The organism is Roseburia sp. OF03-24, assembly GCF_003463035.1.
Taxonomy (GTDB): Bacteria; Bacillota; Clostridia; order Lachnospirales; family Lachnospiraceae; genus Roseburia; species Roseburia rectibacter.
The window spans coordinates 1-56,670 of sequence record NZ_QSCK01000030.1 but is presented as its reverse complement, the minus strand read 5'-3'; the positions used below and the strand labels follow the sequence as shown (position 1 = coordinate 56,670).

The 56,670-nt window shown below is 40.2% G+C and carries 58 protein-coding genes and 1 other annotated feature; of the genes, 6 read left to right on the top strand and 52 right to left on the bottom strand.

Going from position 1 to position 56,670, the window contains the following annotated elements:
• Window positions 1-452: 452 nt before the first annotated feature.
• The 4 genes from cysK to nifS form a co-directional block, all read right to left on the bottom strand.
• Complete coding sequence (cysK, locus tag DXA60_RS14550; RefSeq protein ID WP_117922080.1) at window positions 453-1,385, bottom strand: cysteine synthase A; 933 nt, start codon at window positions 1,383-1,385, stop codon at window positions 453-455.
• Between the two features lie 109 nt (window positions 1,386-1,494).
• Complete coding sequence (locus DXA60_RS14545; RefSeq protein WP_117922079.1) at window positions 1,495-2,802, bottom strand: O-acetylhomoserine aminocarboxypropyltransferase/cysteine synthase family protein; 1,308 nt, start codon at window positions 2,800-2,802, stop codon at window positions 1,495-1,497.
• A 27-nt stretch (window positions 2,803-2,829) separates the two neighbouring features.
• The gene (gene nifU / locus DXA60_RS14540) at window positions 2,830-3,267 is read right to left on the bottom strand and encodes a Fe-S cluster assembly scaffold protein NifU (RefSeq protein WP_117922078.1); all 438 of its coding nucleotides are present in this window, start codon (window positions 3,265-3,267) and stop codon (window positions 2,830-2,832) included.
• Between the two features lie 129 nt (window positions 3,268-3,396).
• A complete protein-coding gene (gene nifS / locus DXA60_RS14535; protein WP_117922077.1) occupies window positions 3,397-4,581 on the bottom strand; it encodes a cysteine desulfurase NifS in 1,185 nt (394 codons plus the stop codon).
• Window positions 4,582-4,939: 358 nt separating this feature from the next.
• On the opposite strand from nifS, the gene DXA60_RS14530 reads away from it, so the two are divergent.
• The gene (locus DXA60_RS14530) at window positions 4,940-5,965 is read left to right on the top strand and encodes a hypothetical protein (RefSeq protein WP_243006906.1); all 1,026 of its coding nucleotides are present in this window, start codon (window positions 4,940-4,942) and stop codon (window positions 5,963-5,965) included.
• A 12-nt stretch (window positions 5,966-5,977) separates the two neighbouring features.
• Here DXA60_RS14530 and DXA60_RS14525 read toward each other — a convergent pair whose 3' ends face one another.
• From DXA60_RS14525 to DXA60_RS14510, 4 genes are all read right to left on the bottom strand, one after another.
• On the bottom strand, window positions 5,978-7,246 hold the full coding sequence (locus tag DXA60_RS14525; RefSeq protein WP_117922076.1) for an HlyC/CorC family transporter: 1,269 nt from the start codon (window positions 7,244-7,246) through the stop codon (window positions 5,978-5,980).
• Window positions 7,247-7,529: 283 nt separating this feature from the next.
• A complete protein-coding gene (locus DXA60_RS14520) occupies window positions 7,530-7,988 on the bottom strand; it encodes a hypothetical protein (RefSeq protein WP_117922075.1) in 459 nt (152 codons plus the stop codon).
• On the bottom strand, window positions 7,954-8,532 hold the full coding sequence (locus DXA60_RS14515; protein WP_117922074.1) for an AAA family ATPase: 579 nt from the start codon (window positions 8,530-8,532) through the stop codon (window positions 7,954-7,956). The genes DXA60_RS14520 and DXA60_RS14515 overlap by 35 nt, the downstream gene beginning before the upstream one ends.
• 277 nt (window positions 8,533-8,809) lie before the next feature.
• Entirely contained in the window at window positions 8,810-9,136 is a 327-nt protein-coding gene (locus DXA60_RS14510) for a helix-turn-helix domain-containing protein (RefSeq protein ID WP_243006905.1), read from the bottom strand.
• 238 nt (window positions 9,137-9,374) lie between these two features.
• Between DXA60_RS14510 and DXA60_RS14505 the strand changes: the two genes are divergently transcribed.
• Window positions 9,375-9,734, top strand: coding sequence for a metal-dependent transcriptional regulator (locus tag DXA60_RS14505; RefSeq protein ID WP_117922073.1), 360 nt, complete (start codon window positions 9,375-9,377; stop codon window positions 9,732-9,734).
• A 99-nt stretch (window positions 9,735-9,833) separates the two neighbouring features.
• On the opposite strand, the gene DXA60_RS14500 is transcribed toward DXA60_RS14505, so the two are convergent.
• The 4 genes from DXA60_RS14500 to DXA60_RS14485 all read right to left on the bottom strand — a co-directional run bounded on the left by DXA60_RS14500 (window position 9,834) and on the right by DXA60_RS14485 (window position 14,011).
• A complete protein-coding gene (locus DXA60_RS14500; RefSeq protein ID WP_117922072.1) occupies window positions 9,834-11,834 on the bottom strand; it encodes a 2-isopropylmalate synthase in 2,001 nt (666 codons plus the stop codon).
• A gap of 249 nt (window positions 11,835-12,083) precedes the next feature.
• Window positions 12,084-12,361, bottom strand: a binding site (T-box leader).
• A gap of 89 nt (window positions 12,362-12,450) precedes the next feature.
• Window positions 12,451-12,996: a DUF3877 family protein gene (locus tag DXA60_RS14495; protein WP_117922071.1), complete on the bottom strand. Its 546-nt coding sequence runs from the start codon at window positions 12,994-12,996 to the stop codon at window positions 12,451-12,453.
• 117 nt (window positions 12,997-13,113) lie between these two features.
• Window positions 13,114-13,545 carry an RrF2 family transcriptional regulator gene (locus DXA60_RS14490; RefSeq protein ID WP_015522474.1) on the bottom strand — a complete coding sequence of 144 codons (432 nt, stop codon included), beginning with the start codon at window positions 13,543-13,545 and terminating at the stop codon, window positions 13,114-13,116.
• 145 nt (window positions 13,546-13,690) lie between these two features.
• Window positions 13,691-14,011, bottom strand: a complete 321-nt coding sequence (locus tag DXA60_RS14485) for an MGMT family protein (protein ID WP_117922070.1) — start codon at window positions 14,009-14,011, stop codon at window positions 13,691-13,693.
• A 184-nt stretch (window positions 14,012-14,195) separates the two neighbouring features.
• Here DXA60_RS14485 and DXA60_RS14480 point away from each other — a divergent pair, with 184 nt between their 5' ends.
• The gene (locus DXA60_RS14480) at window positions 14,196-15,866 is read left to right on the top strand and encodes a SulP family inorganic anion transporter (protein WP_117922069.1); all 1,671 of its coding nucleotides are present in this window, start codon (window positions 14,196-14,198) and stop codon (window positions 15,864-15,866) included.
• A gap of 57 nt (window positions 15,867-15,923) precedes the next feature.
• Here DXA60_RS14480 and DXA60_RS14475 read toward each other — a convergent pair whose 3' ends face one another.
• The 3 genes from DXA60_RS14475 to DXA60_RS14465 form a co-directional block, all read right to left on the bottom strand.
• Window positions 15,924-16,340, bottom strand: a complete 417-nt coding sequence (locus DXA60_RS14475) for a hypothetical protein (protein ID WP_117922068.1) — start codon at window positions 16,338-16,340, stop codon at window positions 15,924-15,926.
• Complete coding sequence (locus DXA60_RS14470; RefSeq protein WP_243006904.1) at window positions 16,327-16,809, bottom strand: GerMN domain-containing protein; 483 nt, start codon at window positions 16,807-16,809, stop codon at window positions 16,327-16,329. The genes DXA60_RS14475 and DXA60_RS14470 overlap by 14 nt, the downstream gene beginning before the upstream one ends.
• Before the next feature lie 321 nt (window positions 16,810-17,130).
• Window positions 17,131-17,964 (bottom strand): MerR family transcriptional regulator, encoded by an 834-nt coding sequence (locus DXA60_RS14465; RefSeq protein ID WP_158570885.1) that lies wholly within the window; start codon window positions 17,962-17,964, stop codon window positions 17,131-17,133.
• 136 nt (window positions 17,965-18,100) lie between these two features.
• Here DXA60_RS14465 and DXA60_RS14460 point away from each other — a divergent pair, with 136 nt between their 5' ends.
• Entirely contained in the window at window positions 18,101-19,429 is a 1,329-nt protein-coding gene (locus DXA60_RS14460) for an MATE family efflux transporter (RefSeq protein WP_117922065.1), read from the top strand.
• Here DXA60_RS14460 and DXA60_RS14455 read toward each other — a convergent pair.
• From DXA60_RS14455 to DXA60_RS14365, 19 genes are all read right to left on the bottom strand, one after another.
• Window positions 19,420-19,830, bottom strand: a complete 411-nt coding sequence (locus DXA60_RS14455; protein WP_022112593.1) for a CBS domain-containing protein — start codon at window positions 19,828-19,830, stop codon at window positions 19,420-19,422. The genes DXA60_RS14460 and DXA60_RS14455 overlap by 10 nt on opposite strands.
• Window positions 19,831-19,923: 93 nt before the next feature.
• The gene (locus DXA60_RS14450; protein WP_015522467.1) at window positions 19,924-20,292 is read right to left on the bottom strand and encodes a PBECR4 domain-containing protein; all 369 of its coding nucleotides are present in this window, start codon (window positions 20,290-20,292) and stop codon (window positions 19,924-19,926) included.
• Window positions 20,293-20,900: 608 nt separating this feature from the next.
• A complete protein-coding gene (locus DXA60_RS14445) occupies window positions 20,901-21,869 on the bottom strand; it encodes a response regulator (RefSeq protein ID WP_117922064.1) in 969 nt (322 codons plus the stop codon).
• Complete coding sequence (locus DXA60_RS14440) at window positions 21,866-24,181, bottom strand: sensor histidine kinase (protein ID WP_006858885.1); 2,316 nt, start codon at window positions 24,179-24,181, stop codon at window positions 21,866-21,868. The genes DXA60_RS14445 and DXA60_RS14440 overlap by 4 nt, the downstream gene beginning before the upstream one ends.
• Entirely contained in the window at window positions 24,147-25,382 is a 1,236-nt protein-coding gene (locus tag DXA60_RS14435; RefSeq protein WP_117922063.1) for a DNA cytosine methyltransferase, read from the bottom strand. Before DXA60_RS14435 ends, DXA60_RS14440 begins: the two co-directional genes overlap by 35 nt.
• Window positions 25,383-25,400: 18 nt before the next feature.
• A complete protein-coding gene (locus DXA60_RS14430) occupies window positions 25,401-25,706 on the bottom strand; it encodes a hypothetical protein (RefSeq protein WP_006858887.1) in 306 nt (101 codons plus the stop codon).
• A gap of 235 nt (window positions 25,707-25,941) precedes the next feature.
• Window positions 25,942-27,402 carry a hypothetical protein gene (locus tag DXA60_RS14425; protein ID WP_117922062.1) on the bottom strand — a complete coding sequence of 487 codons (1,461 nt, stop codon included), beginning with the start codon at window positions 27,400-27,402 and terminating at the stop codon, window positions 25,942-25,944.
• Window positions 27,403-27,433: 31 nt separating this feature from the next.
• Window positions 27,434-27,730 (bottom strand): type II toxin-antitoxin system RelE/ParE family toxin, encoded by a 297-nt coding sequence (locus DXA60_RS14420; RefSeq protein WP_117922061.1) that lies wholly within the window; start codon window positions 27,728-27,730, stop codon window positions 27,434-27,436.
• A 3-nt stretch (window positions 27,731-27,733) separates the two neighbouring features.
• The gene (locus DXA60_RS14415) at window positions 27,734-27,982 is read right to left on the bottom strand and encodes a type II toxin-antitoxin system prevent-host-death family antitoxin (RefSeq protein ID WP_044998442.1); all 249 of its coding nucleotides are present in this window, start codon (window positions 27,980-27,982) and stop codon (window positions 27,734-27,736) included.
• A 228-nt stretch (window positions 27,983-28,210) separates the two neighbouring features.
• Entirely contained in the window at window positions 28,211-28,597 is a 387-nt protein-coding gene (locus DXA60_RS14410; protein WP_006855282.1) for a winged helix-turn-helix domain-containing protein, read from the bottom strand.
• A gap of 99 nt (window positions 28,598-28,696) precedes the next feature.
• A complete protein-coding gene (locus tag DXA60_RS14405) occupies window positions 28,697-29,779 on the bottom strand; it encodes an ABC transporter permease (RefSeq protein WP_117922060.1) in 1,083 nt (360 codons plus the stop codon).
• Window positions 29,766-30,656, bottom strand: coding sequence for an ABC transporter ATP-binding protein (locus DXA60_RS14400; protein WP_117922059.1), 891 nt, complete (start codon window positions 30,654-30,656; stop codon window positions 29,766-29,768). The genes DXA60_RS14405 and DXA60_RS14400 overlap by 14 nt, the downstream gene beginning before the upstream one ends.
• On the bottom strand, window positions 30,644-31,408 hold the full coding sequence (locus tag DXA60_RS14395) for a hypothetical protein (protein ID WP_243006903.1): 765 nt from the start codon (window positions 31,406-31,408) through the stop codon (window positions 30,644-30,646). The genes DXA60_RS14400 and DXA60_RS14395 overlap by 13 nt, the downstream gene beginning before the upstream one ends.
• Window positions 31,398-31,928 (bottom strand): RNA polymerase sigma factor, encoded by a 531-nt coding sequence (locus tag DXA60_RS14390; RefSeq protein WP_117922057.1) that lies wholly within the window; start codon window positions 31,926-31,928, stop codon window positions 31,398-31,400. Before DXA60_RS14390 ends, DXA60_RS14395 begins: the two co-directional genes overlap by 11 nt.
• Before the next feature lie 262 nt (window positions 31,929-32,190).
• Window positions 32,191-32,547: a plasmid mobilization relaxosome protein MobC gene (mobC, locus tag DXA60_RS14385; RefSeq protein WP_117922084.1), complete on the bottom strand. Its 357-nt coding sequence runs from the start codon at window positions 32,545-32,547 to the stop codon at window positions 32,191-32,193.
• Between the two features lie 130 nt (window positions 32,548-32,677).
• A complete protein-coding gene (locus DXA60_RS14380) occupies window positions 32,678-33,229 on the bottom strand; it encodes a replicative helicase loader/inhibitor (protein ID WP_117922056.1) in 552 nt (183 codons plus the stop codon).
• Complete coding sequence (locus DXA60_RS14375) at window positions 33,222-34,037, bottom strand: phage replisome organizer N-terminal domain-containing protein (RefSeq protein WP_117922055.1); 816 nt, start codon at window positions 34,035-34,037, stop codon at window positions 33,222-33,224. Before DXA60_RS14375 ends, DXA60_RS14380 begins: the two co-directional genes overlap by 8 nt.
• The gene (locus tag DXA60_RS14370) at window positions 34,038-34,226 is read right to left on the bottom strand and encodes a helix-turn-helix domain-containing protein (protein ID WP_015522461.1); all 189 of its coding nucleotides are present in this window, start codon (window positions 34,224-34,226) and stop codon (window positions 34,038-34,040) included.
• Complete coding sequence (locus DXA60_RS14365) at window positions 34,226-34,429, bottom strand: hypothetical protein (RefSeq protein ID WP_117922054.1); 204 nt, start codon at window positions 34,427-34,429, stop codon at window positions 34,226-34,228. The genes DXA60_RS14370 and DXA60_RS14365 overlap by 1 nt, the downstream gene beginning before the upstream one ends.
• A gap of 139 nt (window positions 34,430-34,568) precedes the next feature.
• Here DXA60_RS14365 and DXA60_RS14360 point away from each other — a divergent pair, with 139 nt between their 5' ends.
• Together DXA60_RS14360 and DXA60_RS14355 are read left to right on the top strand one after the other, a co-directional pair.
• Window positions 34,569-35,297: a helix-turn-helix domain-containing protein gene (locus tag DXA60_RS14360; RefSeq protein WP_117922053.1), complete on the top strand. Its 729-nt coding sequence runs from the start codon at window positions 34,569-34,571 to the stop codon at window positions 35,295-35,297.
• Window positions 35,298-35,299: 2 nt separating this feature from the next.
• Window positions 35,300-36,361: a tyrosine-type recombinase/integrase gene (locus tag DXA60_RS14355; RefSeq protein WP_117922052.1), complete on the top strand. Its 1,062-nt coding sequence runs from the start codon at window positions 35,300-35,302 to the stop codon at window positions 36,359-36,361.
• A 339-nt stretch (window positions 36,362-36,700) separates the two neighbouring features.
• Here DXA60_RS14355 and gdhA read toward each other — a convergent pair whose 3' ends face one another.
• The 18 genes from gdhA to thiS all read right to left on the bottom strand — a co-directional run bounded on the left by gdhA (window position 36,701) and on the right by thiS (window position 56,569).
• Window positions 36,701-38,059, bottom strand: coding sequence for an NADP-specific glutamate dehydrogenase (gdhA, locus tag DXA60_RS14350; protein ID WP_117922051.1), 1,359 nt, complete (start codon window positions 38,057-38,059; stop codon window positions 36,701-36,703).
• Between the two features lie 233 nt (window positions 38,060-38,292).
• Window positions 38,293-38,556, bottom strand: a complete 264-nt coding sequence (locus tag DXA60_RS14345) for a DUF4321 domain-containing protein (protein WP_117922050.1) — start codon at window positions 38,554-38,556, stop codon at window positions 38,293-38,295.
• 81 nt (window positions 38,557-38,637) lie between these two features.
• On the bottom strand, window positions 38,638-39,411 hold the full coding sequence (locus tag DXA60_RS14340; protein WP_117922049.1) for a hypothetical protein: 774 nt from the start codon (window positions 39,409-39,411) through the stop codon (window positions 38,638-38,640).
• 145 nt (window positions 39,412-39,556) lie between these two features.
• Window positions 39,557-40,510, bottom strand: a complete 954-nt coding sequence (locus DXA60_RS14335; RefSeq protein ID WP_117922048.1) for an L-lactate dehydrogenase — start codon at window positions 40,508-40,510, stop codon at window positions 39,557-39,559.
• 249 nt (window positions 40,511-40,759) lie between these two features.
• Window positions 40,760-41,215, bottom strand: a complete 456-nt coding sequence (locus DXA60_RS14330) for a MarR family winged helix-turn-helix transcriptional regulator (RefSeq protein WP_117922047.1) — start codon at window positions 41,213-41,215, stop codon at window positions 40,760-40,762.
• 77 nt (window positions 41,216-41,292) lie between these two features.
• Window positions 41,293-42,345 (bottom strand): beta-ketoacyl-ACP synthase III, encoded by a 1,053-nt coding sequence (locus DXA60_RS14325; protein ID WP_117922046.1) that lies wholly within the window; start codon window positions 42,343-42,345, stop codon window positions 41,293-41,295.
• Between the two features lie 105 nt (window positions 42,346-42,450).
• The gene (locus DXA60_RS14320; protein WP_117922045.1) at window positions 42,451-44,199 is read right to left on the bottom strand and encodes an acetyl-CoA carboxylase carboxyltransferase subunit alpha; all 1,749 of its coding nucleotides are present in this window, start codon (window positions 44,197-44,199) and stop codon (window positions 42,451-42,453) included.
• A 65-nt stretch (window positions 44,200-44,264) separates the two neighbouring features.
• Complete coding sequence (gene fabZ, locus DXA60_RS14315) at window positions 44,265-44,693, bottom strand: 3-hydroxyacyl-ACP dehydratase FabZ (RefSeq protein ID WP_117922044.1); 429 nt, start codon at window positions 44,691-44,693, stop codon at window positions 44,265-44,267.
• Between the two features lie 71 nt (window positions 44,694-44,764).
• Window positions 44,765-46,006, bottom strand: coding sequence for a beta-ketoacyl-ACP synthase II (fabF, locus tag DXA60_RS14310; protein WP_117922043.1), 1,242 nt, complete (start codon window positions 46,004-46,006; stop codon window positions 44,765-44,767).
• Window positions 46,007-46,094: 88 nt separating this feature from the next.
• Window positions 46,095-46,835, bottom strand: coding sequence for a 3-oxoacyl-[acyl-carrier-protein] reductase (fabG, locus tag DXA60_RS14305; RefSeq protein ID WP_117922083.1), 741 nt, complete (start codon window positions 46,833-46,835; stop codon window positions 46,095-46,097).
• A gap of 93 nt (window positions 46,836-46,928) precedes the next feature.
• Window positions 46,929-47,846, bottom strand: a complete 918-nt coding sequence (gene fabD / locus DXA60_RS14300; RefSeq protein ID WP_199536235.1) for an ACP S-malonyltransferase — start codon at window positions 47,844-47,846, stop codon at window positions 46,929-46,931.
• Between the two features lie 76 nt (window positions 47,847-47,922).
• Window positions 47,923-48,858, bottom strand: coding sequence for an enoyl-[acyl-carrier-protein] reductase FabK (gene fabK, locus DXA60_RS14295; RefSeq protein ID WP_117922042.1), 936 nt, complete (start codon window positions 48,856-48,858; stop codon window positions 47,923-47,925).
• A 2-nt stretch (window positions 48,859-48,860) separates the two neighbouring features.
• Complete coding sequence (gene acpP / locus DXA60_RS14290) at window positions 48,861-49,091, bottom strand: acyl carrier protein (RefSeq protein WP_117922041.1); 231 nt, start codon at window positions 49,089-49,091, stop codon at window positions 48,861-48,863.
• A gap of 327 nt (window positions 49,092-49,418) precedes the next feature.
• The gene (locus DXA60_RS14285; RefSeq protein WP_158570884.1) at window positions 49,419-52,184 is read right to left on the bottom strand and encodes a leucine-rich repeat domain-containing protein; all 2,766 of its coding nucleotides are present in this window, start codon (window positions 52,182-52,184) and stop codon (window positions 49,419-49,421) included.
• Window positions 52,185-52,224: 40 nt separating this feature from the next.
• Window positions 52,225-54,939: a leucine-rich repeat protein gene (locus DXA60_RS14280; protein ID WP_117922039.1), complete on the bottom strand. Its 2,715-nt coding sequence runs from the start codon at window positions 54,937-54,939 to the stop codon at window positions 52,225-52,227.
• A gap of 187 nt (window positions 54,940-55,126) precedes the next feature.
• Window positions 55,127-55,540, bottom strand: a complete 414-nt coding sequence (locus DXA60_RS14275; protein ID WP_117922038.1) for a M67 family metallopeptidase — start codon at window positions 55,538-55,540, stop codon at window positions 55,127-55,129.
• A 14-nt stretch (window positions 55,541-55,554) separates the two neighbouring features.
• Complete coding sequence (locus DXA60_RS14270; RefSeq protein ID WP_006855308.1) at window positions 55,555-56,364, bottom strand: HesA/MoeB/ThiF family protein; 810 nt, start codon at window positions 56,362-56,364, stop codon at window positions 55,555-55,557.
• Window positions 56,348-56,569, bottom strand: a complete 222-nt coding sequence (thiS, locus tag DXA60_RS14265) for a sulfur carrier protein ThiS (protein WP_117922037.1) — start codon at window positions 56,567-56,569, stop codon at window positions 56,348-56,350. The genes DXA60_RS14270 and thiS overlap by 17 nt, the downstream gene beginning before the upstream one ends.
• Window positions 56,570-56,670 lie beyond the last annotated feature (101 nt).

Genomic DNA, 56,670 nt, shown 5'->3' with positions numbered 1-56,670 from the left:
TAGAAAATCTTAGTGTGTCTGTAGGTACACAGTGATGTTCTGCCACGGATGGCAGAACAAGGCAGCATCGAGTCATGGATGACTCGTTGTTGCCGGTCACGTCACTCCGAGAAAATCTAACCCAGACACACTTAGACTTTTCTTATTTTCGTACAACGGAACCAAAATTAACTCCGGCTTTGCGTAAGATGCCACTCACAAGCCTGCGACACACCATTTGGACGGGCGACGCATATCACCCACAAACCAGCATTTGTCCGGCTTTTTCTAAAACATATATCCAAAAAAAGCCACACTGCCGGTTCAATGTCACTAAATTAACATTAAATCAGCAGTGTGGCTTTTTGTCTATGATTCTATTGCAGGCTGCCATTTGTCATCTGACAGCTTTTATTATGATTGAACTTAAACAGCAAATCTTAATTCTCTGACTGACAATTGATAAAATCGGCTTAGTCAGCAAATAATGCTGTAGAGTAGTAGCGGTCACCACTGTCCGGAAGAAGGGCAACGATTGTTTTTCCTTTGTTTTCCGGGCGTTTTGCAAGCTCGATCGCTGCATATAATGCTGCGCCGGAAGAAATTCCGACTAATACACCCTCTGCTTTTGCAAGTTCTTTTCCAGTTGCAAATGCATCTTCGTTTGCTACCGGGAATACCTCATCATAAATTTTGGTATCTAATACTTCCGGAACAAATCCTGCACCGATTCCCTGAATCTTATGAGGGCCTGCAGTTCCCTTGGAAAGAACCGGCGATGTCTCAGGCTCAACTGCTACAACCTTTACATCTTTATTCTGGGATTTTAAGTACTGACCAACACCGGTAACTGTTCCACCGGTACCAACACCTGCAACGAATATATCTACTTTACCGTCTGTATCTGCCCAGATCTCCGGTCCTGTTGTCTCAAAGTGAGCCTGTACGTTTGCCGGGTTTGTAAACTGGGATGGGATAAAACTTCCAGGAATCTCTTTTGCAAGTTCTTCTGCTTTTGCGATCGCACCTTTCATTCCCTTTGCACCCTCTGTTAAAACGATCTCTGCACCGTATGCTTTTAATATGTTGCGGCGCTCAACGCTCATGGTCTCAGGCATTGTTAAAATGATACGGTATCCTTTTGCTGCTGCGATAGAAGCAAGACCGATTCCTGTATTTCCGGATGTTGGCTCAATGATAACAGAACCTTCTTTTAAAAGTCCTTTCTCCTCTGCATCTTTTACCATGTAATATGCAGCACGGTCTTTGACACTTCCTGATGTATTAAAATACTCAAGTTTTACAAGAACTTTTGCCTCAAGTCCTTTGTTTTTCTCTAATTTTGTTACTTCTAATAAAGGTGTTTTTCCAATTAAATCTGTTGCACTCTGGTATACGTTTGCCATAATAATGTCTCCTTTTCTGTGCTGTTTTGCACGAATCTGTTATTTGAATGCTGCTGTTTCCGAAATTTACAATAGATACTTTAAAACTCCGGCTGATAAAAACTACTTGTTACTTTATTGCCTTAAATGCCTCATCAAGGTCTTCAATGATATCCTTGATATTCTCTGTTCCGATGGAAAGGCGGATCGTGTTCGGGTAAATTCCCTGCTCTGCCAGTTCTGCCTCATTTAACTGTGCATGTGTGGTAGAAGCCGGATGAATGACAAGTGATTTTACATCTGCCACGTTTGCAAGTAAGGAAAAGATCTCAAGATTATCAATAAAATCTTTTGCCGTCTGCTCATCTCCTTTGATCTCAAAGGTAAAGATAGAACCGCCACCGTTCGGGAAGTATTTTTTGTACAGCTCCTGCTGCTCTTTATCCTGTGTAACGGACGGGTGATGTACCTTCTCCACCTGCGGATGATTGTTTAAATACTCTACAACCTTTAATGCATTTTCGACATGACGTTCTACACGCAAGGACAGTGTCTCAAGTCCCTGTAAAAACATAAATGCATGGAATGGCGAGATCGTTGCTCCGGTATCACGAAGTAAGATCGCACGGATTCTTGTAACGAATGCTGCCGGTCCTGCTGCCTGTGAAAAGCTGATTCCATGGTAGCTCGGATTTGGTTCCGTGATAGCAGGGAACTTGCCGGATGCCTCCCAGTCAAACTTTCCGCTGTCTACAATAACACCACCGATTGCAGTTCCATGACCACCGATGAATTTTGTTGCAGAATGAACAACGATGTCTGCACCATATTCGATCGGGCGAAGCAGATACGGGGTTGCAAATGTATTGTCCACAACAAGTGGTATTTTATGTGCATGGGCGATCTTTGCGATTGCCTCAATGTCGCTGACATCTGAGTTTGGATTTCCGAATGTTTCTATGTAAAGTGCTTTTGTATTGTCCTGAATCGCTTTTTCAAAGTTTGAAACATCAAGCGGATCAACGAATGTTGTTGTGATTCCGTAATCCGGCAGTGTATGCTCTAACAGGTTGTAAGAACCACCGTAAATATTGTTTGCTGCAACGATATGATCACCGGCATGTGCAAGGTTCTCGATCGTATATGTGATCGCTGCTGCACCGGATGCTACTGCAAGTGCTGCAACACCACCCTCTAATGCTGCGATTCTCTTTTCAAATACATCCTCGGTCGGATTGGTAAGTCTTCCATAGATATTACCTGCATCTTTTAAGCCAAAACGGTCTGCAGCATGCTGGCTGTTATGGAATACATAAGAAGATGTCGCATAGATCGGTACTGCTCTTGCATCAGTAACCGGATCTGCTTCCTCCTGTCCTACATGTAACTGTAATGTTTCAAAACCCAGATTTCTTTCGCTCAAATGTTTTTTGCCCATAGATCACTTTTCCTTCATTTAATATAATTAGTATTCTTCTTCCTCTTCTTTTTCACTGATATCATTTACCGGACGCTCTAAGCCTTCAATCTTGATACCATTCTTCTCTGCATAATCCCAGAGTGCTGCATGGATCGCTTCCTCTGCAAGCAGGGAACAGTGTACTTTTACTGGTGGAAGTCCGTCTAATGCTTCCATAACTGCTTTGTTGGTAACTTCAAGTGCTTCCTGGATTGTTTTTCCTTTTACAAGCTCAGTTGCCATGCTGCTGGTTGCAACGGCTGCGCCGCATCCGAAAGTTTTAAATTTTGCTTCTTTAATGATTCCATTATCATCAATATCAAGATACATTCGCATGATATCTCCGCATTTTGCATTACCAACGGTACCAACACCGCTTGGATTCTCCATCTCTCCAACGTTTCTCGGATGATTAAAATGATCCATTACTTTCTCACTGTACATATCTGATTTCTCCTTCTTTATCTCTCTACGCTCAATTTGTTTTTAATTATACAAATCCATTTTTTGCTCTTGCAATTTGTTTTCATTTTGCAAATTTAAATTTTTTACTCTTACAGATCTGCTCTGATTTTATTTATTCTGTTCTTTTACAAAATCCTCATATAATGGGGACATGCCGCGCAGACGCTCAATGATCTTCTTTAACTCATCTACTGTGTAGTCGATCTCTTCCATCGTGTTCTTCTCGGATAAAGTCAGACGCAGGGAACCATGTGCGATCTCATGCGGCAGACCGATTGCAAGAAGTACATGGGATGGATCTAATGATCCTGAAGTACATGCAGAACCACTGGAACCACAGATTCCTGCCTGGTCTAAGAGAATCAGCATGGACTCTCCCTCGATGAAACGGAAGCAGAAGTTTGCATTGTTCGGCAGTCGGTCTGTACGGTGTCCGTTTAATCTGGTATAAGGAATTTCTTTTAATATACGCTCGATCAGATGATCTCTTAATGCGATCTCTTTTGCACTGCGTTCTTCCATATTTTCTTTTGCAAGTTTTGCAGCTGTACCGATTCCAACGATACCCGGAACATTATGTGTACCGGCACGACGTTTTCTCTCCTGTGCACCGCCGTGGATAAAGGAACGGATCTTAACACCTTTGCGGATATACATCACACCGATACCCTTTGGTCCGTTGATCTTATGACCACTTGCACTTAACATATCAATGTTCATCTCTTCCACGTCGATCGGGATATGTCCGAATGCCTGAACTGCATCTGTGTGGAATAATACACCATGATCATGTGCGATCTTTCCGATCTCTTTGATCGGCTGGATTGTTCCGATCTCATTATTTGCTGACATAATAGAGATCAGGATCGTATCCGGGCGGATCGCTTTCTCTAATTCCTCAAGGCTGATCTTTCCGTCTTCATCGACATCCAGATAAGTTACTTCATAACCTTTCTGCTCTAAGTATGCGCAGGTATGAAGGATCGCATGATGCTCGATCTTGCTTGTGATGATATGTTTTCCTTTTGACTCATATGCCTCTGCAGTTGCCTTTAATGCCCAGTTGTCTGACTCACTGCCGCCGCCGGTAAAGTAGATATCCTCCGGTCTTGCATTGATCAGATCTGCAACATTTGCTCTTGCCTCATCAACAGCCTTTTTGCTCTCCCCTGCGAAAGAATAGATTGCAGAAGGGTTGCCGTAGTGTTCTGTAAAATATGGAAGCATTGCATCTAATACTTCCGGATATACCTGTGTGGTTGCTGCATTATCTAAATAAATTAATTTTGCCATGATATCGTTCCTTTCTTTATCCTTATCTTATCCATTTTATACGCTGCTCATACTAGCAGAAAGTCCGTATATTCTGTGTGTATCCATCACCATTCTGTTTTATTTCCTAGTTTGTTGATATGATATAAGTATTATACATCATCAATTCCTATTGTCAAGATAGGAATTGTATTTTTTTGTGCAAAAACAAGAACAATCAGTTTCCACTAAAGCGAGTGACAACCTTCCTATATAATGCTATAATAAAGCGCTGAGTGCAACAGGTATCTTTATATTTTAATAGATAATTTTACTCAGGAAAGGTTTTGCAAACAGAATTTATTTGATGCACAAAATGGTGCAGGAAATGAGGATTTTTATGAACCAGCTATTTTCACCGGAACTGATCCCGGATTATATGCACGCGCACCCGGAGTACGGGGTAAAGCGTATTTTAACTTATACTGTGTATCGTTTTTTATCTTTTGCCGGAGAAGAAGATGATACACTCGCAGCTTATTTAAAAGATACGCTGTTTCCAACGGACGAAACTCTCGATTTTTCCCTGATCGATGATTATCTGGATTTAGATCCTTATTTCTGCCCGGTACTAAAAGAGGACAGCTTTGACGTATTTTTCTTATATACTGCGATCAGCATTTTAGAAAATGCCTTTGACGTATTTGCTTTAGGCGATGAACTTGCCATCATAGATGACCTGATCTTAACAAAATATCCGGTGCTTGGCTCCGTATCATTAGATGATGCAGGTATCCGCCTGGATGCACTGATCGGCAATGGAGCCGAATTTTACGCTGTTTTGTATCTTGCTCTGACAAGATATCCATCTGCCCTTGGCAGTCTGCTCCCACAATTTGGTGCAGCTTACCACGACAGCTACCAGTTCACCGGTGACGATACGGCACTTTACGATTTCATGGACGAATATTTTGAAACAAAAAACTGTCTGCTTCAGCCGTTTTTTGCAGAGCTTTCCAATACACTCGTTGCCGCGACACTCGGCTATTACAAAACAGACTTAGAAACACTCCTCGCAACAGAAATTCCTGGAATTTTAAACGGATCTGCTTCCCGCTTTGCCGTACAGAAACGTTTTGGTGCACTCGGACTTACCAGACTGCCGGATCATGACAGTTGTCTTGCACTGTTGTCGGAGTCTTTCCGCTACGCAGCACTTTATGAACTGCGCAGCAACCTCTTTGACTATCATCTTGAGGAAGATCGACTGGTTACAGCAGATAACTGGAAAGATACGATCCGTTTTCATTTTGTACAGTACCAGCACATCTACGAACAGGCGCTTGACGGATTTTATGCGGCTGTCCTTTCACGTAAGCTGCTGCTTGCAGAATTTTCGGAGGAATTAAAAAAACTGGGGTTCTAGTCCCCAGTTTTTTTATTCTTTTCCTTCTTCCGATTCCGGTTCTCTCAGATCACGGATACGCACCTGTTCGATCCTCTTGCCGGACATCTCAGTCACTTCTATCTCAAGTTTAAATTCTTCATCCACATGAAAATCTCCGGCTTTCGGAATACATTCAAACTGTTCCATTACCCAGCCACTGACCGTCTGCACGTCAAATTCTGCCTCACGGTCCAGACATTCAAACAGTTTCTCAACTTTTGTTTTTCCGGCGACCAGATATTCATTGTCACTGATCCGCTCAATCTCAGTTTCCACCTTATCGTGCTCATCCCAGATCTCGCCGACAAGTTCTTCTAAGATGTCCTCTAACGTAATGATTCCTGCCGTTCCGCCATACTCATCCATCGCAACCGCAATGTGCAGTTTTTTCTGCTGAAGTTCCCGCAAAAGATCATCGATCTTTTTATTTTTTGTTGTAAAAATCACCGGACGCACAGACTCACGAATTGTCACATCCGAGTGGTAAATAAAGTTGTAAAAATCTTTCTGATATAAAATACCAATGATCTGGTCAATATTTTCCTCATAAACCGGAAGTCTCGAATATCCCGTATCCGCAAATATTTTTGCAATCTCATCTTTTGGCATATCCACTGGAATTCCGACAATATCAATTCGTGGTGTATAAATATCCACCGCTTCAAGTTCATCAAATTCGATTGCACTGCGGATCAGCACACGCTCATCCTCTCCGATACCTCCGCCTGCCTGCGCCTCATCAACAATCGTAAGCAGTTCTTCCTCTGTGATTCCTGTCTCTTCCTCTGATTTAAAGATATGTGATAACAGTTTTTTCCACTGTGCAAACACAAAATTAAGCGGCATCAGGATTTTTACCAGCACTGAAATGATCGGTGCAGAAAACAGAGCAAATTTGTCCGGCGATTCCTTTGCAATACTTTTCGGTGAAATTTCGCCAAAGATGAGGACAAGCACTGTTGTAACGATCGTTGAAACACTTGCTCCCTTTGCATCCCCAAGTATCTTTACAAATAAGATTGTTGCAAGTGAGGACGATAAAATATTTACGATATTATTTCCGATCAGGATCGTTGACAAAAGGTTGTCATATTTTTCTTCCAGTTCCAGTACCAGGGCTGCCCGTTTATTTCCTTTGTCCGCCATATTTTTCATGCGGATCCGGTTCAGAGATAAAAAGGCTGTCTCTGTCGCCGAAAAATAAGCTGACATGATAAGACATACCGCGATAATGATAAAAAACAATGAGTCACTTCCCATAAAAAAATAATTCCTCTCTTTCCACGCAAAAAAGCATAGCTGCAACTGTCTGCTTCTCCAGACGGCAGTTATGCTTTCTTATATTTATATATTGATATCATAAGTCTGTTATTCTGATTCGGGTAAGGATCCGCGTCCCCGTCCGCACTGTCTGACATAGTACTCTCCATTCCTGCATGTGAATAACTTTACCTTCACACGAATTTCATATAAATTGTGTTTTAGATGTATTATATCAAAATGCCTCTTACATAGCAAGGAATTTTTTTCCAGTTTCCATTTTTTAATTTTCCCTGTTTTCAGTCGGTTTCTCCTCTCCCAGATACATGAACGGTAAAAATAACGTTTTCAAAGATTCCGATTTTGACCAGTCAATTTTAGAAATAAAAGTTCCAAAGGATCTCATCGCATTCTGGGGATTTCGAATACTGAAAAAAGTTCCGACTGCAGCCTTATTCGCTTTATTGATTATTCTTCCAATTTTTGCATCCGAATCTTCATCTCTGTCTGTGACAACCATTAATGAAGATATGTCCTGCTCAATAAGCATATTATTTACACGATGTTGTTTCACAAAATGCGCAAATTTACCATTACTGCCAACCCCACATAAGACAAGCTGATTTCCATCTTTCGAAAGACTCTCAATGTGCTCATATTCCTCAAGCGGGACTATCCCAAGTCTGTTACTTTTTTCGAATTTCCATTCATACACATAATACTTTTCTGTTTTCGTACACATATTTACCCGTAACATTCCGGGCAGCTATGTTACTGCCTTTATCTGAATCAACTTTTTTTAATGTAATAACCTTAATTGGATCATTGATATCATGATTATTTTCATAATCACCATATCTTAATATTGCATCAATAGCTTCAATACTATGAGTTGCTATGAATAATTGAACGTTCAGTTTATTTGCAAGCGCAAATACAACGGGAAACAATGTATCGTAATATTTTTTATGCAGCCCCGTTTCTATTTCATCGATCATTAGTGTCGAGTCTGCGGCATCAACCAATTTATTAAGAATATATAATATTTTTTTAATACCATCGCCATAAACAGAAAACGGCATATTTACACTATTCTTTGTGATAATGGACTCTAAATATGATCCATCATCTGCTTTTGTATAACAAATATCTGCAATTGAATCATCGAACTGTCTTAAAATATCAATGACAAGTTTCTTGTATTCTGTATTATCTACAATATTCTTTAGTAAATCATAACGCAAATGTCCAAAGGATGGGATATAATGAACCTCTCTTTTTATCATAGATCCTGTGATCCCAGTGTCCAAAGGAGTGCCGTTTACAACTTTTTCTACTGGCTTATTTTCGATTTTGGTAATAATGCTTCCTGTAAATAATTTCGCTGTTTCAGGGATGAAAGCTGACTGCCTTCAATACAGTGCCATCTGGCGGGGCGACCGCGTTGACTGTTGAAGCGCTTCATCACCGGAAATAGTTCGTTCATATCCTCTCAATTTAAACTCAAGCGGTCCACTATTACTGCCCGCATAAATATCAACGCCCAATTGTTCTTTGTTTTATTTAATCATCTCCCTCGATATCTTCAAAACATATTACCAGTCTTGTGTGTGTAGCCGATGCAATCTTTTGCAATGTTTCTATTCTGGGAACTACTTTACCATTTTGTATTTTGCTAATATTAGATTGGGACATATTCGTAATACGGCACAAATCCTCCTGTGTAAAATTATTTTCATCCAGCACTCTCTGTATTTCCTCCGATACTCCACTCAGAACTTCATGCAAAGTATCCTGTGAGTTATCTATCATTTCTTCTCTCGATTCAGAAACAGGTTTTTTTAAGTTGTTGATCTGTTCGAATATAGACTTCATATCTTCGTTACTCATAACAACAGCCTCCTTATATGTTAAGTACAACATATATTGTTAAAAATATACATTAAATTGTTATACGTGACATATTTCAAACTTACCTTTCAACACCCCGAAAATACAAATAAAATTTGCTGTCAGCTCCGAATTATGGTATACTATAATAAATATATTTTAAGCGGGGCACATTTCCCCTGATAGGATTCCGTTTCCTGTCAGTGGATCATCCTATAGACAGAAAAGAGGTATTTTTATGCAGGTTAACGAATCATCTGAGAACTATTTAGAGACCATCCTGATCCTTAGCAAACGTAATCCGGTCGTACGTTCCGTTGATATCGCTGAAGAGCTTGGTTTTAAAAAGTCAAGTGTCAGCGTTGCAATGAAAAACTTACGCGAGAAAAATAATATCACCGTTACCAAAGAAGGATATATTTATCTGACCGATTCGGGTCGTGAAATTGCAGAAATGATCTATGAACGTCATGAACTTTTAACAGACTGGCTGACACGTCTCGGTGTTGATCCAAAGATCGCAGCCGAAGATGCATGCCGCATGGAACATGTCATCAGTAAAGAAAGTTTTGATGCGATCAAAAAACATATCAAATAAATTGATACATAGTACTAAAAATAAGAGGTTCTCACCGGAACAACTTCCGGGAGCACCTCTTATTTTTATGACTTTTTTATTTCTGTGCTGTTTTTCGCACTATTTATATTGTCTGCGGAACTGTACCGGCGTCATCTCATACGCTTTTTTAAACAAACGGTTAAAATGTTCCACATTCTCATATCCAACGCTTGCTGCGATTGATTCCACCGTCTGATTTGACTCTTTTAAAAGTCTTCTTGCTTTTTTCATTCGCGCAGCTTTTACCGCATCCTGGAATGTCATACCGGACTTTTCCTTGATATACTTGGAAAGATACGGTTTGGAGAGTCCGAATTTTTCAGCAAGTACATCCATCGTCACATCCACATAATTATTCTGAATGTAATTCATGATCTCCATAATGCGCTCATCTCTGCCCTCAATGATATTTTCACTTTTCGCCATCTTATTTGTGGCAGAAACCAGTGCTGCAATAGAACTCTTGATGATATCTTCATCCACACCAACACCCCAGAAATGTTTTCCCTGGCAGATGATCTCCACGTAAGCTGCTGCCTTTGAGGAAGATCCCTCTGAAATCGCATGCTCCTGATAGGCTGCCAGCTCATAACTGATGCCAAAATACATCTTTATCGCATTGCTGACTGCATCGAGACGTCCATTTCCGGTTGTCTCGATTACTCTGCGCTCACCGTTCTGTTCAATCGTCACACTTGCAGCAATACCATCTTTCTGCTCGAAGTGGCAATCAGGCACATCAAATACATCTTTGATGTTGACATAGTGTTCATTAAATATCTGATAGATCATATCCGGAGTCAGTTCCTCATGTCTGTGATCAGATACACCTTTGATCAGGTAACCAACTTCTTCTTTCATCTTATCCGGCAGCGACATACCAAAGTTCTGCTTTAATACGAACGCAACCCCGCCCTTACCGGACTGGCTGTTGATACGGATAACATCAGACTCATACTCTCTTCCAACATCCTTCGGATCGATCGGCAGATACGGAACATCCCAGCGTTCACCGCTCTTTCCTGCTTCTCTCCATGCCATACCTTTTGAGATCGCATCCTGATGGGAACCGGAAAATGCGGTAAATACAAGATCTCCTGCATATGGAGTACGTTCATAAACGCTCATTCTGGTAAAACGCTCATATTTTTCACGGATTGCTGCGATATTGGAAAAATCAAGTTTCGGATCTACACCATGACATACCATGTTCATTGCAAGTGTTACGATATCCACGTTTCCGGTACGCTCTCCGTTTCCAAACAAAGTACCCTCTATACGGTCAGCTCCTGCTAACACACCAAACTCAGCGTCACTGATACCGCAGCCTCTGTCGTTGTGCGGATGTACGCTTAAGATCACGTTGTCTCTGTATTTCAAGTGTTTATGGATATACTCGATCTGACATGCAAATACATGCGGCATTGCGATCTGTACCGTAGTCGGGATATTGATGATCGCCTTATGCTCTGCATCCGGTTTCCAGACATCCAGTACTGCATTGCAGACTTCCACCGCGTAATCAACCTCTGTTCCCGGGAAACTTTCCGGACTGTACTCAAATGTAAAGCTTCCATCTGTCTGTGCTGCAAGATCTCTTAACAGAATTGCTCCGTCCACTGCCAGCTTCTTTACTTCTTCTTTGCTCTTTTTAAACACCTGCTCTCTCTGTGCCACAGATGTAGAATTGTAAAGATGAATCACTGCATGCGGTGCACCTTTGACTGCTTCAAATGTTTTTTTGATAATGTGCTCACGCGCCTGTGTTAAAACCTGAACTGTAACATCTTCCGGAATCATATTCCGCTCGATTAAGGCACGCATAAAATTGTATTCTGTCTCTGAAGCTGCCGGGAAACCAACCTCGATCTCCTTGAATCCAATATCTACAAGCATCTGGAAAAATTCAATTTTTTCCTCTAAGCTCATCGGCTCGATCAGTGCCTGGTTGCCATCACGCAGATCCACGCTGCACCAGATCGGCGGCTTTTCGATCGCATCCTTCTTTACCCAGTCATATGTAACTTCCGGCGGCATAAAATATGCTTTTCCGTATTTTTCTGCAACATTAAAATTCATATTATTGATCCTCCATTCCTGTGTGCGAAAAATCTGTTTTCACACTACCATCTATTTCTGCGTGGAAAATATCTTAATCATAAGAAAGAATCCTGCTTTGCAGGATTCTCCGCCTGCGGCGGGTCGCCCCAGCGACATAATTCCACTCCGCCGCAGTGCGATCCTGCCCGGAGGGCTTTTTGATTCATAGGACGTAATTTCCTATGAATCAAAAAAATCTCTGTATGCAAAACCTGTCTGGTCTTGTCATACAGAGACGCAAAATTTTCTTCACGCGGTACCACTCTGTTTCATGGATGACCTATATCGTCACTCATGCACTCATCCGGCACTATCATGCCTTTTCCCTCTTACGGCGGGCAATCCGTCCAAGCCTACCCAGCACCTTCTGTTTCTTTAACAAAGCATCCGGTTCCTTCAGCCGGCAGCTCCAAGGCGAGTTCACAACTTCACTCTGACTGCCTCGCACCATCCGGCAGCTCTCTGCTTTCCATTCCGCTGTTACTATTCCTTTTCATTGCTTTTCGTTTTCTGTTTTACATGATAACATACCTTTTTCGAGTTCCGCAAGGTGTGATTTTATCAATTTTATTGATTTATTTTAATCTTCTATATTTTAAAACTGAAAATCTTCATAATCTTCCGGTGTAAAACGATGATAGATCAGATGGCAGCCCTCATCCGTGATGCAGTAACGGTAATCATCCGGCACCCCATCCTCAAAGTAAACCAGATAATCAAATTCCCCGTGTGTCGTCCGTTCTACATGTACATGATCCGAATATCTGTGAAACTGCTGTAAAAGCTCGTCTATCGTGCAGCCATGTTTTCCGATTGTTTCTATAAAACTGGAAATGAACTCACTTCCGTTCGTGTGTTCATGCACATAATCAACACCGCTCGGCGGAATTGCAATGCAGAAACGCTCACCTTTATTGGAGATTTCCACCCCGCCAAGTGTCTGCACCGTCTTTTTTGAAAATTCTGCAAGCAGTTCTGACATCTCTTTTTCTGCTGCATCGGTATGGAAGAAACGGTTCAGCGAGGTAATCGGATAATATAACCGGATCAGTTCACTCCGGTAACCAAGTTTTATCTGTTCTTCCTGTATGACCTCGATGATATTTTTTTCAAGTCTCGTAAAATCCACTGCCTTTTCCATTTCTTTCTTCCTTATTATTTTACTCCCCCTGTGTCAGACTGATAAATTCCGGCTTATTATTTTACTTCCACTGTGTCGGATCAATCCATTCCCACGCTTCTTATTTTCTCATAAAATTCAGATTACATACTCGCCGGCACGCTGTCTCTCGTAGTCCACTAAATCTGCGAGTGTGATACTGTCAACAACCTGGTTGATCGCCTCGTTCATTTTTTTCCACACCAGAACTGTTGCACAGTCATTCATCTTATCACAGGTGTCTTCATCCTCGACGCATGCCACCGGTGCAAGGCTTCCCTCTGTCAGGCGTAATATCATTCCGACGGTATATTCTTCCGGTCTTTTTGTCAGAATGTATCCTCCCTGTGCACCACGAATGCTCTTTACATATTTTGCCTTATTTAAAACGGAAATAATCTGCTCTAAATATTTATCTGAAATTTCCTGGCGTCTCGCAATATCCTTTAAACTGATCGGCTCTCCGGTATTATTCAGTGCAAGATCCAGCATCAGGCGTAACGCATATCTTCCTTTTGTTGATATTCTCATATTTTCCTCATTTCTGCGCTGTTTTTCATATTTTAGGCTTGCGGATGCAGCTCAGCCGCAAACTTATGAATAAACGATTCTTTTATCATCGTATTAGAAGTATATCCGACTATTCATACCATGTCAATAGGAATTAAAGTATTCGTTAAAATATCTCTTTGCGCCACTGATATTTTGAAAGATCAACAAACCCGTCTTTTACCTCTATGCCATCCGCTTCCAAAAGTCCGATCTGCCTGTTTTCGCCACCAAATGCAAAGGCCTCCGAAACTCTCCCCTCACGGTTTACTACCCGGTAACACGGGATTCCCTCCGGATCCGGATTTACATGCAGCGCATAGCCGACCACCCTGGCCCACCTTTTGTTGCCCGCAAGCGCTGCCACCTGTCCATAGGTTGCAACCGTACCGCGTGGAATCTGTTTTACAATGTCATATATTTTTTCGTAGGAATTTTTCTGTTCCATATTAGTCCTTATTTAGATTATAAAAACTCGTAATTTTATGATGTTGCGCTCATTATATCATGAATTACTTTTTTGCGCCATTCACCTTGCAATCATGTTAAGAACATGCTAAAATTTTAACTTGCGTTTTTATAAATTTTTAATACTTTTTATACTTAGGAAAGAATTGGAGTACAAAAGACCTATGAACGAACTAAGACCAAAACTATTTGACGTAATGAAGGGCTACACAAAAGAGCAGCTCATCAAAGATATCCTTTCTGGTATCATTGTGGCGATCATTGCTCTTCCACTTTCTATCGCACTTGCGATCGCTTCCGGTGTCGGTCCGGCACAGGGACTCTACACTGCGATCGTTGCCGGATTTTTTATTTCCTTTTTCGGAGGAAGCCGTGTCCAGATTGGTGGGCCGACCGCCGCATTTGTTGTTATCATCTATGGCATCGTGACCACTTACGGTACAGACGGACTGATTGTCGCAACAATCATGGCAGGTATCATTTTATGTATTATGGGTCTCTGCCATTTTGGTTCCCTGATCAAATATATTCCTTATACGATCACGACAGGTTTTACCTGTGGTATCGCAGTCACCCTGTTTGTCGGACAGATCAAAGATTTTCTTGGACTTGATATGGGTGCTGTTCCTTCTGAATTTATTGAAAAACTTGGCGCCTATGCGGCAAATATCACAACCATCAATCCGGTTACCGTCGCAATCGGTGCCGTTGCACTTGTGATTTTAATTCTGTGGCCGAAAGTAACTGACAAACTGCCGGGATCCCTGATTGCAATTATCGTGACGACTGCCATCGTTTATTTTGCTAAACTGCCGGTCAACACGATCGGAAGTGTTTACGGAGAACTTTCCTCCGAATTTCCGTCTTTCCACATGCCGGCATTCAGCTATAAATTGGTACAGGAACTGATCTCCCCGGCATTTACGATCGCGATTTTAGCCGGTATTGAATCCCTGCTTTCCGCAGTCGTATCTGATGGTATGATCGGTGACACCCACAAGTCAAATGCCGAACTGATCGGTCAGGGACTTGGAAATATTTTTTCCGGCCTGTTTGGCGGAATCCCTGCTACCGGAGCGATTGCCCGTACTGCTGCAAACGTAAGAAACGGCGGACGTACCCCGATCGCAGGTATCACACACTGTATCACTTTAAGCATTATTTTAGTTGTTTTAATGCCGCTTGCTTCCCTAATTCCTATGACAACATTAGCCGCAGTGCTTTTAGTCGTTGCATGGAACATGGCAGACTGGACTTCCTTTTTCCATCTGTGCAAAACTGCTCCAAAGAGTGATATGATCGTACTTGTTGCAACATTTTTCCTGACTGTATTTTTTGACCTTGTCGTTGCCATCGAAGTCGGTGTCGTACTTGCCGCACTTTTATTTATGAAACGTATGGCAGAAACTGCCGATGTCACTGCCTGGAAATATGCAGATGAGCCGGATGTGACCCCTGGCGAAGCCGAGAAAATGCGCGACATTCCACACTCAATCCGTGTATTTGAGATCAGTGGACCGCTGTTTTTCGCCGCAGCCGATGAAATTCTTACAATTACCAGTGACAAGTCAACCAAAGTCATCGTTATCCGTATGCGAAGTGTTCCGGCAATCGATGCGAGTGCAATGCGTTCCTTGCGTGACCTTGCTGCCCGTGCGAAGAAAAAACATATCACTTTGATCTTCTCACATGTCAACGAACAGCCGATGTCCGTTATGAAAAAAGATCACTTTATCGAGCTGATCGGGGAAGAACATTTCCTTCCGAATATTGTGGAAGCTCTCGATTATGCGGAAAATATGGTCGCAGATTCCGGTCATAAGGCTGCGAAATAACAGAATTTATTTATTCTTATGATGAAATATCGGATTAGGATGGCTGCACACTTCCTTTTACTGTGTCAGCCATTCTATCTCCGCGTCCTCTGTCGATGTTTCCATCTCTGCCTGACCTTCCCCTTCTTTTAAAACGATGCATTTGTGATTGTCATCCACCTGAACCTGATAAAAATATTTCAAATCGTCGCTGACACCATTACTGTACTGATATTCCACAAAATACTGCGCTTGTGCCGGTGTTTCGGCAGGTTCGAAACCAAACGACGTCTCTTTGATCTCACAATCCGAATCATATTGATCTAAATACTCCTGAAAAATTGGATCTGTGTATCCTCTTGCAATCTCACTTCGATCATACAGCTCCTGCATCACGGCATCTTCCTCTATACCGGCGGATCTGCTATTTGCTCCACATCCTGCCAAAAACATTCCCATGATAAGCAGCAAACCTGTTATTTTACTCCTGCGCATCGTATGTATACCTCCCCTGCAGAGTCTCATACTCTGCATGCCCGGTGCTCCAGGTTCCTCCCTCCACCAGAAGAGACACTGCCTTGGCATCATAGGCGTCCAGATAAGTATTGACTACGCTTCCAACTGTCGCGTACTCTCCTGCTGTTCCCATCTGATTTATATATTCCTCAAATGTTTTCGACAGATCAAGCGTTATGGTATCCTCTTCCTGTTTAAAATCAAGCACTTTCACATCCGACGGAACCACACCGGCATCGATCAGCTCAGCCATGATATTTTCCGGTGTAAGCGCATCGAGCGATACCGTTTCTGTGTCAAAACCATCTGCATTTTCATTGCTTTTATATATGGTAATATTATTGTCTTCTTTATCAGCATTTTCCCGCCTGCCACAGCCTGATGCTGTCATAAGAACTATCGCTGCTAAAATCAATGCCATTTTCCGTGTTACACTTGTTCGTTTCATATTTTGCCTCCTCTTTTCCATCATTTTTCCTTTCAATCACGATTCATTTTTACCTTTTGGGTATATATGAAAATTTTGCTCGGAAAATACCCATAATTTTCCCTTAAATCCGCGTTTTTTGAGAATTTTTTTGTGATAATGGACATACACAGATAGTTTTTCATGCTATATGCCTTATACTCGCTTCGCTCGGCAGTCTTATTATATCTTATCTCATTTTGTTTTTGTTAAACCTTCGTCTAAATTAAGAAAATCTTCCATATTTCCAACCATAAAATACACGTTCTGCGAACACTCTATGATTAAGTGAAACAGCAGTCTTCACAGTTCATCCATATCTCCCCCGCAGATGCGCACCGATATCTCCGTCACATACTCCTCCACCGTCTCCGCCATCAGCTGATCCACCGTGTAAACTTCCAGGAACTCTTCCGCCAGTGTAATCTGATGTTCATCTGCATAAGCAAGAAGTTTCCGGTAAGCCTCCCCGATGTTTCTCCAGTGCCCTTTAAAATAAGTTGTCAGATATTTCCCCGCAGGCATAAAATGGCAGGACATGCCGCCCGGCTTATGTTTCATCAGCAATATTACGTTGCTGTAATTTGCATAGATCTGCCGTCTGACATCTTTTGCATACTGGATGTAACCAATCTCATAACAGATGCTTTTGCTGTTGTTCTCATAAAAATTGATCAGTTCCGCTGTGCGCTCCGCAAATTCTGATTCCGAAACGTCTAAAAATGCATCCATCAGATAATATCTGCCCGGTTTTTCACAGATAAATATCTCATCCGGCGCCTTGTCCAGATATCCCCTGACTTTTTTTCTTTTTTCTTCCATCCACTGCCTGCGATCCTTTAACAGCCGGATTTTTTCTGTCAGAATCTGTTCCTCTTTTTCAAACAGCTCCAATAATTTTTCCGGAGTCCGGTCACTTAAAAAGGCCTGGATCTCTTTTAAAGACATACCAAGTTCCTTTAGCATAATGATCGCTTCGAGCACTTCGATCTGATGGATCGAATAATAACGGTACTCGTTATCAAGCACGATCTCCGGCGAAAACAAGCCGATCTTATCATAATGAAATAAAGTGTTTTTGGTGACGTGCATGAGCTTTGCAAGCTCACCAGTTGTCAGATATTGACTTTTGTCCACTTTTAATCTCCCCTCACGAAAAAAGTTCTTGACTATATGGTAACAATATAGTTTATGATAGCATTTGTGTCTCAAAACCGCAATTTCCATCCGCGCTGACACAACATTTAAAAATATTTCAAAGGAGGAACCCATTATGGCACAGTCCATTGGTCAGGAATTCACACCTGTCACTTTATTAAAATTCGCATTACCATCCATGGTCATGATGGTACTCATGTCCTGTTATACAATCACGGACGGGATTTTTATCTCGCGCTTTCTTGGAGATAATGCGCTGTCCGCAGTCAATATCGTCTATCCGGTCATCAATATCGTACTCGCCATCGGCGTCATGCTCGCAACCGGAGGAAGCGCCGTCGTTGCAAAGAAAATGGGCGAAGGGAAAGACGATGAAGCAAAAGATAACTTTTCCATGCTCGTGTTTACCGGTGTTGTGGCGAGTGTTGTCATCCTGATACTGACGATTTTATTTTTAGAGCCAATCTGCCGCGCTCTCGGTGCAAATGATTCATTACTTGCAAACTGCAAGGCATATCTTTTTACCGTTGTTTTATTTGCCCCGGCGTGCATGCTGCAGAGCCTGTTCCAGACGTTCTTCGTGACAGCGGGAAAACCGCACATTGGCATGACGTTAGTTATCAGTGCCGGCATCGCAAACGCCGTGTTGGACTATGTATTTTTATCGCCTCTCGGCTTTGGCATTGAGGGTGCCGCCTTAGCTACCGGTATCGGTCAGCTCATACCTGCAGTCGTGGGACTCTTCTACTTTTTCTTTGTCAGGGGAGATCTTTATTTTACAAAATTTCATTTTCATGGAAGTGTCCTTTCTACTGCAAGTTTTAACGGTGCATCCGAGATGGTAACGAATATTGCAAACGCTGTGATTACTTATGCATTTAACAAAATCATGCTGCGCCTTGCCGGCGAAAACGGTGTTGCCGCAATCACGATACTGCTTTATTCCCAATTTTTATTTAATGCGCTTTTTCTTGGATTTTCCATGGGTGTTGCACCTGTGATCAGTTACAATTACGGTGCAAAAAATACAGGCGGACTGAAAAGCGTCTGCAAAATCTGCAGACGCTTCGTGATCGTTTCTTCTATTATAATTACTATTTGCTGTAACCTGCTCTCCGAGCCGATCGTACTTTTGTTTGTGGGTGGAAAAACAGCGACTTATGACCTTGCCGTCAGCGGTTTTTCGGTATTCTGTGTGACCTTTTTGTTCAGCGGTTATAACATTTTTTCATCCGCTCTCTTTACGGCACTCTCAGACGGTAAAACCTCGGCAATCATATCCTTTACAAGAACCTTTGTTTTTATCCTGCTGTCACTCCTCACACTGCCAGTCATTTGGGATGTGACCGGTGTGTGGCTCGCAATCCCGGTGGCAGAGTTTGTGACACTGTTTTTATCGATTTTTTATCAGCGCCGCAAACGGACGGTTTATCATTACGCCTGAGCAGCCGCTTTCTTTCCAAGGTATGCCAGAACATCTTTTCTGGTTACGATTCCGATAAATACCCTTTTATCATCTACAACAGGAACGAAGTTCTGGTTCATTACCTTGTCAAACAGATTCTCCATGGATTCATCGATCTTTACCGCCTGATTATCCCTTCTACGCTCGATCGACGTGATCGGCATATCCTCAAGCAGTTTCAGATCCGGGAAATTGCGGTCCTTTAAAAACCATAGTAAATCTCCTTCTGTGATCGTACCGATATATTTTCCTTCCACGCTAAGCAGCGGAATAGCTGTATAACCATGATGTTCCATTTTCTCAAGCACCTGACGCATGGTGTCCGTTTCTTCCACATGTGCTACGTCCTCCTTCGGTGTCAGAAAAAATAAAATGTTCATATGTGTTGCCCCCATTTGTTTATTGATTTGTGTATTTTGATTATACTACCATTTCGGGGGTTGGACAACAAGGGAGTTATAACCTTACTATTTTCATTCCTCATCCACTAAAATCATTTCAAATATTTCATCACTTACCCTAAGTTCATGCATACTCTGGTTCTTCGCCAGATATGGTAACACCATTAATTTCTGTTGCACTTTTCCTTTATTATCAATTTCAAAATCATACTCAGAAAGTTTTGATTCCAGGCAAGCCGCATAAAATTGTTGTGCAGACAATCTTGTTTTCACACCAGTCATATGTAAAAAGTTCATATCCCGAAATCCTACATTTACTGTCTTTATATCTTTCCTTTCCCGATATATGATTAGAAACTGTTTATCATTCAGTTTTTCTTCGTATTGCTTTACAGCTTCTATCATAATCTTTAAAGCTGCTTTCTTGTCATACTTTGCCATCCATACCCCATTAACTTGAAAAAGGCTGCCCTTTCGGACAACCTTTTCTCTTTTCTTTTAATGCTGATTTTCGGTTGTCTGCCAACCGTCCGCCTCTCCATGTGCGGCTTAACTGTGGAGTTTTTCTGTTGCTCCCCAACCTGCCAGCCTACGAACTGGCTAAAATGTCAGATTTTTAAGGTGTCAGCGCACCCAGACAGATTTATCTGTCTGGGTACTATTATTATATGAACACCGTCTTTTTATGTCAAACAAAGCAAATTCTTTTCTGAAAATTTTGTGCATAATTACAACATCTGCACTAGCTACCCCTAATACAAATAAAACCCCCGTATACTACCGTTTCCAGCAATATACGGGGACATTTCTCAATCGTTATTTAGCTGTAATCGGGACTTATCTGCTAATTGATTAGCAAACACCCTGAGCTAACATGGCATCTTCTAAGATGTCCGCAGATTTATCGGGGTTTTGAGGTCGGTTGTATATCACGTGTATCGAGTGATTGTCTGACAATTTCGATGAATGAATATTTATACTATATATCAACTCACATTCACGGCATTTCTTCATTGCCTGTATCAATTATATACTTCTCTAAAAATATCTCAGATTTGATTAAATGAGTTTTCCACAAGATTAATTACTTGTTGATATTCATTTAGACTTGCTCTCATTTGTCTAAATAAGTCTTCAGTAAAAATAAGTGGAGTTTTATCTATCTCACCAATAAAAACTTCTCTATCTGCATGCTCATTACTACGCATTGCATGTCCCAATGCATTTCTATACTTAATAATTTCATTATAATATACTTCTGCAAATTTGTTATATTTTTTGTCTATTACCAAGCCATACTCATCAACTAAAATTTTTATTACCCTTCCAACCAAGCGAGCCTTTTTATATGAATCCAAAAAATAGTCTGGTGCACTAATAATCGCCTTTAATGCTTCTGGATTACTTTCAATTTCATCTATCTTTCTTATATACTCGTTTTTTGCTGGCACTATGAGTTTATTTTTGGTATATTCATTCAAACTCTTAATTTGAGCCTGTGAAAACTTATTAGCTGTAAGAACTAGTATATTTTGCATTTGATTTTCAAAACCACTAACATTATCCAATACCACTCCTCGCAAATTGACAATATCCTGCATTCGTCTAACCACTTTGTCTACTACTTTTTGTAGCTTAGGAAATAATTCTTCCCTTTTTCTATCCGAAAAATAAATCCCATCAACAGGTTCAATATTCATTCCTTTTTCATCAATATTATAAAGCGCCTTAACCATTTTATTATAATTGCCAGAATAGAATACTACATCTGTATAAATATCAAATTGACGCAATTTCTTTATTAATATATTACCCATGGTTCCCCTAAGTTCATAATCCATAAGAATTAAATCATACTCTTTTTTTAATTCTTCTTCAGCATCTCCCTCGTCACCTTTTTTCCAAGTAATAATGGGTACAAGATTATGACTTTCTATTATCTTTTTCATACTTCTTTCTGAAGAAGGTCTCCAACCCATTTCGTCTTCAAACCATAAAACTTTAAAGTTTACATTCATCTTTTGATCCTCACTATTAATTCAAAGCCTACTTGACATTGTTGATTTATCTCAACATGTCCATTCATGTCTTCAACCAGTAATTTAACATGATTTAGTCCAATTCCATTTCCTCCTTGCACTTTGGTAGTTGTCATTCCCAAATCAAAAATCGAATAAGGGTCTTCTATCAATGGATCCAAACCTCTACCATTGTCAGAAAAATTAATACAGATGCCATTCTCTTCATTGGAAAACTTAATATGCAATATAGATGCAGCGGCCTTTTTTGCATTACTTACAATATTATCAACAATTATACCTACAGACGAAACATCAAATATGCACAAATATTTTTCGTTCGTATCTGAATCAAATTGTATATCTATGCCCTTATATTTTGACATTCCTACATACTGAATGATAAAATCTCTAATATCATTTTCTTCTTCTGTTGACTTTAAATTAAAATTGCCCTTAATAGCATATTCTGAGACCTTATTAATTTTCTGTATATTAATCATAATCTCCGATATATACTGTTGCACTTCTTCATCATCTGCATGCTTTCTGCGGAGAGCATCCATTAAGTCAAGCATACTTCCCTTTGCCCCTTCAGAATATGTTAAACTTAAATGCATCCCACTCAATAAAAATTTCTCGTTCTTATTCACAGCCTGCTCTAAAAAATAATTTTGCTGTTTTCTCAAATTTATTTCTTTATGTGCGGCTTCCAACTTATCTTGTGTATTCTCTAATTCAACGTCTGTTTCTCTTTTTTGTTGTAATATTTTATATGTATCACGCTTTACTTTATCTGCCAACTCTGACAACACTTCATTTTCTGTTTTGTTCGCAATGCTAATAAGCTTCTGTACAGAAGCTTCTATACCGTCAGACTTCTTTTCATTCATCTTCTCTATAAGAGATTTATTATACTCAAATGAAATCAATTCTTTTCTTTTAGCACTACTATAACCAGCAAATTGTTCTAGGATCTTATCTCCTACATCTCTGGGTAAGAGTCCCTGCTCTACCCCTTGTTCATAATCTTTTTTTTCTGGGTCTCCCCAATCTATTACATCAACAACATACTTTTCCAATGTTCTAAGAACTCTTCTTGTAAAAAAGTCATAAAATTTATTCACGGTATCATTTAGGACAAAACCACCATCCCGACTTGTGGTTTCCATAAACTCGTCATTTTCACCTAATATCAATATTCTTCCTATAATATCTCGTGTTCCTAGGTAACGATTTCGTCCCTGGCTTTTTCTCCTATCTATATAAAACAAATCTTCTCCCGGTTCACCATAAGGGTATATTCTAAAACCATTCTTATATACCATTACAGACCCATAGTTAACAGGAGTTATTCCCATAACAAGCGAAAAATTATATTTTGCACTTCTGTTTAGATAAAGTAATTTAAACTTGATATTTTTTAATTCAATATATTTATAATTTTTTTCCTCAAACTTGAAAATGAACTCTCCTCTATCCCATAGTTCAGTTTTTATAGTCTGGCCATCTTCCGAAATTTCCACTTCTATATTAGTTGTTTTTAATCCTAATTTTTCAATGATATCATTTTTTATTTTTCCATTTACCTTTTCATTATCTCTCTTCACTCCACGATCTGCGTTCAATTCGCTTGCGACGCTTAAATAAATTTCAAATATATCATCAGCCAAATCATTTTCAGGATTAATTAATTTCATTAATGCCCGTTTTAATGCAAGAAAATCTGCTCTCTTCCATGGTTCTCTCAATTCGCAAATTTCAAGCACCGTTCCCTGCTCAAATCCATCTGATTGTTCCGTAAAATAAGGAACCTTTACTTCCTTTATTTCACGTTCATCATTAATTTCAAATTTACTCCAATCTATACATAAACAATTAATATTTTCATCGTCTTTTGTTTTTGATTTTAAATTTACCTTTGCTCCCAAACGGTCACACGAAAATCTTCCTACCCCTTTTGCTCCCGCTGTCTCCCTTTTAAAATGTTCTCTATAATCTTTTTTGTCTGTATTTTTATTTAAAACCTCTTTTCTATTTTCTTTCTTTTTTTCTGAATAGGCAATAAAAAGCCATTTATCCCTTATGTCAGGCAAATCCATTCCTTTACCATCATCTTTAATGATCAGCTTAGAATTTAATGTATTTACATTTTCAAATATAATATCTACTCGCTTAGCCCCTGCATCATATGCATTCTTTACCAGTTCAAATACTGCTATGTATTTATCATTTATTAAATCTTTACCAATAATGCTTTTTAAAGCTGTACTAACTCTAAATTGTAGATTTTTCCGATTCTGTAATTCCATTTTTCATCATCTCCATTAAAGCATTTCCTATTTGTTCTGCAAATAAAGGTGGAACGGCATTTCCAACTTGTGTACAACGAGGTACTTCTATTTTTCTTAACTGACCACCCGTAGTATATTTTCCTTTAAATTGAAAGCTATCTGGGAAACTTTGTATTCGCGCCGATTCTCGCACAGTCAATATTCTAGGTTCACAATAATGAACAAAATCATCCGGATGCGCTGTAACAGTTGGTGCCGCTTTACTTTCATCTAAAACCGTAACCCCCCGTTTTCTTAAGTTTTTAATCAAATTATCTTTTGGAGTTACCCGCTTTAACTTGGGACACTTTTGTAGCATTTCCTCATTCATCCGCTTAGTTTCTTCAGAATGTTTAGCAAATCTATGACTATCTGCTACGCATCCTTCCATATTATCCAAGCCTTTTCTCATCAGTTTTTGATAATTACTTTGTATCTCTCCATAAACGCCAGACACATAATTCTTAAAATCCGGCGTCGGTAATGTTCCATTTTCTTTTAACAAATCCCCAATGGCCTCTCCCACTGATACCTTTTCATTTAGCCCCTTCTTTTTCAAAAAATCATTTTTTCTCTTATAAAGTATATCAAAAAACATTTCTGGTTTTCCTTGTAAAACACCAACCATAATATAACGCTTTCTGGTCTGCGGTACTCCAAATTCCGAGATATCTATCATTTTACCCTCTACACTATATCCCAGTTTTCCCAATTTTCCCTTCAAAATCACTGAGTAAGGAACACCCTTTTTTTCATTTTCGTCTTTGAAACCAATTGTAAATCCCTGAACATTTTCAAAAACTAAAAATTTAGGTTTCACAATACTTATAAATTCTATATATGAATCGCTCAGTGTGTTTCGAATATCATTCTTCTTACGCTGTCCCGCCATAGAGAAGCCTTGGCATGGTGGTCCTCCAACAACCAAAGTAACAGTTCCGGCAAGTTTTTCCAACTCACTTCTGTATTTACTAATTACCTCATTTATATCGTGTTCTGTTTGTGGTAGCCATTCATTCCAACCAAAATGTTGCGTTGTATCAATCAAATTATATTTCAATGTTTCAAAGGCATCTTTACTTTTTTCAATAGCAAATAGGCCTTTCCATCCTGCATTATGCAATCCAAGAGAAAGACCTCCACAACCAGCAAATATATCAATATAACTAAATTGACTCATCCTCAGTACCCACCATCCTCATTTTAATATTCCAACATACTGTGCATACAAACACATATTTGAATAAACTACTATAGGAACCTCTGTTGATAATATCAGCACGCAATTCCATTTACCTAAATTAACCACTCGCATTTTATCCAAATAGGGAAATAACCATTTTTGGTTCCCTTTAAAATCACTTAAAAATAAATTCAATTCAATATTCGTCAAACGAATCTTATCAATTATCTCTATCTCCATCGTTTTTTTATCATGACAATTTTTTAGAAAAACTTGCAATTCATTATAATTACGGACATTCGACGTCATATATGCATACATCTCTTTAACTCCTTTTCATATACATTATAGTATATCCATAATTATAGAATTCTTTCCAACTTATAATGCACTCCAAATAACTCATAGATAAAAAAATTCAATAGCTTAATATATTCTCTAATATTGGCAATATTCCTTATATATACATCATTATACCTCTATTTCTATATAGCATTCAACAAGTATTTCAAGCTGTTCCTTATACTAAACTTAGTTCAATCTCTCATCCCACTCTTTATTGTCTAATCAACACGCAGACATGATACAAAACAGTATCACAACCATTTCTATTATGTACAGTTTTCATTACTCGAATATCTGAGTATGGAAAATTCTCAACCCTAAAACTATCATCAGCTGAAAGTAACGGATAAAGATACTGATGTTCTTTTATGTACTTGAAATATTTCTCACAAAACTTACTAAAATTGGATACACTAACATATGACAATATTATGTTAAACATATTTCCAACAGTATCGTATCTGTAGATTTTGTCTATATGCCTATCCAAGTAATGGGTATTAAGACTATCCAAATTTAATGCTTCGATTATAGTTACAGGCGAACCATCTTCTTCAATTAAAATATCAACTTCTCCAGCACATTTTTCAGTAGACGATATTCCTCTTCTGGTTTGATCTATCACATCATACTTCGCCATTTTTAGTAAATCTCTTACAAAGTCATTTCTTTGATTTTCTGATATTGCAAAATATGTAGAATTTGACTGCAATTTGACACATGCTGACAATAAATCATGTAATATTGTTACTTTACTATTCTCTCTTCTTTCTCTTCCCCTTTCCTTTATTACATTTTCTAAATTATCCCATATTGAATTAAATTCATTTTCAATGTTCCGTTCTTTCTTTTTCAACTCCAGATAATGCTTTTTATTAGCATCATCCTTTTCAAAGGAACTAAAATATTGTCTTTTCCATTGTCCAATCCTCTTCAAATCCTTTTTTATTCTAGAGTCGAAAATGTCATCTTTAACTTCCTTATACGATTGCACCTCCCGAAGTACCTTTCGAATAGCTACACATTGTTTTGAATTTTCCTTCTCTGCCTCGTTTTCCAGCTTCTCATATAAACAATAATATTCCTCAATTTTTCTATACTTTTCTAATTGCCCTTCAATATTTACACACTTTTTTCTATATTCCGCTATCTCCTCAACCATAGCCTTTATCATCACATAAATATCCGTACTTTGTCCTACAGGTATTACCTTATATCTATTTCCAATTAAGTCATACAAAAACAAACACGGAATTTCTTTCTCCAATATATTATAATTCATAGCAAATTCTGTAATTGTCTGTGAATGTCTTTGTTTCCAATCAATTTTATTATAGCCACCATATTGAAATTCAAATGAACCGTTATTATCCTCTACACCCCTTCCATTCAACAACTCGATAAATGGACACATTACTCCTTCATAGGGTTCTTTCTCTGGTATATGAAAAAAAGATGCTCTTTTTCTAGCTTTAGGTGTTGAAAATACGAATAAAATCTTATCACCTGTTAAATCATTCAACGATGCCCAATCTTTTTCTAATTTTTCATAAAGATCTTGTGCATCAGAATACCTTGCAATTAAGGATATAATCAAGAAATATCCTTTTCTTTTTGCTTTCAGAATACATCTTTGAAAATATTCACTTAACCCTATATACGTAACTTGCATAAGCTGTTCCCTTTATCATTTTAACTCTTATCTAAAATATCTTCGTAATATCCTGATACCGATTCACAACCCGATAAACCCCCACATACTCTTTTCCAATCTTATCCAGCACAACATAATTCCCGCAAATCACATATTTATAATCCGTCCGGAAGCTGACCCTCTTAGCAAGATCAGCTCTCATATACGGAAATTGCTGTATATTCTCAATTCGAGCATATATCTCCTGAATGGTCTTTACTGCCATTTCTTCATTGTCTTCCGCAATATACTCTTTAATGTTCTTCAAGTCCTCTGCCACAATAGGGTTAATCCGCAATTTCATCATAGGCTATACCCCGACAGATTTCTTCAGTTCATCCAAACTCATCCAGGCACTTTCATCCTTAACGGCTTCTTCTGCTTCCTGTAGCTTCATCAACAGCTTTTTCTCCGCCTTTTCACGCTCATAGTCCTCAATATCCATAACCACAAACTTGCCTCTGCCATTTTTCGTCAAAAACACGGGTTCTCCAACCTGACAATTTTTCAACACTTCATTATAATTTCTTAAATCTGATACAGGTAATATATTCGGCACAAAATCAACTTCCTTTCCTTGATATAGCTTCTTCATTTACATATATATTATATGCAAGAAAGCTGTAAAATTCAACGTGGAATTTTACAGCTTTCTATTTTAATATTATACCCTTATCCGTAAAATGACCGTAAAGTGAACTTTTTTACGTAATGGGGATTTAAAATCCGCATAAAGTTCTATTCTTATCAATGCATTCCACATTAGCAACACTACTAAAAACAGATATTACAAACTCTCTGCTATACCTGCACATTTTAGCTTTTCATTTAATTTATATCCAACACCCCAAACCGTCTGTATGTAGATTGGCTTGCTTGGATTATCCTCTATCTTTTCCCGTATATTGCGAATATGGCTCATAACAATGTTGTAATCACCGAAATATGGCTCTTTCCAAACGCTATTATATATCTGCTCTTTGCTGAATACTATTCCAGCATTTTGAGCCAACAACAATAAAATTTCAAATTCTGTATATGTAAGTTCAATCTCATTTCCGTCACGAACCACAATCCGCTTAAACTTGTCAATACAAAGTCCTTCAAAATGAAGTTTTTCTTTACAGAAGTCATCATGTTTCAGAACTTCTATTTCTTCATTAGCATATGACAAAAGACGATTGAAAATATGCTCTTCTCCATCCTCAAATGATAGAATTAAAATCTTCCCAAATGATCACCCCATTTCACATCCTGTACAAGCCAATTATTTTTATGCAAATTGTTTTGTCTTATAAGATACCAATCCTTTTACCAAACACCCTATGGCAAAACAAATATTTATTCCCAGTACAATATACCATATCTCATATATGTCATTTACAATTCCCGTCATGACAAGAAAAATCGGCATAGAATCTACTATAAGCCATATGATTCCCCCGAAAAACATCCTTATCAATACAGGAAGTCCCCAACATACAGCCGCAATAATTACTGCGCCAAAAGAGCTATTCTGATATGCAGAAACGCATAGTGTAATGGCGCATAACGATAAAAGCGCCTGAAAAGCTAATCCTAATAAAATGCCAAGATATTTCAAAAATAATACAGGTTGAAGCATATGTTGAGAAAGCACCATCCAGGATATATTTTCAAATCCCTTCAAACCATATATCATCCAGCATAAGACTAAATTGACTAACACAAACCACATAAAAATGAAAATAGTGAATGTAAAAGAAGCCAAAATTTTAGCATGAACATCTTTTCTTCTTCCTTCTTCCGTGCTAAAAATTAATGGCAGCATTTTCGTCTGGCTTTCATCTGCGAAGATGGTCGACACCCCGCAAATAATCAATATGCTTCCTAAAATCAATCCAAACTGAAGCATTTCAACGAATACCTTCCATCCCGTTGTATATGCCAAATAAGGTGTTTTCCCAATTTCATCATAAGCTTTTCCCAATTCTGTTTCCCACAGAAAATACCTTTCCGTTGGAAGTACACCATTTTCCCATGCACCATTGGTAAAATATCTTGTAACAAAATCATTTAAAAAGTTTCCATCTCTCCACCCTGGCATATTTTCCTCAAATTTTGTAGGTAAACCATATTTTTCAATTATTTGATTCACTTTTACATCCGTCAAATCACCTTCAAATTCTTCCGTAATCTTCCGATTCATCTGCACTGCTTCATAACCGGAATAAAACTTCCCATCTACTGTCGCTATTTCTCCACCGACCTCTGTAAACCAAAAATACAGAAGCAGCAATCCTGTCGCAGCCAACATTCCTATTTTAAATATTTTATTTTGAAATAGTTTAAAAAGCTCCATCTTATAAAGTCGCATTTTTTTCTCCCCCTGTCATTTGTGTATGATAAAGATATGCATCTTCCAGTGTACTTTCCACATTTTCTGCACCTGCAACCGGCTGTCTTTCTGAAACAATTCTTAGTTCAACATTTTCTCCACTACTTCTCATATTGCTTACAATGAAGCTACTGGTTATCTGCCCTGCTTCTTTTTCAGAAACAATACACTTCCAGACACATCCTTCTACTTTGTCAGTAATCTCTTTCTCCGTTCCTTCTTGAATCAGTTCTCCATTCTTCATAATCAAAATACGGTCTGCAATATAATCTATATCAGATACGATATGTGTAGACAGTAAAACCATCCTATTTTTTCCAAGTGAACTAATCACATTACGAAAGCGTACTCTCTCCTTTGGATCAAGCCCTGCCGTAGGTTCATCTAAAATCAAAATTTCAGGATTATTTAGAAGTGCCTGTGCAATTCCTATTCTTCGTATCATACCTCCTGAAAAAGTCTTCAGCTTTTTCTTTTTCACATTTTTTAACTCTACCATATCTAAAAGTTCGTCAATACGACTATCGGCATAATCTTCCGGTAGTGCTTTCAATGCCGCCATATATCGCAGGAAGCGTTCTGCAGTAAAATCGCCATAATATCCAAAATCCTGTGGTAAATAGCCCAATAACCTACGATACTCTGCTCCCATACTGTCTATCTCAATATTATCACAATAAATACTTCCCCCCGTTGGCTGCAAAACACCACAAATCAATCTCATTAATGTTGTTTTTCCCGCACCATTTTCTCCCAACAGTCCATACACACCATTTGTAAATGTATAATTGAATTTTCTGACTGCTTCTTTATCCTTGTATTTTTTTTGTACATCCATCAACTTTAATTCGTGCATAATACTTCTCCTTTTTCCATTTTGCTAAGCAATTTTTTTATCTGCATTACAAATAAAAGTCCCGACACAAGAAAAGCTACTGCCCATATCCAAAGAGTTGTTACAAAAAGTGCTCTCGGAATCGAACCTATTACTCCATAACTTATTGATAAAAAGATGGCACTCATGCCAAATAAAGATGAATTCTTTCCTCTTGTTTCCATTGATAAAATTCCTAATGCAGTTATACTTGATACTAGATATGGAGTTAAAATGTACAGCCCCACCTGTAATAATCCAACGCTCCAATGATAGTTCAAATAGCCAGCTATCAAAAACAATATCATAACATTTATCATACCCGACAATACCAGCCATGCAGCAACACACTGTTTTGTATTGAAATAGCAGCTTTCTCCTAACTCTGCCATTTTTCCAAAAAACAATTTATCAATCACACTAATAGACGTTATGCTAAGAATACCTGCTCCAACCATACATACAGTAATCATCCCATTTTGATTCAATCCGGTATATTGCAATGCTGTAATAAAAATAATTCCTAAACAAATAAGGACACCATAAACAGCAAAAAACAATTTATCCATGTACCAAAATTGATGAAACAAAATATTTTTTGTAGACATCATCGGCGTTCTCTGCTTTTCCATTTCCTCAATCATTGCATAATAAGTCTTTTGTTTTCTTATTTCATCAACATGAACCTGCTCATCTGCCTTTGCAAAAAGATTCTTTATTTCGCTATCTCTCATAATCATTCTCCATTAACTTTTTTAACTGATTTACACCTAATCGAAATCTTGACTTTGTAGTAGAAACACTGCACCCCATAATCTTTGCAATATCTTTAAATTTCATTTCTTCATAAATACGCAGAATAATAACTTCCCTCGTATCCTGCGAAAGTTCCTTTAATAAATTTCTCAAATAAACGGCATCCTCCGCTTCGGTCAGCATATCTTTATTATTTGGAATTTTATCAATCTCCTCCCATTCGATGGCTGTTACTTTTTCTTTCTTATCCCGGAAATAATTAAAACATATATTTCTTGCAATAGTCAGGAGATAACCTTTGAGATTATGATGTTTATAGGAAGTTCCATATTTCATAAATTTCAAAAAAGTTTCCTGAGCAATGTCGTAGGCATCATCCTCTGTTTGAACCATATATAGACAAAAGCGATAAATATCTGCATAATATCGTTCAATAATAATACCGACTGCCTCTTTATTTCCGCTATGTACTTTTTGAATCAATTCGCTGTCTTTCATAGCGTTTTCTCCAATCATAAAACGTCTTACATCTTATATAACCACTACAGAGTAAAAAAAGTTCACTATAAAATTGTTTTTTAATATTTTTTTGCCATTCATTCTCAAATACGCACAATAGCTCGCTTAATTCTACTTCCTGCAATTTATTATATAACTATTTTCCGCACCTGCGTTTATATTATATTCAAACAAATTATTTCTACCTTTTTTCTCCTCTTAGAGTAACACTTCCCACACAATCCTGCACCGGAAACTCTGGTTACCCATTATGTATCAACGGCTGCTTTTTCAACATCGCCTTCTGCGTCTTCCACACCTGTTCCATAATCGCCTTCACTTCTGCCATATCCTCTTCATAAACATTCCCGGTACTGTTAATTCTTTTTGCAATTTGATTCAAATTCCTACTAATCTTTCCAAGCGTTTCATTGTATTGCCTTAGATAAGAATAATCTACATCATAAACAAATCCAAAGAGTATTAGTGTCCGGATGTAATCCGAAGCACTCTTCCGCTTAGACAGTTCCACCTTCCTGTCCAGAATATATTTTTCATTATCACTCAAATAAATTTTCAGTTCATTTTTCCTCGTTCTATTGGCTCTAACCTTTGCCATATCGCTCCATCCTTTCAAATAATTTTAAGGGTTAGGGAATTCTCCCTAAATGATAAATTTGAGCATTTCTTCTGTAGGAGAAATCACTCATTTTATCGCCTGTGAGGGAACACAGGCAGTGCTTGCTAAGTTAGGTTTTATCCTTTTCCTGCTCTATTCCCTTTTGTCCTTTCTGTGCCAGTTCCGCCAAGCGATTCTGCACCATTTCCCATAAGTTCGGCAATGCACTTTCTACATTCACTTCTGTTCTTTTCCGCTTTTTGATTGCTTGATAGATTTCTGCAAATCTAGCTCGATCCGCAACGATATTTTCTGACAGGCAGATATTCTGAAAGCCTAGGCGCTTTACGACTTCTCTGGTAATTTCATCAAAACTTTCCATTACCGCTTTCTCCTGATACATTCCGTAATGCCCGATTGCTTTACTGACTTTCTCCCAGCCTTCACTCCAATCAGAAATCACCGGGCTAACCAACTCTGCATAAATCTCCCGCAGTTCCGCAACGGTAGGCTTGAATTTATTTGTCAGCATATATTGTTGGAGTACCTTGGATAAAATCTGATAGTCCAGATCATGTAACAAGGCGTACCACACATCCAACGCTTGTTCCGTCCCAATAAAATCTTTTCCATACATTGCCTGCATGGCTACAACCAATGTTGCAAATTCCTGTTTAGTCACCGAAAACACCTCCCGTACTTTTTATCTTTTCACGCTCCAACCATGGGCTTACATTGCTTCCGCTTACCTTTTCCTTTTTCCCTTTCAATGGAAAGAAATCCGTCCAGCCATTCTGAATTGTCTGCTTAATAATTGCCACTTGTTCTACTGGAGAATTCGATAAACTTTCCAGCTTATCAATGCAATAACCGATTGCTTTCCCCTTCACTTCCTTGCCTTTTTCTTTTCGATATTCCAGATAAGAAAAGAACATACTATTCACCACAGGATCATCAAAATAAGAAGGAATTTCCTCTATCTCTGGTTCTCCCTCTTTCTTTGGCTTCTTCTCTTCCTTTTCACTGTTCTCTATCTCTGGGTTACCAGAAATTTCTGTGGTGTTACTTTCCGTTACAGTTGCATTACATTGTAACGTTGCCTGCTCTTTTTCCTTTAGGAGCTTTTGATTCGCCCTATGATTTCTGACTCTCGATGCTGAAGCGCTCTCACTGCCAACCATGTCCTCCAAGTACAATAACTGTAACGATTGATCGTCCAAGAACACAGCCGCATGATATTGGCACAAAGCAGAAATCGTCAGTTTCACAAGTGCCGACTTTTCTCCCGTATCCAATGCTATTTCCTCATCTAAAGTCGGCAAAATATGTTGATAGTAAATAATCCCTTCTGTATTAATTGCCTTTAACAACAGTTTCAGATAAAGCAGGACGATACTGTCTCCCTCCGGCAAAGTTCGCAGCTGTTTGATGATCAGTTCCTGAAAGAAACCCACCTGCAATTTCAACCAGTAATATCGTTTTCCTGCCATTTAGCATTTCCCTCCGCTCTGAATAAACGCCTCCAGCATACTTCTGTAAATGATGTAATGATAGCGGCTCTTTCCATCTTTCTTGATGGCATATCCAATCGGCAGCCGCTCCTGTCTCATCAAAAACTGTAAGGTCACAACATCCATGTTAAGCAGCTTTGCAGCCTCTTTTGTCGTAACTCGTTCCATTAGCGTTCCTCCTCTCTATGTGTCTCCTCTTTGCCGCTTCTGACCTTCTTAATCGCCGAATTCAGCCGTTCAAGCTGTTTCCCCTTCAAGTCCTTCCTGAGCCATCTGCAAAGCGTAAATTCGGAAATCCCCATTGCTTCCGCCACTTCCCACTGCTTTACCTGATTTTGCTTCATCAGCAGTTTTACTTCATCTTTTTTCACCTGTTTCTCCTCCATATTTTTGTTGACATTGTTGCTGTTGTTGTCTATACTAATTATGTACTATATAGTACATATAAGCAATTCTGTTTCTTATATGGTACGAGCAAATATGATGTGTAAATGAAAGGAGTACATGAAAATGTTGACAAATCAAGATGGAATCCGGGAACGGATCATTCAAATCCGAAAAGAAAGGGGGTTATCACAGAACCAACTAGCAAAAGACTTTGGAATTTCCAGAACGCATTACTGCAACGTAGAGAACGGTAAGAAACCTGTAACAGAGAGCTTTCTCAAAGTACTAGCCAGCGGTTACAAGATCCCTATGGAAGCATTTATTCCTAATGAGAATGGAGATTTAATGCAATATTGCGAATGCACCAATGATTTTGTGAATGCAATCATTGATGACTATTTCAATTCCTTTGAAATACGCAAATACTACATTAACAAATATGAACAGCCTTATTACGGTGTCCTCTCCTATCTGTATGATATCGGCTATACGGTTGAATATGAACTTCTTCAAGAAGCCCATTTACAGGATTCCTTCGATACTGCAACCGGATCTGTTGATGTAAAAGAATTTGCTGAAGATGGCGTGATCCACGTCTATTCAAATGAGACTGGAAAAGACGTTGCCCAGATACCATTAACCAAACTGTCTGAACTGGAAAAAGAAGTAAAAGATTTTGTAGAATATAAGCTATCTACATACAAGGTGGCTAATCCTACCAAACGTTCTGACCTGCTTCCAAAGTCCATTTATGCTTTTGATATTCCAAATGAAATTGCAAGAGTAAAACGCTACAAGGAATATGCAGAGTATTGCCTTAAACAATTAGAACAAATGCAGAAAGAAGGTTAAATATGAAGTTACCAAACTCTTACGGCAGCGTAATCAAGCTTGGTGGCAAACGGCGAAAGCCCTACGCTGTCCGTATCTCAAAACTTGTGGAAGACGATACCGGGAAGGTCAAGCGAAAATACACCTACCTGGCTTATTTCTCCAAACCGGAAATGGCTTACACCTATCTTGCTGAATACAATAGCGGAGCCGTTGTTCCAGAGCATATGAAATACTCGGACTCGCCTACTTTCGCAGAGATGTACGAGAAATGGAAGAAATACCGAAAATCGCTTAAAAACCAGATTAGTGATTCCACATGGCGAAATTATGAGATTGCTTTTCATCATTTCAGTGAACTGCATGACCGCAAATTTATTTCCATCAGGACAAATGATCTGCAGCAATGCTTAAATGCCTACAATCACAAATCGCAGACCACGATTTCTTCCATGCGAGCTGTCCTGAAGGCTATGTATCAATACGCCAAACTGAATGAATACATAGACAGGGATTTAACAGAAGGTCTGGTTTATGAATGGACAAACTCTACGGAGCAGATACATGATAGGTATTCCGATGAAGAAATCAAAACACTCTGGTCGAAGCTATATGAAATCAACAATGTAGATATTATCCTGATTATGATTTACACTGGATTGCGACCAACTGAGCTGTTGGAAGTCCAGACGGAAAATGTCCATTTAGATGAAAAGTACATGGTAGGTGGTATGAAAACCGAAGCCGGGAAAGACAGAATTATCCCACTGAACGATAAGATTATCCCTCTCGTCAAGAACCGATACGATCCGAACAAGAAATACCTGATCAATAACAAGTTTGGAAATCATTACACCTACGGAACCTACATGAATGGCAATTTTAACACATGCATGGGAAAACTCAAAATGAAACACCTGCCCCACGATGGCAGACACACCTTTGCTTCACTCATGGACAGCGCCGGAGCAAATGACGTATGTATCAAACTGATTATGGGACACAGTATGAAAAGCGACACCACCAAGGGAACTTACACCCATAAGACATTAGAAGAACTTCTCGCAGAAGTGAACAAGATATAAATAGTAAATCAAGACTGATTGCTGGATACACTTATGATATTTCTTTTATTTAACGTCACACTCATATTCAGCTTGAATCATCTTCAAAAACACCGGATGAAATGCTTCAAAAAATCATCCAAAATCAGTAAAAACGAGTGTATACCACCTGTATATCACTTGTGTACCACGTGTATATAACGACCTCAAAATAACGTAAATTATCTTCTATTTATGAATATTCTGACAATTCTTTTGTCACTTCAGTACATAAAGAAAAGCCCCAGAAATTCAACATTTCCAGGACTTCTCAATATCCTATATTATCTTAGAAATTCTTAATTAGCTGTTAATCGTAGATTAACATACACCCTGAGCTAACATAGCATCAACAACCTTCTCAAATCCGGCAATGTTTGCACCAGCAACATAGTCTGTCTGACCACCAACTGTTGCATTGTATCTCTTTGCAGCATCTGAAATGTTTGCGTAGATTGTTTCCATGATTCCTTTGAGTTTTCCATCAACTTCTTCAAATGTCCAGGAAAGTCTCTCAGAGTTCTGGCTCATCTCAAGTGCAGATGTAGCAACACCACCGGCATTGGCAGCTTTACCACCTACGAATAATACGCCGTTCTCCTGTAAGTATTTTGTTGCCTCTAATGTTGTAGGCATGTTAGCACCCTCCGTTACGGAAGTAACACCGTTAGCAACTAACATCTTAGCATCCTCAAGGTCTAACTCATTCTGTGTAGCACATGGAAGAGCTAAATCTACTTTGTACTGCCATACACCATGCTCACCGTTTTCTTTTGCATGATATTCTGCGGATGATTTTGCAGCTGCATACTCTGTAAGACGTGCACGTTTTACTTCTTTTACTTCTTTCAAAAGTGCAACATCGATTCCTTCCGGATCATAGATCCATCCAGTAGAATCAGAACATGTTACAACTTTAACACCTAACTGCTGTGCTTTCTCGATTGCATAGATAGCTACGTTACCAGATCCGGAAACTGCTGCTGTCTTGCCTTCAAGGCTCATACTGTGATCTTTCCATAATGCGTTTGTCAGGTATAACAGACCATATCCTGTAGCCTGTGTACGGGCAAGTGATCCACCGTAAGTAAGTCCTTTTCCTGTAAGAACACCTTCGAAGGAACCACGGATTCTCTTATACTGTCCGAACATGAAACCGATCTCTCTTGCACCTGTTCCGATATCTCCGGCTGGTACGTCGACGTCTGCACCGATGTATTTTGAAAGCTCTGTCATAAAGCTCTGGCAGAATGCCATGATCTCTCTGTCTGATTTGCCCTTAGGATCGAAATCAGAACCACCTTTACCACCACCGATTGGAAGTGTTGTAAGTGAGTTTTTGAAAATCTGCTCAAAACCTAAGAATTTGATAATACCAAGGTTTACAGATGGATGAAGTCTTAAACCTCCCTTGTACGGTCCAATTGCATTGTTGAACTGTACACGGAATCCTCTGTTTACCTGAACCTGTCCATTGTCATCTACCCACGGAACGCGGAACATGATCTGACGATCCGGCTCTGTAATTCTCTCTAAGATTGCATTCTTTCTGTATAACTCTTCGTTTGCATCAATAACAGGTCTTAAGGAATCAAGAACCTCTGTTACTGCCTGTAAAAATTCAGGCTGATCTGCATTTTTTTTCTTTACTACTTCGAGTACTTCATCAACGTATCCCATTTTACAATCTCTCCTTACTTATAGTATATACTCCATACAATGCCATTTACACTGCATGATCCTAACGGTTCTCCCGCTGGTTTCGTTTTGACACACTTATTTTATTATAAAATGAATCTATGTGCAATATTTTTTTCTTTATTTCACTAAATTATTAAAGTTTCACAGTGTAATAGCCGTTTTTTTGCAGTATTTCAGGTTCAATTATTCATTTTCATACTCATATTTTCTTTTTATAATAACCGGTAAATGATAATGGCAATCAATACTCCGATAATACTTGCGATCGTAATCTTGATACTTAACCCGAATGTAATGACTAAAATTCCAAGATCTAGCACGATCGGATTTGCAAATCCAAATGTCTGTCCGTAATTAAGCCAGCTTAAAAATGGTACTCCTGCCGCCAGGCTTCCAATAAAACCTCCAAGTACGATTCCTGCCAGTAATAATAAAAACAATGCCCAGTTATTTTTTCCCGCAATTCCCTTGCTCATGCCGTTCCTCCGTTTTTTTATCTCTTGTTCTTATACCGGAACCAATAGTACGCTTTTCTATACTATCATCCTGGGGAAAAACTAATCTGCATCATATACCTGACCAAGTTCTGTAATATAAATTTCCGGTTCCGACTGCGCACCTGCTGCTTTTACATTTGTTTTACGATTAAGAATAATTAAGTAACGATATACTTCTCCTTTCGGATTCTGCACATCAATTTTTACACTTGTATAGTCTTTCTGGATTTTTACAGAACTTCCATTTTTCAGCTTTTTATCCTTAGTTATAACGTATTTTGACTTCTTGGAATCCCGATAATGGTCATTGGAATACATTGTTTTTAATTTCCATCCCTTTTTCAGCTTATAGCTTACTTTTACCTTTGACTTATCCGACCAATAATTGCATAATTTGCCCGTACCATTCTTATATACATTTTTTCCATTTAATTTAACATATGAGAATGGATCTGCTTTTTTTACAGTTATATTCGTAGATAACTTATATGTTTTTCCTCCCTGCTTTACTTTACAGCTTACTTTACAGCTTCCGGTCTTTAACGTTTTAACATAAATTCCCTGATTAACATTGTACAGATAGTCGTATTTAAGTACCGAAGTATCTGAGATCTTAACATCTGTTACCTGTGCTTTTGATGAAACATTTACAAAACGAAGGGTTTCTACATAACTTGACTCATCTCCCAGAAAAACCGTTCTCTTTTTCGAATCAAATGCCGGTACTTTCTTTGTCGCCGCCACTGCATGCTCCTGCGGTATCACAAAGATCAAAGTAAACAACAGTGTAAATACCAAAATTCCTGACAACCATCTCTTTTTTTCTCTTATCATAACTTTCCCCCCCTGTGGTAATTTTTATTTAATAACAAATTACACTCTTCGCGAGCGAACCTACTACTGAATTATAGCAGATTCCTGCCATCACAGGCAAGAAATTTTCCGCTGACACATTATCTGTTACCGTTTAACCACAAGATTATAAAACCTGTTCTGCCATCTCTTTTAAGATCTGTGCTGATTTCTGAAGCTGTTTCTGCTCGCCCTCATCCAGAGAAATCGGAACCTGTCTCTCGATTCCGTTCTTTCCAACGATTGCAGGCATACTTAAAACCACATCCTCCACACCATACATTCCGTGGATCATACCGGAAACCGGAAGAATGGATTTTTCATCACGAACGATTGCCTCGCAGATTCGTTTTACAGACATTGCGATTCCATAATAAGTTGCATTTTTCTTTGCAATGATCTCATAGGCGCTGTTGCGCACATTTGCCGCAATGCGTTCCATAGAATCGTCATGATTGAAATGGCCTCGCATCTCGCAGAACGTATTTAACGGAATTCCTGATACATTCGCACTGCTCCATGCAGCAATCTCACTGTCCCCATGCTCCCCGATGATAAAGGCATGCACGCTCCGGCTGTCCACACCAAGATGTTCTCCCAGCTCATACTTCAACCTTGCCGTATCTAAAACCGTACCGGAACCGATCACGCGGTTTTCCGGCATCCCGCTCAATTTATGAGCCGTATATGTAAGGATATCTACCGGGTTTGACACGATAAGCAGGATTCCCTGATAATTTCTCTTTGCGATCTCCGGAATAATACTCTTAAAAATGCCGACATTTTTCTGTACCAGATCCAGTCTTGTCTCTCCCGGTTTCTGATTTGCACCGGCCGTCACAACGATGATCGCTGCATCCATGATATCATCATATCCACCTGCATAAATTTTCATTGGTCTTGCAAATGGGATTCCATGGGAAATATCCATTGCCTCCCCTTCTGCTTTCTCTGTATTCGCATCGATCAAAACCATCTCGGAAAAAAGTCCGCTCTGCATCAGTCCAAACGCAGAGGTCGCACCTACAAATCCACATCCGATCACTGCCACTTTCCTGTTGTTTAATTCTGTCTTTTCCATAATATTCCTCCATTTCCTGCCCCATCCGTATGTCTCTCTGGCGCAAATCCTGTGTGTGAAGATCTGTTATTCACACAGTTGTCCTTGTTTCTGGTATCATCTTAATTTATTTCGGGCAGATTGTATGTTGTAATTACAACATTTATTTGAGAATATCTATCATGATGCAGGTATCAAAAAAGGATGCCTCCCGTTTCCGGAAAACACCCTTAAATATCTATATAACATCCACAACTTTATCCAAACCCTTTACGCTTCTTCATTCTCCCCATATACCTGCTGGAAAAAGTCCACCAGTTTTGCCAGTGAATAGATCAGCACCGTTATCTCCTGTTTATTAAGCTCTCCCTTGATATGGTCGATCATCCGATGATGAAACTCCTCATGATGCAGGTAAGCTGCCTTTCCTTTTTCAGTCAGGCATACCCAGACAACACGCTTATCCTGCTTGCTGCGCTCCCTGACAACATACCCTTTATCTGTCAGACCATCCATCGCCTTTGTCAGCGTTCCTGTCGTGACATTCATCAGTTTTGCCACAGTGCTCATGCTCTTTGGCTCTGACATGCCAATCGCTTCTATTACATGAAAATCATTATAGGTAAGATCCTTAAAGTCATCGGTGATCAGTGATTTCCCTTCGATCTCCATAATGTCTTTAAATAATTTTACCAATAATTCATTTAATGTTTCATCTGCCGTCATTCAAATATACTCCTATTCATGGCAGTACCATTTGTCGTTTACCTGCATAACCACAATCAATCTGTTTCTTGCCGCCTCTACCATGTCAAAACCGTCGCGCCCCATGTCAGCCCTGCTCCAAATCCTGCCAAAACTATTTTTTTACCTTCACATATCATACCATGTTTATTGATATTATCAAGTAAAATCGGTACGCTTGCTGCAGAAATATTGCCACATTCTTCCAGATTCGTCGGAAATTTTTCCATCGGCTGATGCAGTCTTTTTGCAACAGATTCAATAATACGCAGGTTTGCCTGATGAAGTACAAACAGATCAATATCTTCCACTTTAAGTCCAGCTTTATCTACCGCTTTCTCAATTACTTTTGGCACCGTCTTTACTGCAAATTTGTATACTTCCTGTCCGTTCATCGACACATAGGAAAGTGTGGCATCATTGACTGCAAATGGATTATTGACCGGACGGTTATCACAGCGGAGTACTTCTCCACGCGCGCCGTCAGATCCCTGCACCATGCTTAGAATGCCGCTTTTATTACTTTTGCTTTCTGCATCCGGCTGCGTCCTTCCAAAATCTGATTTACCGCCTGAATTATTCTGTTTACCATCTTCCTTCCCATCATCTTCCGCCGCAACGACTGCAGCCCCGGCGCCGTCCCCAAACAGCACACATGTACTTCTGTCATTCCAGTCCATGATCTTTGAAAGAGTCTCTGCACCGATGACAAGTGCCTTTTTATAAACACCATTTTCCAGATACATCTGCACCGTATTTAACGCAAATAAAAATCCGGAGCACGCTGCATTTAAATCAAAAGCCACTGCGTTTTTTGCCCCCAGGGCACTCTGCACCTCGCAGGAAAGATTGGGAAGAAATTTATCTGCAGTAACCGTCGCTGCAATGATAAGATCAAGTTCTTCTGCGGTTACTCCTGCATCCCTTAAAGCATCGTTTGCTGCTGCAACGGCAAGTCCTGTTGTCGTTTCTTCTACCGCAAGGTGCCTTGCACCGATTCCCGTGCGGCTTTTGATCCACTCGTCCGAGGTATCCATCAATTTACTTAAGTCATCATTTGTTACCCGAAGTTTCGGGACTGCACTTCCTGTTCCCTTGATTTTGATTCTCATACTTTTTCCTCATTACCAGAGTTTATTTTTTCATCTGCCCTCTGCGAAATATCCCGGCAATTTTTTACCGGAATCTATAAAATACAGGCTCACATAATCTGCTTCTTAGAACGCACGAAATCTATCATAACGCTCTTTTGCAAGCTGTTCTCCCGTTTTTCCATTCTGCCGCTCTAAAAATTCTTTCATATGACCTTTCATATATCTGGAGATCGATTCACATGCCTTTTCATCCGCTGCTCCATATTCAGGGATGATCTGCTCTATAATATTTAATGCATACAGATCATGCGCAGTGATCTTCATGACCTCACTTGCTTCCTTCGCACGTTTTCCATCTTTCCAGAGGATCGATGCAAAGCCCTCCGGGGATAGAACAGAATATGTAGCATTTTCGAGCATCCATACTTCATTGCCGACCGACAACGCGAGTGCACCGCCACTTCCGCCTTCTCCGATCATCAGGCATAAAATTGGAACCTTGATGGCTGACATCTCGTAGAGATTTCTTGCGATTGCCTCCCCCTGTCCGCGTTCTTCCGCTTCTTTTCCGCAGAATGCACCGGAGGTATTCACAAATGTAATGATCGGACGGTTGAATTTTTCTGCCTGTTTCATCAGACGCAGTGCTTTTCTGTAACCTTCCGGTGAAGGCATTCCGTAATTATGGCGCATGCAGTCTTTTAAATCTTTTCCTTTATGAATCCCTATCACAGTAACCGGCTGGCCATCGAGATAAGCAACACCACCCACGATCGCAGGATCATCCGCAAACTGTCTGTCCCCGTGAAATTCCATAAAATCATCAAAAATATTTTCCATATAATCCACGGAAGCAAGTCTGTCTGCACGTCTTGCCGCACGCACCTTTTCCCATGCAGAAAGCGGCTGTGCCTTTGTTGCCCGCTCTTTCATGACCTCTGTCGGCTCGTAACAGTCATCGCTGCGCAGTGGATCAAAGTTGGCATATCCTTCTGTTTTCTGATGCATTTTTAAGATGCGGTAAAGTGTCATTTTTAAATCTTTACGTTCCACGATCGCATCCACAAAACCATGCTCTAACTGGAACTGGGCTCTCTGGAATCCTTCCGGCAGTTTTTCCCCGATCGTCTGCTCGATAACACGCGGCCCGGCAAACCCGATCAACGCCCCCGGCTCTGCGAGGATGATATCACCTAGCATTGCAAAACTTGCCGTCACACCTCCGGTTGTAGGATCGGTTAACACTGGCACATATAAAAGTCCTGCCTCGGAATGTTTTTTTAATGCAGCCGCCGTCTTTGCCATCTGCATCAGGGAAACGATTCCCTCCTGCATTCTTGCACCACCGGAACAACAGAATAAAATAACCGGAAGAGAAAGTTCTGTCGCACGCTCCACCGCAAGTGCGATTTTTTCTCCCACAACATGCCCCATACTGCTCATCATAAACCGGGCATCACACACGCCGATCACCGTCTCAAGTCCATAGATCCTGCATTTTCCGACTGTGACTGCCTCATGCAGTCCTGTCTTTTCCTGTGCGGCTTTGATCTTCTCCGGATATCCCGGAAAATCAAGCGGATTTTTTGACTCCAATTCCTCAAACCACGGCTCAAAGGTATCCTTATCCGCAACCATGCGGATCCTGTTTTTGGTACGGACGCGGAAATAATTGCCGCACTCATAACAGACATATTTATTTTTTTCCGCAGTTTTCTTATTGATCTCTCTGCCACAAGCCGGACAGACGATCGTTGCCGGCGGCTCTGTATTAACTGTCTCTGCCTCTTTTTTTGCTGCCTCTACCGTTTTCTGTGGTTCTTCTACCGTCTCTGTTACTTCTTTTTTCTTCTTCAAAAAAAATGCTGCCATACTTTCCCCTTTTTGCCTGTTTACAGTTATTTATCAAACCTGCGCTGTTCCAGACTCTCTTAACTTCAACTGATCGCAAATGTCAGCTCCGCGATACATGCAATGTCATCCCCCACCTTCGCTGTGGCACGGCCGACACCGATCGGGCCTTTTTGCTTTATGATCTCTGTTTCCAATATCAACACATCTCCCGGCACTACTTTCCGTTTGAATTTTGCAGAATTGATTCCCGCAAAATATGCAGTTTTTCCGCGGTTTTCTTCCACCGAGAGAATTGCAACCGCTCCGGTCTGTGCCAGTGCTTCAATGATCAGTACGCCCGGCATGACCGGCTCATTTGGAAAATGTCCGCCAAAGAATGGCTCATTGTAGCTGACACATTTTTTTGCAACGGCACGCATGCCGGATTCTAATTCTTCCACCGTGTCGATCAGCAAAAACGGCTGACGATGCGGAATGATCTCCATGATCTGTTTTGTTGTAAGAACTGGCATAACCCTGCCTCCTTATTTTTCCAATATATTGATTGTATGGATTGACCGGCAAATGATGTTTGATGTCAAGATCAAATAGCATCTCTGTATTTTTTCAGCAGGATACTTGCATTATGCCCGCCAAAACCAAGCGAGTTGCTCAGCGCATATGGCACATCCATCTGCACTGCTTCTTTGCAGTAATCAAGGTCAAGTTCCTCATCCGGCGTTGTATAACCAACTGTCGCGTGTACAAAACTATCCTGGATTTCTTTGACACAGGCCACAAATTCAATGGCTCCTGCCGCACCGAGCAAATGTCCAACCATAGATTTGGTGGAATTGACCTTCATATCATATGCGTGATCGCCAAAAGCAAGTTTGATCGCACGCGTTTCAAACAGGTCGTTGTGATGCGTGGATGTTCCATGTGCATTGATGTAGGTGATTTCTTCCGAACGGATGCCTGCATCTTCCACCGCATTGGTCATGGCGCGGGCTGCACCGGCACCATCCTCAGCAGGCGAAGTAATATGGTATGCATCGGATGATGTTCCGTATCCGACTACTTCCGCATATATTTTTGCTCCACGTGCTTTTGCATGTTCTAATTCCTCTAATACAACGATCGCAGCACCTTCTCCCATCACAAAACCACTGCGGTTTTTGTCAAATGGAATCGAGCATTTTGCCGGATCACTCTCAGTGGAAAGCGCCGTCAGTGATGTAAATCCGGCAATTCCAAGCGGACAGATTGCGCCCTCTGTTCCACCGGCAACCATCACATCTGCTTCACCATACTGAATACTCCGGAATGCCTCACCGATACTGTTTGTTCCGGTTGCACATGCTGTTACCACATTGATACTCTTTCCTTTCAGTCCAAATGCAATGGAAACATTTCCGGCTGCCATGTTGGAAATGACAAGCGGTACGAACAGCGGATTCACTTTTGACGGTCCTTTTTCCAACAGTCTTTTGTGCTCACGCTCAATTCCCCCAAGACTTCCGACTCCGTTTCCGACTGATACGCCGACGCGGTAAGGATCTTCTTTTTCCATATCTAATGCTGCATCTGTGATCGCCTCTTTTGCAGCTGCCACCGCGTACTGACAGAACAGTTCCATACGTCTTGCCGTCTTCGCATCCATATACTGTTTTGCATCGAAATCTTTTACTTCGGCTGCAAGATGACATTTATATCCTTCTGTATCAAATTTTGTGATCTCACCGAAACCGATTTTTCCTTCTTTTACGGACTGCCAGAACTCCTCTACACTAAGTCCGATCGGAGTGATCGCGCCCATTCCTGTTACCACTACTCGTCTGCTCATAACTTTTCCTTTCCATTTTCAAGCCCCAAATTCAGGCTTTTCCTTTTTGATCCGACACAATACCATGCAGTCAAAATGTTTTTACTGCTTATATGCTCATACCGCCGTCCACGGAAATTACCTGTCCTGTCATGTAGGATGCTTTCTCCGAGGCTAAAAATGTCACTACCTCCGCAATATCATCCACTTTTCCGACTCTGCCGAGCGGGATCTGCGTTTTCACTGCTTCCTTTGCCTTGTCTGTCATCTGCGCTGTCATTTCCGTATCAATGAATCCCGGCGCAACCGCATTGCAGGTAATCCCACGGGAAGAAAGTTCTCTCGCCACACTTTTGGTCAGTCCGATCACGCCCGCCTTGCTTGCACTGTAATTTGCCTGTCCTGCATTTCCAAGAATACCGGATACAGAGGAAAGATTGATGATCGTTCCGGAGCGCTGTTTTAACAGATAGCGTGAAAAATGACGGATCGTGTTGAATGTCCCCTTAAGATTTGTTGCAATGACTGCATCAAATGCTTCCTCACTCATCTTCATCAAAAGATCATCTCTCGTGATTCCTGCATTGTTGACAAGAATATCCAGATGCCCATAGTTCTCTATAATGTCTTTTGCCATCTTTTCACAGGCACTGTAATCAGAAACATTGCATCCATAAACAGCCGCCTTACCGCCATCTGCAAGGATTTCTGCGGCAACAGCATCCGCACGCTCTTTTGAACCATTGTAATTGATGATGACAAAAGCACCTTCTTTTGCAAGACTTTTTGCGATCGCAGCTCCGATGCCGCGGCTTGCACCGGTGACCAGTGCTGTCTTATTTGTTAACATAACTTCTCCTTTTTCTGATAACTGCGGCACCATGCCTTCGTTATTAAAAATAATTTTTAAGTTAACGAAAGCTGATAACATTGATTCCGCGTATTAATTCTCCGCAATAAACTTCTTGAAATCCTCAAACTTATCAATGTTGACTGCCGTTACATCGCGGTTGATTTTACGCATAAATCCGGTCAGTGTTTTTCCCGGTCCGATCTCTATAAACAGATCTGCGCCATCTGCGATCAGTCGCTCGATCGTCTGCTGCCATCGGACAGATGAGGATACCTGTTTTTCCAGTAATGGCTTGATATCCTCTTCTTTGGTCACATAGTCTGCTGTCACATTGGCAACATAAGGAATTTCCGGGGTATGGACTGTCACCCGCTTTAATTCTTCTCCAAGCTTTTCTCCGGCACCTTTTAACATTGCAGAATGGAACGGACCGCTGACTTTTAAAGGAACGACACGTTTTGCTCCGGCTTCCTTACAGAGCTCACCTGCCGCTGTCACAGCTTCTTCTTCTCCGGTAATAACGATCTGCCCCGGACAGTTATAGTTTGCGATCGATACAATGCCTTCTGTTTTTTCACAGGCTTCCTCGATCTGCGCGGTATCTAATGCTAAAACTGCTGCCATTGCCCCACCTTCCGGCACTGCCTCCTGCATATAAATACCTCTCTTGCGCACCAGTGCAAACGCATCTTTTCTGCTCAATGCTCCACAGGCGATCAATGCCCCATACTCACCAAGACTTAAACCCGCCGTCACGTCTGCTTTGTAACCTTTTACCTGTAAGGCACGCAGGATTGCTGCCTCTGCAGTCAGCATACAGATCTGCGTATATTCTGTGATATTGATCTTATCATTTTCCTCAAAACATAACGCAGCAATATCAAGTCCTGACGCCTCGGATGCCTCCTCAAATACTTCCCTGCATTCCGGCATAGCATCGTAAAAATCCTTTGCCATTCCTATGTACTGTGCTCCCTGTCCCGGAAACATAAAAACCGTCTTTCCCATGTTAATCTCCATTCTTGCGCTGTCTTTTGCGCATCTCAAGTTTGTGCGTAAGCACAAATCTTGCGTGTGAAAAATCTTATTTTTCACATGGTCTTCCCAGCAGCTTCTCTGCCTGTGTCACAACATCCTCAATGATCTCTTTACAGGTCTGCTCTTTTTTTACCATGCCCGCGCTCTGTCCTGCCATCAGGCTTCCGTTTACCACATCACCATCCATGACTGCCTTGCGCAGGGAACCAAGTGTAAGGTGCTCTAACTCTTCAAAGGATGCTCCCTCTTTTTCCAGTTTCAGATATTCGCGGCTCATCTGGTTGCGCAGCACGCGGATCGGATGTCCGGTACTCATACCTGTCACTTCCGAATCAATATCCTTTGCCTTAATGACACGCTCTTTATAATTCGGATGCACGATGGATTCTTTCGCGACCACAAATCTGGTTCCCATCTGTACACCTTCGGCGCCGAGCATAAATGCTGCTGCCATGCCTCTGCCGTCTGCAATTCCCCCTGCGGCAATGACCGGTATCTGTACTGCATCTGCCACCTGCGGAACGAGTGTCATGGTCGTCTGTGCACCGATATGTCCGCCAGACTCCATTCCCTCTGCAATGACTGCATCTGCTCCGCCACGTTCCATCATTCTCGCCATTGCAACACTTGCAACAACCGGAATCACGACAACGCCTGCCTGTTTCCATGCATCCATGAATTTTCCGGGATTTCCGGCACCTGTGGTCACAACCTTAACGCCCTCTTCAATGACGATCTGTGCAACCTCAGCCGCATTCGGATTTAATAACATGACATTCACGCCAAATGGCTTGTCCGTCAGCTTTTTTACTTCCCTGACCTGTTCTCTTACCACTTCAGGCGGTGCACTTGCAGCTCCGATGATTCCTAACCCTCCGGCATTTGAAACTGCCGCCGCAAGATGATATTCCGCAACCCATGCCATACCGCCCTGGATGACCGGATATTTTGTTCCCAGCAGTTTGCTTACCCTTGTCTCCATACTTAAGCCACACCTTTTCCTTTTAAGTACTCAACAACATCATTGACAGTTACGATAGAAGTTAAATCCTCCGATGGGATCTCAACACCAAACTCTTCCTCAAGAGCCATAACAAGTTCGAATAAATCTAAGGAATCTGCTCCTAAATCATCTTTGAAATTAGACTCTGCCTTGATTTCAGACTCATTTACATTTAACTGCTCTGCAATAATCGGGATCATTTTCTCTAACATATTTTTCTCCTTTTCTGCGCATACCTTATTATTTTTTCAGCGCCTTGCCCTTATTTCTATTGTGGGCTGATTTTCTTTTCTTATTTTCTGATTCATGTAATCATTTGCCTTTCAAATAGTTTGATAGTCAAATAATTAGCTTTTCAAAGTATATGTCTGATGGAAATATTTGTCAAGGTAATTTGATAAAATTTTGCAAAATGGTACTTAGGTATCAGGAACCATAAATAGAAAAAAAGAACAACCATAAACACTGTGTTTATAGCTGTTCTTACATTAATTCTTTTAAATTTTTTAATCTTTTATTTCCGAAAATAACAGGAGCAATCACTTTCTGACCGTCACAGTTTTCACCTTACTATAAGCTCCCTGCACTCTTTTCCCGCGGGAATTTTTATAAGAGCATACGCGGACATAGTATTTCTTTCCCGGCTTTAATTTTGTGATTTTTTTGGTAGTGGTTTTGTTTTTTGTGACGACAACTTTTTTTACATTCTTTTTGAATTTCTTATCCATGGAATACTGAACGATATAACCGGATGCTTTCTTGTCCTTTTTCCATTTTACTTCAAATGTCTTTGCCTTTTTGGATTTCAGAGAAGTAATCTGGTTCTTCACCGGTTTTACCGTTAAAGTAATCGTCTTTGTTGCTGCCTTATATTTTCCTTTTGCAGCCGCTTTGATTGTGATTTTTGTCTGTCCGTAACTCTTTAATTTGATTTTTCCGGTCTTACTTATGGCTGCGATCTTTTTATCTGCCACCTTGTAGGTCAGTTTTGCCCCACAACTTGATTTGGCACCTATGGCAAAAGTTTTTGTGCTGTAGGTCTTTGTAATATTTTTAGCTTTTATGGTCTGTTTCTTTTTCTGCTGTGTGGCATTACCGTTCTGGTCTGACGGCTTATCCGGCTGATTCGGAGTATCTGTCTGCCCCGGCTTTTCTGTCTGATCCGGCTTTTGTGTCTGCCCCGGTTCATCTGTCTGATCTGTTATTTTTTCTACATTTAACGTAACTATTTTCTTCGCTGCCGCACAGGTATCTGTCTCTGATGCCGAGATAATAATTTTTACTGTCCCGGAACCTAAAATATATCCTTTTCCATCTGCATCTATTTTTACGATTTTTTCGTTTTCTGACCGGTAAGATATCTTACCATCCCCATCCGACTTTGCGTCAAGATAGAAAATATTCAGATCCTTTTTATCTGCCTGATAAGAATACGTGATCTTTTGCACACGCTTTTGATCCGTTTCTTTATTTTTTATTGTAATATAAATTTCTGTCTGCGCCATTTTACAATTTTGCGTCGCAGATGCCGTGATCACAATATTGGTCGTACCTGCTCCGATGATCTTTACAGCTCCATTTTCAGATACCTGAATGATATCCTCGTTTCCCGAATAAAAACTTAGAGTTCCATCCCCGGTTGTTTTTGCAGTGATCTTAAAATCCGGATCTCCAACCGTTTTTTCAATGTTATCATTATCTGTCGTAATCGTCTGGGTTTTCCGTTCGTCGGCTACCTTACTTTTTATATTGTTATTTTTCGCATATTTTTCTGCAGCAGAACCTGAACTACAGTATATCGTTAAATTGCTGCAATACGAAAACGCATTGTCTGCTATTGTTTTTACCCCGTCCGGTATGGTAATACCGGTCAGATTTGTGCAGTCACCAAACGCATTATCCAGAATATCCGAAATATTTTTGGAAATTGTTACCTCTGTCAACGCATCACAATACCGGAAAGCCCATGCCCCCAAATCTTTAACACTGTCCGGCAGATGTACCTGCTGCATGGAATCACACCTATAAAAGGCATAGTTTCCTATATCTGTAAGCTGATTTGAAAACCGGACTTTTATAAGCGAGGAACAGGATTTAAATGCATCTTCGCCAATGCTCTTTACGCTGTCCGGCATATCTACCGATGTGATCTTTTCACAGTTACTGAAGGAACCGTCAAGGATTCCCACCGTCCCCTCTAAGATCTTCACGCTGCCTTTTTTCCCGGCAGGACAATTAATCAACACGAGTCTGCCTTCCTCTGTGCCATACAATATGCCATCCTCTGATCTGTATATCGTATTCCCTGCCGCCACATTGATCGTCTCTAAGTGATCACAGCTGCCGAACACATTGTTTCCTATTTTTGTTGTCTTAGCCGGAATTGTGATCTGTTTTAAATTTTGGCAATAAAAAAATGCTTCTTTTCCGATCGACTCCAGATTCGCCGGAAGTATCATCGTCTCCATTCCGGTCGAAAAAAATGCCCGTTCTCCAATACTTTTTACACTATCAGGAAGTGTAACTTTCGTTGTAAGACAATCCCAGAATGCAAAATCTCCGATATGCTCTACTCCATCCGGCACATTCATATCAGTCTTGCGGCCTGCCGGACAATAACAAACTGTTTTTCCATTCTTTTCATATAACACGTTATCTTTAACCTGATATCTCGTATTATTGCCTGAAACCTTTATCTCTGTCAGCGCAGCACAGGAACCTATGATATCACCATTAATATTATAAGTGCCCTCTGTAAAATCAATACTTGTCAGCCGATTGCAGCTTGTAAACACAAGTCTATCCATTTTGATTATGGATTTGGGAAGAACAACACTTTTCAAATGAGTTTCGGAAAATGTCTGCATACCAATCTCTTCTACACCTTCTGCCATTGTGACACTTTCCAGATTGCTGCATCCATAAAATGCCAGCATTTCAATTTTCCGTACATTTCCCGGAATGATTACGCTTTTGATGTATTTATTATTCTGAAATGCTGACTTGCCAATTCTACTGACATTTGAAGGGATTGTAACCGTCTCTGCTGTTCCGGTATATTTTGTCAACAGACCGTTGTTGATCGTAAATTCACCCGTATCTGCTGTTTTTGTATCTTCTTCAGTTTCAAACACCTGTTTTTCTGCATTTTCCGGCTCTGCTGCTTCTGTTTCCTCTATGTATTCTGTCGCAGCTATATATTCCATCACTCCTGCATTTTCTGCCGCCTGTACGGACAATAGATTTACGCCTGCAGCTAAAATAGCTGCTCCCAGCATTCCAGTCAGTATTCTTTTCATTTTCATAACGTTTCTCCATCCTTTACCACTTTTATGCTGATGCATATCACTTCAATTTTACACTTTTTACCGTACCATAACTTCCCTGTACTTTTTTTCCGTGAGAATTTTTATATGCACACACACGGACATAATATTTCTTTCCCGGTTTTAATTTCGTAATCTTTTTCGTAACGGTCTGGTTTTTTGTGACAACAGCTTTTTTCACATTCTTTTTGAATTTCTTATCTGTGGAGTACTGAATGATATAACCGGATGCCTTCTTATCCTTTTTCCACTTTACCTGTAACGTCTTTGCCTTTAGCTGCTTTACAGAGGTTACTTTTACCTTTACCGGTTTTACGGTTAATGTGATCGTCTTTGTTGCTGCCTTATATTTTCCTTTTGCGGCTGCTTTGATCGTAATTTTTGTCTGTCCACAATTTTTCAGTTTGATCTTTCCGGTCTTACTTATGGTCGCAATTTTTTTATCTGCCACCTTGTATGTTAATTTACCTCCACCATTTGTCTTTGCTCCGATGGAAAATGTTTTTGTACTGTATGTCTTTGTGATATTTTTTGCTTTTATGGTCTGTTTCTTCTTTGTCTGCTGACCATCTGTTGTCCCGGATGTATTGTTGCCGCCATCAGAAGGTTTTTTATCCTCTGTTGTCTGTGAATCATCCTTCGACACGTTATCCGATGGTTTTTTTCCCGGATCTGTATTACTCTGTGTCTTTTTTGGCTTCACAGTTACTGTGACGATTGTCTCTGATGCATGATACAATTCCGTTTCTGATGCAAGAACAGTAATATGTGCTGTCCCCTGTTTTATTCCACAGACTTTTCCGGAAGCATCCACGCTTGCAACCGTTTTATCATCTGACACATAAGAAATTGTTCCGTCCCCATCCGTTGCAGCGTCTAATGCTACCGTATTTCCTTCATAGATACTGATAATATCCGCGACGGTGATCGTCTGCGATTTTTTCTTCACTACACCCCGGACACTGATATGGATCGTTTTCGATGCCCACTCGTAAGCGTCTGTTCTTGCAGCCGTGATCACGACATCTGTTGTTCCTGTTCCTTTGATCGTGACTTTTCCGTCAGCGCTTACCGTAACCACAGACTCATCCTTTACCTTATAAGTCAGCTTTCCATCTCCGTCTGTAGCTGCCTGAATATAAAATGATTCATCTCCATACATTTTTTCAAAGTCATTCGCTGTGATCGTCTGCCGTTTCTTCGCTGTGTTTCCATACGCATAAGAAATATCATTTTCTTTTGCGTAGCTTTCTGCACAGGTTCCCTCCTTACAGTAAATGAGCAGATCCCTGTCTCTCCGGCCGGTTTCAAATGCACCATCCTCTATGCTGGTTACGGACGCCGGAATGATCGCATACTGTAAATTATCACAGCCATCAAATGCCCTGTATTTTATACTGGTTACCCCTTCTGGAATCACGATATTTTCCAGAGACTCACACCCCGCAAACACTGCCTGATCAATGTCCGTTAATCTGGCTGGTAATTTGACACTCTTTAACGCTGTACAATCTTCAAATGCATACATTCCAATTTGCTCGATATTATCCGGCAGTTCAATTTTTTCCAGCGCACTGCATCCTTCAAAAGCACTGCTGTTGATTGTCTCTAAACTTTCCGGCAGTCTGACTTCTGTCACATATTTACAGTCATGAAATGCCTCCGTACCAATCTCATGCATTCCGTCTGCAACCGTAACAATTCCCTGTTTCATCGCAGGACATACCATCATTCTCATGTATTTCTTCTTTTCATATAAAATACCGTCCACACTTTTAAAATATGTGTTTTCCGGTACAACTATAATCTCTTCTAATGCCTTACAGTCCCTGAATACATAACTTCCAACACTTGAAATTTTCGAAGTCAGCTCCAGTTTCTTTATCTTCTCACATCCCCACAGTGCCATATCATCAATCTTCCATAAGGTCTGTGGCAAGGTTATATTTTCAATATTTTTGCAGTTATAAAAAGCTGCTTTTTCAATAACCTCAACGCCCTCCGGCAATATGACCTGCGTTTTGCTGCCTCCCTGCGGAAAATAGTATAAATCTTCAACTGATTTATCATACAATATGTTATCCTGGACTTTGTATTTTGTACTGCCAGTGGCTTTTACTGTATTCACATTGGGCAGATCTACAATACGGTTAGAGATAACTGCCGTAGAAGTCGTTATATCCAGTTCCGTAATTAAATCACTTCCGCCAAAAGTAAAATCTTTCATCTCCGTAACGCTGCCCGGTATCATTACCGTTCCTTTTTTCGCAGAGGTACCGGAAACTGTTATGCATTCTAAATTTTCACAACTTCTGAATGCATATGATGCGATCGTCTGTAAGGTCTTTGGCAGTTCCACAGACTTTAATTTCGTACAGTGATAAAATGCTCTATATCCTAATGCAGTAACCCCATCCGGAACTTTGACGCTCTCAATATCTTTTCCCTCAAATGCCGACTCACCGATGGAAGTTACCCCTGCCGGAATCGCAATCTCTGTTTCATACCCTCTGTAATCTGTTAAAACTCCATTTTCAATTACAAAACCATTTTTATCTTCTAGTGCATTGCCCACAGAAAACACATGCTCTGTCTCCGCCGCATCCTCCTCTGTTTCCATGATTTCTGTCACGTCCCTGTCTGCGTACAGATTCTGTGCCAACACAGGGGAAGCACTTATCTCTCCTGATAGCATCACTGCCGCTAATACTCTTAATAACATTTTCTTACTCACGCAATACTCCTCCAGCTGCCTGCTGCAACCTCATTTTCTTTTAAAAAAATCATTTTTCACAATATTTTTATCTTAGCGTATCATTATCATTTATGTCAATTGACGGTCTAGTCCTCTGGTACCATAAAACAAAAAATAAGTGTGAAAAAATTTTCTTCCACACTTATTTTTGTCTATGATTTTATTTTTACGCTTCGATCACAAGCTCTTCTTTTGTGACCTCTCCTTTTTCGATATGGAAAGAATTAAGTACAAGTTCCTCCGGATTCATCAGCGAAAGGATAAGATAGTTCATCTTCGGATCATACGCTAAGCGGATGTCTTCCTGGGACGGGCGTGACGGCGATTCCGGATGCGAGTGGAAATTACCGAGAAGCACGCCTTTTTTCTGGCGGATATCTTTGATCGCTGCTAGCTGCTCTGCCGGGTCCATGGAAAAATGTTCCCTGCTCTCGTCTACATTGCGAAGCAGATACACGTCTGTTACCACACGTTTTTCCCCTTCCACATAGCCGCCAAGCAGTCCGCATGCTTCATTCGGGAGTCCGTTTTTTGCGTGATCTACGATCTTATTGTAATCTTCCTGTTTTAAAATCAGCATATGCGCCTCCTAAATTAAATACCATCTGTGCAGACAACCTGCTCATAATCGATCAGTTCTGTGATTGTCGGATGCTTTCCACATACTGCACAGCCATCTGTATTGGATGGCAGTTTCACTTTATGAAATTCCTGGTTGATCGCATCGTAGGTCAATAAATAACCGGTCAAAAGTTTTCCTACACCAAGAATGTATTTGATAGCTTCCATTGCCTGTAAACTTCCGATCACACCGCCCATGGCACCGATGACACCTGCCTGTTTACAGGTCGGCACTGCATCCTTTGGTGGTGGATTTTTGAATACACAGCGGTAACATGGTCCCTCTCCCGGAACATAAGTCATAAGCTGTCCTTTAAAGCGGATGATTCCTGCATGGGAAAATGGTTTTTTCGCCATAACACAGGCATCATTGATCAAAAATTTTGCCGGGAAATTGTCCGTTCCGTCAATGATAAAATCATAATCGGCAATCAGATCCATGATGTTTTCGCTTGTCACAAACTGGCGGTAGGTTTTTACCGTTACATCCGGGTTCATCGCATTGATCGTCTCTTTTGCGGATTTTACTTTTGCTTTTCCGATGTCGGCTGTGCCGTGGATGATCTGACGCTGTAAATTAGAAAGATCGACCTCATCTGCATCTACGATACCAATGGTTCCCACACCTGCTGCACCAAGATACATTGCTGCCGGTGCTCCAAGTCCGCCTGCTCCGATAATCAGAACTTTTGCATTCAAAAGTTTTTTCTGTCCCTTTGCGCCGACTTCTTTTAAAATAATATGTCTTGAGTAACGCTCAATCTGCTCATCTGTTAATGCCATAGCTGCCTCCTCCCATGAAATATAAAAATTCTACGTTGTCACCATCTTTTAATACCGTTGACTGCACCTGGTCAGATGGAACAAATTCCTCATTGATGGAAACGGTAACATACTCTGGTGTCTCCACCTGCTCTAACTCAAACAGTTCTGTTAACTTCAAATCATCTTTTACTTCTTTTTTGTTTCCTGCCACTGTGATCTGCATATTTCTCCTCTTTTCCGCGGAAATTTTTTTCTACCCGCTATTTTTCTCATCTTTATCCTGAATTATTCACGGAACAGTATCTGAACTGATAACTGTACCAT

What these genes read in the sequence shown, in the direction of transcription:
- cysK (WP_117922080.1), bottom strand. Translation starts at nt 1,385, where the DNA reads ATGGCAAACGTATACCAGAGTGCAACAGATTTAATTGGAAAAACACCT.
- DXA60_RS14545 (WP_117922079.1), bottom strand. Translation starts at nt 2,802, where the DNA reads ATGGGCAAAAAACATTTGAGCGAAAGAAATCTGGGTTTTGAAACATTA.
- nifU (WP_117922078.1), bottom strand. Translation starts at nt 3,267, where the DNA reads ATGTACAGTGAGAAAGTAATGGATCATTTTAATCATCCGAGAAACGTT.
- nifS (WP_117922077.1), bottom strand. Translation starts at nt 4,581, where the DNA reads ATGGCAAAATTAATTTATTTAGATAATGCAGCAACCACACAGGTATAT.
- DXA60_RS14530 (WP_243006906.1), top strand. Translation starts at nt 4,940, where the DNA reads ATGAACCAGCTATTTTCACCGGAACTGATCCCGGATTATATGCACGCG.
- DXA60_RS14525 (WP_117922076.1), bottom strand. Translation starts at nt 7,246, where the DNA reads ATGGGAAGTGACTCATTGTTTTTTATCATTATCGCGGTATGTCTTATC.
- DXA60_RS14520 (WP_117922075.1), bottom strand. Translation starts at nt 7,988, where the DNA reads ATGTGTACGAAAACAGAAAAGTATTATGTGTATGAATGGAAATTCGAA.
- DXA60_RS14515 (WP_117922074.1), bottom strand. Translation starts at nt 8,532, where the DNA reads ATGATAAAAAGAGAGGTTCATTATATCCCATCCTTTGGACATTTGCGT.
- DXA60_RS14510 (WP_243006905.1), bottom strand. Translation starts at nt 9,136, where the DNA reads ATGAGTAACGAAGATATGAAGTCTATATTCGAACAGATCAACAACTTA.
- DXA60_RS14505 (WP_117922073.1), top strand. Translation starts at nt 9,375, where the DNA reads ATGCAGGTTAACGAATCATCTGAGAACTATTTAGAGACCATCCTGATC.
- DXA60_RS14500 (WP_117922072.1), bottom strand. Translation starts at nt 11,834, where the DNA reads ATGAATTTTAATGTTGCAGAAAAATACGGAAAAGCATATTTTATGCCG.
- DXA60_RS14495 (WP_117922071.1), bottom strand. Translation starts at nt 12,996, where the DNA reads ATGGAAAAGGCAGTGGATTTTACGAGACTTGAAAAAAATATCATCGAG.
- DXA60_RS14490 (WP_015522474.1), bottom strand. Translation starts at nt 13,545, where the DNA reads ATGAGAATATCAACAAAAGGAAGATATGCGTTACGCCTGATGCTGGAT.
- DXA60_RS14485 (WP_117922070.1), bottom strand. Translation starts at nt 14,011, where the DNA reads ATGGAACAGAAAAATTCCTACGAAAAAATATATGACATTGTAAAACAG.
- DXA60_RS14480 (WP_117922069.1), top strand. Translation starts at nt 14,196, where the DNA reads ATGAACGAACTAAGACCAAAACTATTTGACGTAATGAAGGGCTACACA.
- DXA60_RS14475 (WP_117922068.1), bottom strand. Translation starts at nt 16,340, where the DNA reads ATGCGCAGGAGTAAAATAACAGGTTTGCTGCTTATCATGGGAATGTTT.
- DXA60_RS14470 (WP_243006904.1), bottom strand. Translation starts at nt 16,809, where the DNA reads ATGAAACGAACAAGTGTAACACGGAAAATGGCATTGATTTTAGCAGCG.
- DXA60_RS14460 (WP_117922065.1), top strand. Translation starts at nt 18,101, where the DNA reads ATGGCACAGTCCATTGGTCAGGAATTCACACCTGTCACTTTATTAAAA.
- DXA60_RS14455 (WP_022112593.1), bottom strand. Translation starts at nt 19,830, where the DNA reads ATGAACATTTTATTTTTTCTGACACCGAAGGAGGACGTAGCACATGTG.
- DXA60_RS14450 (WP_015522467.1), bottom strand. Translation starts at nt 20,292, where the DNA reads ATGGCAAAGTATGACAAGAAAGCAGCTTTAAAGATTATGATAGAAGCT.
- DXA60_RS14445 (WP_117922064.1), bottom strand. Translation starts at nt 21,869, where the DNA reads ATGAATGTAAACTTTAAAGTTTTATGGTTTGAAGACGAAATGGGTTGG.
- DXA60_RS14440 (WP_006858885.1), bottom strand. Translation starts at nt 24,181, where the DNA reads ATGGAATTACAGAATCGGAAAAATCTACAATTTAGAGTTAGTACAGCT.
- DXA60_RS14435 (WP_117922063.1), bottom strand. Translation starts at nt 25,382, where the DNA reads ATGAGTCAATTTAGTTATATTGATATATTTGCTGGTTGTGGAGGTCTT.
- DXA60_RS14430 (WP_006858887.1), bottom strand. Translation starts at nt 25,706, where the DNA reads ATGTATGCATATATGACGTCGAATGTCCGTAATTATAATGAATTGCAA.
- DXA60_RS14425 (WP_117922062.1), bottom strand. Translation starts at nt 27,402, where the DNA reads ATGCAAGTTACGTATATAGGGTTAAGTGAATATTTTCAAAGATGTATT.
- DXA60_RS14420 (WP_117922061.1), bottom strand. Translation starts at nt 27,730, where the DNA reads ATGATGAAATTGCGGATTAACCCTATTGTGGCAGAGGACTTGAAGAAC.
- DXA60_RS14405 (WP_117922060.1), bottom strand. Translation starts at nt 29,779, where the DNA reads ATGCGACTTTATAAGATGGAGCTTTTTAAACTATTTCAAAATAAAATA.
- DXA60_RS14400 (WP_117922059.1), bottom strand. Translation starts at nt 30,656, where the DNA reads ATGCACGAATTAAAGTTGATGGATGTACAAAAAAAATACAAGGATAAA.
- DXA60_RS14395 (WP_243006903.1), bottom strand. Translation starts at nt 31,408, where the DNA reads ATGAGAGATAGCGAAATAAAGAATCTTTTTGCAAAGGCAGATGAGCAG.
- DXA60_RS14390 (WP_117922057.1), bottom strand. Translation starts at nt 31,928, where the DNA reads ATGAAAGACAGCGAATTGATTCAAAAAGTACATAGCGGAAATAAAGAG.
- mobC (WP_117922084.1), bottom strand. Translation starts at nt 32,547, where the DNA reads ATGGCAAAGGTTAGAGCCAATAGAACGAGGAAAAATGAACTGAAAATT.
- DXA60_RS14375 (WP_117922055.1), bottom strand. Translation starts at nt 34,037, where the DNA reads ATGGCAGGAAAACGATATTACTGGTTGAAATTGCAGGTGGGTTTCTTT.
- DXA60_RS14370 (WP_015522461.1), bottom strand. Translation starts at nt 34,226, where the DNA reads ATGGAACGAGTTACGACAAAAGAGGCTGCAAAGCTGCTTAACATGGAT.
- DXA60_RS14360 (WP_117922053.1), top strand. Translation starts at nt 34,569, where the DNA reads ATGTTGACAAATCAAGATGGAATCCGGGAACGGATCATTCAAATCCGA.
- DXA60_RS14355 (WP_117922052.1), top strand. Translation starts at nt 35,300, where the DNA reads ATGAAGTTACCAAACTCTTACGGCAGCGTAATCAAGCTTGGTGGCAAA.
- gdhA (WP_117922051.1), bottom strand. Translation starts at nt 38,059, where the DNA reads ATGGGATACGTTGATGAAGTACTCGAAGTAGTAAAGAAAAAAAATGCA.
- DXA60_RS14345 (WP_117922050.1), bottom strand. Translation starts at nt 38,556, where the DNA reads ATGAGCAAGGGAATTGCGGGAAAAAATAACTGGGCATTGTTTTTATTA.
- DXA60_RS14340 (WP_117922049.1), bottom strand. Translation starts at nt 39,411, where the DNA reads ATGATAAGAGAAAAAAAGAGATGGTTGTCAGGAATTTTGGTATTTACA.
- DXA60_RS14335 (WP_117922048.1), bottom strand. Translation starts at nt 40,510, where the DNA reads ATGGAAAAGACAGAATTAAACAACAGGAAAGTGGCAGTGATCGGATGT.
- DXA60_RS14330 (WP_117922047.1), bottom strand. Translation starts at nt 41,215, where the DNA reads ATGACGGCAGATGAAACATTAAATGAATTATTGGTAAAATTATTTAAA.
- DXA60_RS14325 (WP_117922046.1), bottom strand. Translation starts at nt 42,345, where the DNA reads ATGAGAATCAAAATCAAGGGAACAGGAAGTGCAGTCCCGAAACTTCGG.
- DXA60_RS14320 (WP_117922045.1), bottom strand. Translation starts at nt 44,199, where the DNA reads ATGGCAGCATTTTTTTTGAAGAAGAAAAAAGAAGTAACAGAGACGGTA.
- fabZ (WP_117922044.1), bottom strand. Translation starts at nt 44,693, where the DNA reads ATGCCAGTTCTTACAACAAAACAGATCATGGAGATCATTCCGCATCGT.
- fabF (WP_117922043.1), bottom strand. Translation starts at nt 46,006, where the DNA reads ATGAGCAGACGAGTAGTGGTAACAGGAATGGGCGCGATCACTCCGATC.
- fabG (WP_117922083.1), bottom strand. Translation starts at nt 46,835, where the DNA reads ATGTTAACAAATAAGACAGCACTGGTCACCGGTGCAAGCCGCGGCATC.
- fabD (WP_199536235.1), bottom strand. Translation starts at nt 47,846, where the DNA reads ATGGGAAAGACGGTTTTTATGTTTCCGGGACAGGGAGCACAGTACATA.
- fabK (WP_117922042.1), bottom strand. Translation starts at nt 48,858, where the DNA reads ATGGAGACAAGGGTAAGCAAACTGCTGGGAACAAAATATCCGGTCATC.
- acpP (WP_117922041.1), bottom strand. Translation starts at nt 49,091, where the DNA reads ATGTTAGAGAAAATGATCCCGATTATTGCAGAGCAGTTAAATGTAAAT.
- DXA60_RS14285 (WP_158570884.1), bottom strand. Translation starts at nt 52,184, where the DNA reads ATGAAAATGAAAAGAATACTGACTGGAATGCTGGGAGCAGCTATTTTA.
- DXA60_RS14275 (WP_117922038.1), bottom strand. Translation starts at nt 55,540, where the DNA reads ATGCTGATTTTAAAACAGGAAGATTACAATAAGATCGTAGATCACGCA.
- DXA60_RS14270 (WP_006855308.1), bottom strand. Translation starts at nt 56,364, where the DNA reads ATGGCATTAACAGATGAGCAGATTGAGCGTTACTCAAGACATATTATT.
- thiS (WP_117922037.1), bottom strand. Translation starts at nt 56,569, where the DNA reads ATGCAGATCACAGTGGCAGGAAACAAAAAAGAAGTAAAAGATGATTTG.